Here is a 42,192-nt window from a genome sequence, read left to right on the forward strand (position 1 = left end):
GAGTCAGCGACTTTGGACAGGGCCTTTTCCAGGGTTTCCTGCACCGTCAGCACGCCGGACGCCTGGCGCTGCCAGCCGCAATAGCGCGAACCTTTGTATTCCACGCCCAGGGCGATGCGGTAAAAGCCTGCAGCCGCCATTTCGGCAGCCGGGTTATCTATATTTGCCAAGAACTGAGAGCCTGATGAGTTGCGCGAAGGCGGGCATTATAAGGCGCTGCGCCCCAGACGCCATGTGTTTGGTACCGGCAATGCAAAACGGCGGCCCGAAGGCCGCCGTCTGGGTTAACCCCTGGCGATTACGCCAGTCGGCCAAGCATTTCCTTGGCTTCGCCGCGCTGGGCTTCATCACCCTCGGTCAGCACTTCGGAAAGGATATCCCGCGCGCCGTCCGCATCGCCCATATCGATATAGGCCTGGGCGAGGTCCAGCTTGGTGGCGACTTCATCGGTACCGGAGAGGAAGTCGAATTCCGGCTCATCACCGCCCAACGCCGCGTCTTCGGCGGTGAAAGACGGTTCGATCGGCGGACTTTCCAGGCTCTGGGACAGACGATCGAGTTCGGCGTTGACGTCATCCAGTTCCGAGGCGAACGCATCGGGCTTGGCCGCCGGGGCCTCCGGCTCGTCGGCCAGGGACAGGTCGAAGTCTTCCGGCAAGTCAAGGTCGTCCAGGGCGGCCGGGGTCAGGGTCGGCGGTTCGACCGCAGGCACGTCCTTCATCTGATCTTCGAGCCCCGAGAGGAAGTCGTCATCGGACTGGGAAGACGGCGGCTCCAACTGCAGGTCGAGATCAAAGTCCGACAGGTCTTCCGAAGCTGGCTTGGCTTCGGTCTGTTGCTGCAACAGCGCCTCGAAGGTCTGCTGATCGGCATTGTCCACCGCCGCCGGTGAAGCCGCCTCCAGCTCGTCCAGGCTCAGATCGAAATCGGTGTCGAACGCCTCTGCTTCAGCTTCCGGCACGGAAGCCGGCTTATCTTCCATCAGATCCTTGACGTATTGAGCGTCCAGCGCGGCGGCGGCCACGGCGGCGCTCACCCCCGCGGCCAACACGGCCATGGCCGGGAAGCGCGACTTGAGCTGCTCGACCTGGGCATGGTTTTCACCATTGGCCACCAGTTGACGCTCCTGGGTGATGAAACCGTCCTTGTCGTTTTGCAGGCCGTAGACTTCCATCAGTTTCAAGCGCAAGTCGCTGCGCTTTGTTTCGTACTTGATGGCTTGCTCCAATACATCGGCCGCCTGGTTCAAGTGACCGCGGTCGATATGGGACTGGGCCTGCACCAGCGCATCATTGGCGTTTTCCGGCGCTACGGCGACAGCCAGGGGCGCAAGCACCGAGGCCACGCTCGGTGCCGCTGCCGGTGCGACGACAGGCGCTGGCGCTGGCGTAGGCGCGGCAGCCAACGTGACGTTCGGTGCCGGCACTTCCAGGCCAGCGAAGCTGTCCGGTGGCAGATCAAGGTCGATGTTCGAGGTGAATTCCGGCTCTTCAGCCAGGGCGCGCGCCATGCGCACGTGCTTTTCTTCTGCGCGACGGGCATTGCGATGACGCGCCCACAACAGCAGGAGCAACAACACCACCAGACCGGCCGCGCCGCCAATGACGCCGAGGACGATCGGGTTGGTCAGCAGCTCGTTGAATTTGTCTTCGCTGCTCGCAGGCACTGCGTCGGGCTTGATCGGCTCGGACGCCGGGGCCGCAGTGGCTACCGGTTCGACGGGCGCGACCACAGGGGCGGGCGGCTCACCGGCCAACTGCGCGGGCATGACCGCTGCCGCCTGGGCTGCCGGGTCGCCTTTTTCAGCCTGCAACCTGGCCAGTTGATCGTTCTTGAGCTGGATCAGCTTTTGCAGCTTGTCCAACTGGCTCTGCAGGTCTGCTGCGCGGCTTTTCAGTTCTTCGTTGTCACGGCGCGTCGTGTCGAGCTGCTCCTGGGCCATCGCCAGCTTGTCGCCCAGGGCCTGGCTATCACCCGCCTTACCCTTCGCGCCCTTCTTGGCCGCTTCGGCCGAAACCAGGCTCAAGCTGTCCTTGGCATTGGTGCTGGCCGGCGCATTGCCCGCCTGGGTGCGCTTAGTGGCGTCCAACTGCTGCTTGCCAGCCGCTTGATTGGTCGCGGCGCGACGGCCCTGGCGCCAGGCAGCGTTCTGCGCGGTCACTTCGGCAATGGCTTTGGGCTGTGGCAGCGCGGTGCTTTGTACGGTATCCGGCAGACGCAGCACGCGACCGGTTTTCAGACGGTTGATGTTGCCATCGACAAAAGCGTGAGGGTTGAGCGCCTGGATCGCCAGCATGGTCTGCTGCACCGAAGCGCCATTGCGATGCTTTTCGGCGATTTCCCACAGCGTGTCATGGGCCGTGGTGGTGTGCTGGGCAGGCACACTCACCGCAGGTGCGCTCAAACGAGGCGTGGCCGCGGTGTTGGTCGGCGTCGATTGGTCGAACTTGGCCGGGTCGAGCAACACGCTGTAGTCACGCATCAGGCGGCCATTCGGCCATTGCACTTGCAGCAGGAAACGCACGTAGGAATCAGGCAGCGGCTTGCTCGACGTGACACGCACCACACTGCGCCCGGCCGGGTTGATCACCGGAGTAAACGTCAGCTCATTGAGGAACGCCTGGCGATCGACCCCCGCATCCACAAACGCCTGGGACGATGCCAGGCTCGGGGTGATCTCGGAGGCCGTGAGGCCGCCGACGTCGAGCAATTCGATTTCCACCGACAATGGCTGGTTCAACTTCGACTTGAGGGTCATCTCCCCAAGCTGCAGCGCCTGCGCCATACCGGAGGACAGCGCCGAGGCGGCCGCTATTGCTAACACCAGTTTGCGAACTTGAACCATAGCCTCATCCTTTGTTTGAACACTCCCCGGCCTGCGAGAAGGTTGGTAACCGTTGCCATAAGGCACGGCGAGCCGATAGGTCACCGACGCGCAACTGTTCCTGCTTGGGGCCAAGCATAGCGCCTGGTTAGAATCAATCTACAAATTGCCGCCAAGTATCTTTTACACAAGGCCTTTTATCAACAACTGCGCCAGCTGCACCGCATTCAGTGCGGCGCCTTTGCGCACGTTATCTGACGTCAACCACAGATTTAGTTCCGCCGGATCGTCCACTCCCGCACGCACTCGGCCGACGTAGACTACATCCTGGCCGACGGCATCACCCACGGCAGTCGGGTAATCCCCCTCCTCCACCCGCTCAATACCCGCTGCGGCGTCGAGAGCGCGGTTGACGACGGCGAGGTCGACCGGCGAGCCCAATTGCAAAGACACAGTCAAGCTATCGCCAAAAAACACCGGGGCTTGAACGCAAGTCGCGGAAATCTTTAGTAAAGGAGTTTCCAGCACGGCGCGCAGTTCGTGTACGAGGCGCTTCTCCAGCTCTGTATGACCCTGGGCGTCCGGCGTGCCGACTTGTGCCAGCAGGTTGAACGCCATCTGCCGATCAAAGAATTTGGGCTCCAGGGGGCGCACATTCAGCAGTTCGGCGGTTTGGCGCGCCAGTTCGCTGACCGCTTCACGGCCCTGAGCAGACACCGCCAGGTTAGCGGTAACGCTGACACGTTGGATATCCAGCACACCGCGCAGCGGCGCCAGGACTACCGCCAGGTTGGTGGCGGACGGGCTCGGGCTGCCGAGTTGGAAAGGCTTTTTCAAACCGTCCAGCACATGGGCATTGGCTTCCGGCACCACCTGAGGCGCCTGCGCGGCCGGCAATGCGCCCGATAAATCAATCACCGAACAGCCGGCTGCCGTGGCACGCGGGGCGAAGCTCAGGGTCACCGCCGGGCCGGCCGCGAAAAACGCCAGTTGCGCCTTGCTGAAATCAAACTCATCGACTTCCCGCACGCGCACGTTCTTGCCACGGAACGGCACCGACGCGCCCGCAGAGTTACTGCCCGCCAGCAGATACAGGGTGCCCACCGGGAAAGCCAGTTCTTCGAGGATCTGCACCAGGGTTTCACCGACGGTGCCGGTGGCGCCGATCACGGCGATATCAAAGGTCTGGGTCATGGGGGCTGCCTCGGGCATTGCGGGGGGGAGCGGCACTTTACCGGGTGGTTGGGGGTGAGGCAATTAGCCCGGGGCTTGCGGTGTAGCTGACGGCGCTATCGGGGGCAAGCCCCCTCCCACAGTGAACAGCCTTTCAACGTTGGAATTCGGTCGAATGTGGGAGGGGGCTTGCCCCCGATAGCGCCCGAAAGAACAATAAAAAACCCGCGCCTGTCGCCAGTCGCGGGTTTTTCCTAGTGCCTTACGCGATCAACGCTCCAGCAGAATCCGCAGCATGCGGCGCAGCGGTTCGGCCGCGCCCCACAGCAGTTGGTCGCCGACGGTGAACGCGCCCAGGTACTGGGTGCCCATGTTCAGCTTGCGCAGACGTCCCACCGGTACATTCAGGGTGCCGGTGACCTTGGTCGGGCTCAGCTCCTGCATGCTGATGTCGCGGTTGTTCGGCACCAGCTTGACCCATGGGTTGTGCTGGCTGATCAGCCCTTCGATATCGGCGATCGGCACGTCTTTGTTCAGCTTGATGGTCAGCGCCTGGCTGTGGCAGCGCATGGCGCCGATGCGCACGCAGATGCCGTCCACCGGAATCGGGCTCTTGAAGCGACCGAGGATCTTGTTGGTCTCGGCCTGGGCCTTCCACTCTTCACGGCTCTGGCCGTTCGGCAGTTCCTTGTCGATCCACGGGATCAGGCTACCGGCCAACGGTACGCCGAAGTTCTCGGTCGGGTACGCGTCGCTGCGCATGGCTTCGGCCACACGGCGGTCGATGTCGAGGATCGCGCTGGCCGGGTCGGCCAGTTGATCGGCGACGGCCGCGTGGGTCGCGCCCATCTGCTTGATCAGTTCGCGCATGTTCTGCGCGCCGGCGCCGGACGCCGCCTGATAGGTCATGGCACTCATCCACTCGACCAGGCCGGCTTCGAAGAGGCCGCCCAGGCCCATCAGCATCAGGCTGACGGTGCAGTTGCCACCGATGTAGTTCTTGGTGCCCGCGTCGAGCTGCTGGTCGATGACCTTGCGGTTGACCGGGTCGAGAACGATCACCGCATCGTCCTGCATGCGCAGGCTGGATGCAGCATCGATCCAATAACCCTGCCAGCCGGCTTCGCGCAGCTTGGGGAAGACTTCGCTGGTGTAGTCGCCACCCTGGCAGGTCAGAATCACATCGAGAGTTTTCAGCTCTTCAATGCTGTAGGCGTCCTTGAGCGGAGCAATATCCTTGCCCACGGACGGCCCTTGGCCGCCCACGTTCGAAGTGGTGAAAAACACCGGCTCAATAAGATCGAAATCCTGCTCTTCCAGCATCCGCTGCATGAGCACGGAACCGACCATACCGCGCCAACCGATCAGACCTACACGTTTCATCGCAACTACACCTTGTTAAAAAGTGGGCCGACTTGCAGCAATAACTGCAAGCGGGCCGGAGAGATTACAGATTCCGCAGCGCGGCGACTACTGCGTCGCCCATTTCTTGCGTACCGACTTTGGTGCAACCCTTCGACCAGATGTCGCCAGTGCGCAAGCCCTGGTCCAGCACCAGGCTCACGGCCTTCTCGATGGCGTCCGCTGCGTCGCTCAGATTGAAGCTGTAACGCAGCATCATCGACACCGACAAAATAGTCGCCAACGGGTTGGCAATGCCAAGGCCTGCGATGTCCGGCGCCGAACCGTGGCACGGCTCGTACATGCCCTTGTTGTGGGTGTCCAGGGACGCCGACGGCAGCATGCCGATGGAACCGGTGAGCATCGACGCCTGGTCGGACAGAATGTCGCCGAACAGGTTGTCGGTGACGATCACGTCGAACTGCTTCGGCGCGCGCACCAATTGCATGGCGGCGTTGTCGACGTACATGTGGCTGAGTTCGACATCCGGGTAGTCCTTGGCGACTTCCTCGACGATTTCGCGCCACAACTGGCTGGAGGCCAGGACGTTGGCCTTATCGACCGAGCAGATCTTCTTGCCACGCACGCGGGCCATGTCGAAACCGACCCGGGCGATACGGCGGATTTCGCTTTCGCTGTACGGCAGGGTGTCGTAGGCCTGGCGCTCGCCATTCGGCAGTTCGCGCACACCGCGTGGCGAGCCGAAGTAGATACCGCCGGTCAGCTCGCGCACGATCAGGATATCCAGGCCCGCCACCACTTCTGGCTTGAGGCTCGACGCGTCGGCCAGTTGCGGGTAGAGGATCGCCGGGCGCAGGTTGCCGAACAGGCCCAGTTGCGCGCGGATCTTCAGCAGGCCGCGCTCAGGGCGGATGTCACGTTCGATCTTGTCCCATTTCGGGCCACCCACAGCGCCGAGCAGCACGGCGTCGGCCGCACGGGCGCGGTCCAGGGTCTCGTCGGCCAGGGGCACGCCGTGCTTGTCGATGGCCGCGCCGCCGATCACGTCGTGGCTCAATTCGAAGCCCAGGTTGTACTTGGTGTTGGCCAATTCCAGGACTTTGACCGCTTCGGCCATGATTTCCGGACCAATACCGTCGCCTGGGAGAATCAGAATCTGCTTGCTCATGCGTTCCTCATTTCATCGTGCGACCCGCCCAGGGGCAGGTCGGGAAAAATACTCAGCGTTCGGCCCAAACCACCAGCACGTCGGTGCTGAAGGTGCCGTCGGCTTGAATTTCATAGTAATCGCGGACTTCCTGGCCCATCGCCTGTTGCAGCTCCAGGATCGCCGCGCGCAAGGCCGGCGGCGTGCGCATGCGCTCGACCCACGAGGTGTATTCCAGGCGCAGGCGCTGGCGGCTGCTGTTGCGCACATGCAGACCGGCTTCGCTGAGCTGGCGCATCCATTCGGCGGCGGAGTAATCGCGCACGTGGCTGGTGTCGCGCAGCACTTCGACGGTTTGCAGGTAAGTGTCCAACAGCGGGCTGCCCGGTGACAAGACATCGACAAACGCCGCCACGCCACCCGGCTTGAGCACCCGGCGCACTTCGCGCAGGGCCAGGCCGAGGTCGCTCCAATGGTGCGCCGAATAGCGGCTGAACACGAAGTCGAATTCGCCATCGGCGAACGGCAAGCGCTCAGCGGCGCCGTGTACCGTGCGGATATTACCCAAGCCACGGTCCACGGCAGCGGCTGCGACCACGTCAAGCATTTGCTGGGACAGGTCATAGGCCACCACTTCTTTTACCAGCGGCGCCACATGGAAGCTGACATGACCGGCACCGCAGCCCAAATCCAGCAGTCGCGCAGCGCGGTGCCCGGCCAGTTCGGCCTGGAGCAGCGCGAATTCAGTGCCTTGGGCGTGTACGGCACTGCTCAGGTAGGCCGAGGCCTGCTCGCCGAATTGTTTTTGCACGACTTGGGTGTGGGCGGCTTTGGTCATGGGAGTTTCCTCAATGGACCTTGTGGTGTTTGTTCTGGCGCCATCGGGGGCAAGCCCCTCCCACATTTGAAGGTGTTCACACATCAAAATGTGGGAGGGAGCTTGCTCCCGATGGCGGCGGTCCTGCCTAGATCACATCAAGCGTCGCGAAACAACCAAGGCTGGCTGGCCCGGTGCTTGGTTTCAAACGCGGCAATCGCATCGCCGTCCTGCAAGGTCAAGCCGATGTCGTCCAGGCCGTTGATCAGGCAGTGCTTACGGAAAGCATCGACTTCAAAGTGATACACCTTGCCGTCCGGACGAGTCACGGTCTGCGCGGCGAGGTCGACGGTCAGTTCGTAGCCGGGGTTGGCTTCCACTTGCTTGAACAGTTCATCCACTTCGGCATCGCTCAAGATGATCGGCAGCAAGCCGTTCTTGAAGCTGTTGTTGAAGAAGATGTCGGCGTAGCTCGGCGCGATGATGCTGCGAAAACCATATTCTTCCAGAGCCCACGGCGCGTGTTCGCGGCTGGAGCCGCAGCCGAAGTTTTCCCGCGCCAGCAGCACGCTGGCACCCTGGTAACGTTCGGCGTTGAGCACGAAGTCCTTGTTCAGCGGGCGCTTGGAATTGTCCTGGTAGGCGTAGCCCACGTCCAGGTAGCGCCACTCGTCGAACAGGTTGGGGCCGAAACCGGTGCGCTTGATCGACTTCAAGAACTGCTTGGGGATGATCTGGTCGGTGTCCACGTTGGCACGGTCCAACGGCGCGACAAGACCTGTGTGTTGGGTAAAAGCTCTCATCGGGTATTCCTCAGATCAATTCGCGAACGTCGATGAAACGACCGTTGACGGCAGCGGCGGCGGCCATGGCCGGGCTGACCAGGTGGGTACGCCCACCGGCGCCCTGACGCCCTTCGAAGTTACGGTTGGAGGTCGACGCGCAATGCTCGCCGGACTCCAAGCGGTCCGGGTTCATCGCCAGGCACATGGAGCAGCCCGGTTCACGCCATTCAAAACCGGCCTCGAGGAAGATCTTGTCCAGGCCTTCCGCTTCGGCCTGGGCTTTCACCAGGCCCGAACCCGGCACCACGATGGCTTGCTTGATGGTCGAGGCGACTTTGCGGCCCTTGGCGATCACCGCCGCGGCGCGCAGGTCTTCGATCCGCGAGTTGGTGCAGGAACCGATGAACACGCGATCCAACTGAATGTCGGTGATCGCCTGGTTGGCTTTCAAGCCCATGTACTTCAAGGCACGCTCGATCGAACCGCGCTTGACCAGGTCGGTTTCCTTGGCCGGGTCCGGCACGTTCTGGTCGACGGCCAAGACCATTTCCGGCGAGGTGCCCCAGCTGACTTGCGGCTTGATCTGGCTGGCGTCGAGTTCAACCACGCTGTCGAACACGGCATCGGCATCGGAGACCAGGTCTTTCCAGGCCTCAACGGCGGCATCCCAGTCGGCGCCTTTCGGGGCGAAAGGACGGCCTTTTACGTAGTCGACGGTTTTTTCATCCGCCGCCACCATGCCCACGCGGGCACCGGCTTCGATGGACATGTTGCAGATGGTCATGCGGCCTTCGATGGACAGGTCGCGAATAGCGCTGCCGGCGAATTCGATGGCATGACCGTTACCGCCGGCGGTGCCGATCTTGCCGATCACGGCGAGCACGATGTCCTTGGCGGTCACGCCAAACGGCAATTGGCCTTCAACGCGTACCAGCATGTTCTTCATTTTCTTGGCGACCAGGCACTGGGTGGCGAACACATGTTCCACCTCCGAGGTGCCGATGCCATGGGCCAGGGCGCCGAACGCACCGTGGGTGGAGGTGTGGGAGTCGCCGCAGACCACGGTCATGCCGGGCAAGGTGGCGCCCTGCTCCGGGCCGATCACGTGAACGATGCCCTGACGCACGTCATTCATCTTGAATTCGGTGATGCCATATTCGTCGCAGTAGTCGTCGAGGGTCTGCACCTGCAAACGCGACACGGTATCGACAATGGCGTCGATCCCGCCCTTGCGCTCCGGGGTGGTCGGCACGTTGTGGTCCGGGGTGGCGATGATCGAGTCGACGCGCCAGGGCTTGCGCCCGGCCAGTCGCAGGCCTTCGAACGCTTGGGGCGAGGTCACTTCATGGATGATGTGACGGTCGATATAGATCAGCGACGAGCCATCGTCGCGCCGTTTCACTTCATGGGAATCCCAAAGCTTGTCGTAAAGCGTTTTGCCGGCCATCAGTCGGTCCTCATCAGCGGTCTTTCTATGCCCCGGGTCTTGAGACATTCAATAACCCTTTGGCTTGTGAGGCTGATGGTATGGCGCTACATTAAATAACTCAAATTCATATTTTTTATGCTTTGGATTACCAACTGGAATACCACAATGGACCTGGCCAACCTCAATGCCTTTATCGCCATCGCCGAGACCGGCAGTTTCTCCGGCGCCGGCGAGCGCCTGCACCTGACCCAACCGGCCATCAGCAAACGCATTGCCGGCCTGGAGCAGCAATTAAAGGTGCGTTTGTTCGATCGCCTGGGTCGTGAAGTCGGCTTGACCGAAGCCGGGCGTGCCTTGTTGCCGCGCGCCTATCAGATTCTCAACGTATTGGACGACACCCGGCGCGCCCTCACCAACCTCACCGGCGAAGTCAGCGGGCGTCTCACATTGGCCACCAGCCACCATATCGGCCTGCATCGCCTGCCGCCGATCCTGCGCACCTTCACCCGGCAATACCCCAACGTTGCGCTGGATATTCAGTTTCTCGACTCGGAAGTGGCCTACGAAGAGATCCTGCATGGCCGCGCCGAAGTGGCAGTGATCACCCTGGCGCCCGAGCCGCACAACCTGGTGCGCGCCACCCCGGTGTGGGACGACCCGCTGGATTTCGTGGTGGCGCCCGAGCACAGCCTGACCCACAACGGCTCGGTCAGCCTGGCGGACATCGCCGGGCACCCGGCGGTTTTTCCCGGTGGCAACACGTTTACCCACCACATTGTCAGACGCCTGTTCGAGGCCCAGGGCCTCACGCCGAACATCGCGATGAGCACCAACTATCTGGAAACCATCAAGATGATGGTGTCCATCGGCTTGGCGTGGAGCGTATTACCGCGCACCATGCTCGATGATCAAGTGGCAAGTATCGCTTTGCCAGGCATACAACTCAGTCGCCAGCTAGGCTATATCGTGCATACCGAAAGGACGCTGTCGAACGCTGCGCGGGCTTTTATGAGCCTTTTGGATGCACAGGTCGATCTGCCAGGGACACCGGCATGAAACTGTGCGGCCTCAAGGCCTGAGCAAAACCGCGCCGAACGCCCATCGAGCCAAGGCTTTTTGATAATGCGCAATCCCGTCGACCCAATGCCACCCCTGCCCCGCATTTACGCCCTGGACCCTGAAGAGGCGGAACAAAGCTGGGACAGCGCCCCGCAACTGCTGGCAGCGCTTAACGCTGCACGGTTGGGTGCGTGGTGCTGGGAAATCGATACCGGGCGTATCAGTTGGTCACGGGGCACCCAGGCATTGTTCGGTTTTGACCCGCGCCAACCGTTGCCCAAGGATCTGGATTACCTGGACCTGCTCGCGCCAGAAGACCGCGCCCGGGTGGTCCGCGCGTTTCACGCGGTCGTCGCCGGCGAGCCATTCGAGCAGGCCATGCACCATCATATCCAGTGGCCGGATGGCAGCCAGCACTGGCTGGAAATCAATGGCAGCCTGGCACCGGACAAAGCCGGCCGGCGCCGCATGATCGGGGTGATCCGCGAGACCACCCGCCAGCGCGAACGGGAACACGCCCTCAGCCATTCCGAAAAGCGCTTCGCCACGCTGTTTCACCTGTGCCCGAACATGGTCCTGCTCACCCGCCAGTCCGACGGATTGATCAGCGAAGCCAACCAGTATTTCGAAATCCTCTTCGGCTGGCCGGTCGCCGACGCCATCGGTCGCACCACCCTGGACCTCGGCCTGTGGCGCCACCCCGAACAGCGCGCACAACTGGTCAAGGCCACCCAGCGCAAGGGCGAACCCATCACCATGGAAGTGCGGTTCTGTGCCAGCAACGGGCAGATCCACGACGGCACGCTCTGCGCACAGAAAGTCGAACTGGAGGGCGAGGCCTACCTGATCAGCACCTTTCTCGACACCACCGAGCGTAAAAACGCCGAACAAGCCTTAAAGGACAGCCAAGAGCGCCTGGACCTGGCCCTGGACTCGGCGCAATTGGGCACCTGGGACTGGCACATTCCCACCGGCATGCTCTACGGCTCGGCACGCGCGGCCCAACTGCACGGCCTGCCGTCCGAGGCGTTCCATGAATCGTTCGAAGCGTTTTTCGAGGGCATGCCCAAGGAAGAGCGTGAGAATATGCGCAATGCCTATCGCACCCTGCGCGAAGGCCCAGCCGGCAACTATCAGCTGACGTACCGCGTACCACTGGAAGACGGCAGCTCGCGCTACCTGGAAAGCCGCGCACGCCTGTACCGCGACGAGCGAGGCGCGCCGCTGCGCATGGCCGGCACCCTGCTGGACATCACCGACCAGGTCGAGCGCGAACAACGCCTGAGCGCCTCCGAAGAAAAGTTCGCCAGCCTGTTCCAGGCCAGCCCCGACCCGATCTGCGTCACCTGCCTGGACAGCGGCGAGTTCATCGAGATCAACCCCGCGTTCACCCAGACCTTTGGCTGGACGGCCGCCGAAGTGATCAACATGAACGCCGAACAGATCGGCCTGTGGGACGAGTCGAGCCAGCGCCTGCAACGCATCGAACAGGTGATTCGCGACCAGGCACTGAGCAACGTGGCCATCGTTGCGCACCACAAAAGCGGCCAGGCCCTGACCTGCGTGATTTCCAGTCGTCTGATCAAGGTCGGCGACCAGCCGTGCATCGTCACCACCCTGCGCGACATTACCCAGCAGCAACGTTCCGAGGCCGCGCTGAAGGCCAGCGAAGAAAAATTCGCCAAGGCCTTTCATTCCAGCCCCGACGCGATTTCCATCACCGAACACGACACCGGCCGCTATGTGGAGGTGAACGACGGCTTCTGCCGCCTGACCGGTTTTCGCGCCGAAGACGTCATTGGCCTGACGCTGTACCAGGTCGGCATCTGGGCCGATGAAAACCAGCGCGCGGTGCTGCTGGCCGAACTGCAACTCAAAGGCCGTATCCGCCATTTGGAAATGCTCTGGCACAACAAGCGCGGCGATGTGCTGGCGGTGGAGGTTTCAGTCGAGCCGATCACCCTCAATGAAACCCCCTGCCTGCTGCTGACCGCACGGGATGTGAGCCTGTTGAAAAACGCCCAGGCGCAGATCCGCCACCTGGCCTACCACGACCCGCTGACCAACCTGCCCAACCGGGCGCTGCTGATGGACCGCCTGAGCCAGCAGATCGCCCTGCTCAAGCGCCATAACCTGCGCGGCGCATTGCTGTTTCTCGACCTCGACCACTTCAAGCACATCAACGATTCCCTCGGCCACCCGGTGGGCGATACCGTGCTGAAAATCGTCACCGCACGCCTGGAAGCCAGCGTGCGCATGGAAGACACCGTCGCGCGCCTGGGTGGCGATGAGTTCGTGGTGCTGCTCAGCGGCCTGGAAGGCACGCGCACCGAAGTCAGCGCCCAGGTTCAGGAACTGGCCGATACCCTGCGTGAATTGCTGTCCGAGCCGATGTTCCTTGACGGCCAACGCCTGCAGGTCACGCCGAGCATTGGCGTGGCGCTGATCCCCGATCATGGCTCGACCCCAGCCGACTTGCTCAAACGTGCTGACATCGCGTTGTACCGGGCCAAGGATTCGGGGCGCAACGCCACGCAGATGTTCCACAACAGCATGCAGAAAACCGCCAGCGAACGACTGCGCATGGAAACCGACCTGCGCCTGGCCCTGGCACGCGGCGAATTCAGCGTGCATTACCAGCCCCAGGTGGACGCGCGCGGCAATAAGATCGTCGGTGCCGAGGCGCTGGTGCGTTGGCAGCATCCGCAATTGGGCGCGCAGGCGCCGTCCGAATTCATCAAGGTGCTGGAAGACAGCGGCCTGATCCTCGAAGTTGGCACCTGGATACTCGATGAAGCGTGCGCCGCCTTCGAGCAGTTGATCAAAGAAGGCAAGGTGGACCCGCAGAATTTCAGCCTGTGCGTGAACATCAGCCCTCGACAGTTTCGCCAGGACGACTTTGTCGAACGGGTCGAGCGCAGCCTCAAGCAGCATTCACTGCCCTACTGCCTGCTGAAACTGGAAATCACCGAAGGCATCGTGATCCAGAACCTCGATGACACCATCAGCAAAATGCTGCGCCTGAAAAAGCTCGGCGTCAGTTTTGCGATGGACGACTTCGGCACCGGTTACTCATCGCTCACCTACCTCAAGCGCTTGCCGGTGGATGCGCTGAAGATCGACCAGTCCTTTGTGCGCGATGCCACCCACGACCCCAACGACGCCGAAATCATCCGCGCTATTGTGGCCATGGCCCAGAGCTTGAACCTGGAGGTGATCGCCGAAGGCGTCGAAACCCCCGAGCAACTGGCGTTCCTGCAAAAGCTGGGCTGCCACTTGTTCCAGGGCTATTTGCACAGCCGGCCATTACCGATAGAAGGGTTCAGGCTATTGCTGGATTAAGGCTCAGACCAGCTTCAGGGCCCGAAACCCAGAATTCATCCAACGCGATGAGGCCAAGTCGTGCTTTTCTCCATAGAAATCCAGCACCCCATCGATCACCGCCACCGAATGCCCATTGTCCGCCAGGGTGCCGATCGCACCCTTGGCCAACTCTGCGACCGTACTTTCACGCAAGTAGCCAAACAACCCGAGGCGGCGCAGCGCTTCGCCTGGGAACTCACCATCGTTGAGGGTACGCAGAGCCGCCGCGTAACTCTCGCGGGCACGAAAATCGTTGTTCTCGATCTGCGCGCGTTTGGCACTGACCGCGTATAAAAAGTGGGCGGCATCCAGCAACGGCCGATTACTGCCATAAAAGTCCGACTCGGCGGCGGCCTGGCGCACTTCCTCGTGGGTCAGTTGCAGCCGAAAGGCGTCTCGCATGACCACGTCATACCCGGCCGGCGTGATGTGAACCTGCTTATAGATCCCCCTGGGGTCCTGCCCGAACCGGATCATCGCCGCCTTGATCGCCGATACCGTGACGCAATTGCCTTCTACCCCTTGGTAAAATCCACTCCAGACGTCCGCAGGCCGGATGCTCGGGACCACAGGGACGGCGTCACGATTGCTCGGAGGCGACGCTTGATCGTTGAACAACATGTACCCGTAACCCCGATCCGCCTTTTGCGGTGTGCCACCGTCATGCCTGATCCCCTCGCGCACCAGTACCGCCCCGCGGTTATGGGTTTCCAGTACACCGACCGCCCCCTGGCCCGCCATATCGCTCACCGAAACAAACTGAGACAGGCCAAACACGCCCATACCCTGCAGACAACGCTGGGGAGTCTCGCCCTCGAGCGTCTTCGACAAGGCGGCTTCAAACGTCGCATACCCCTGGGTCAGTTGCTTGCGCTTAACAAAGGCTGCAAACACGAAGTTGGCATCCTCGACCACCTCGCTGTCCGCCCCCGCGAAGCGTGAAGCCTGCGACGCCTGCTGCAACTCCTGGCGGGACAGGTGCAGCTTGAATTCATCCTTCATCGTGACGTCGTACCCGTCCCCCGAAGGTACTAACTCATTAAACATCGCGGCTGGGCGCTGACCGAACGTCATCATCATCAACTTGATCACGGCCGCGTGGGTGCTGCAATCAAAGTTCTCGCCAAACCGCCGCTCGGTCGCATTAAACGCCAAAGCGATATCAGTCGGTTTTTCACCTGCAGGCTTCACCGGAAATACGCGCAAAGCATCGCGCTGCTGGGCCGTTGCATTCACTGAACGGCCACCTGTGGAGATATTCATGCACTGAGTTCCTGACACCTTAAAAAGCATTTGTCGAACAGACAGCCAGATTCAGACTGGCTGCACTGTTCGTCGCTGAACTGAAGACAACCGTCGTCACATTAGGGCTATGGCATCACCCTGCGTGGGGGCTTTTCCCTGTCGGCCCCACAGCTCTTCGCGGCCGTTGATAACCGCTACCGAATGCCTGGCCCGATTGCACATGCCCAACTGCCCCTTGGCGAGTTCACGCACAGAAACCCTTTTCATGTGCTTGCTCAACCCCAACCGCTTCAAACCCTCCCCCGGCCCCCTCTCATCCTCGCCATCATTCAGACTGCGGATCGCCGCACTGAAACTGCGCGCAGCCTTGCCATCGTTGTTTTCGTTCTGGGCACGCTTGGCGCTGACCGCGAAGAGAAATTGCGCGTCTTTGAGCATCTCTTTGTCAGGCCCGGAAAATTTTGCCCCCCGCGCGCCCTCGCTGAGCTCCCGGTCCGTCAGGTTGACGGATACGTCATCGCGCATGACCACGTGATAACCGCGCTCGGTTTTTTTCACTTCCTTGAAAATATCCGTAGGGCTTTGGCCAAACCGGTACATCGCCGCCTTGATGGCCGATACCGTCACACAGTTGCCATCCGGTCCTTGGCGAAAGCCGCTCCAGATGTTGTCGGGCTTCGCGCCATTGCGCTTTCCCGAAAGGCCAGCAATGTTCGCAGCAGGCGCAGGTTGTGGCGCCGCCGGCTCTGGCACCACGCGCGGCACGACCCCAGGTCGTGGCGGGGCTATATCCGGCACGGCTTTATCTTTCTTATCCGACACCAGACTGATTAATTGAGTAAAAAAAGACGTGAACAGTGTCACTAACTTATCGACTGCATCTGAGTTATTCGCCACGCCAGCGCTGTTATCCTGCGCATTTATCGGCCGGGCATTATTTCCAGAGGCCGGATCATTTACGACGCTGTCGAATTGAGGCAATTGTTCATTTTTTGCACTCTTGGAATCAACCGGAAGTAACTGACGCACATCCACGACACGCGCAATATTATTAATTGAACAACACGACATACATGCCTCCACTGGCATGCACTTCCCAAAACATTAAACTTCAAAGAAGTGCGCGCCCTATTCGTTCTTATTAAAAGAGGTTGATAACTTCAGGACCGGCGCAGTGACCGCGGGCTGATGCGCCAGTCCCTCGAATCAAATCGACTTTCCGCCGGCCCAGGGCTGGTGATATCCGGGGCGGGCGTATCCGGCAGCGGCGCTGGCGTAATCGGCGGAACCACCGGGACCGTCGGTTGCGGAGTGACGCCATGCGCATGGCCGGGCATCACGCCAGGACTTGGGGTCGGCCTGACATGGGAGTGAATGTGACGCTCCGGCAGCACGTCAAGCTTGCGAACTGTCTCGGCCATGGGCGGGACGTGGGGTAAAGACGGCATCACCCTCGGCACCACTACGCTGTTCGCAAGCGCCTTGGTATCAGGGCAAGGACAGTGGCCGACGTTTACATTCACCTGCACATTGGCGTTGGCATCCTTGGTCACGGAGACGCCGGGTTTGTGCACGTGCGGTAACACCGACAAAGCGTGCTGCCCTCGCGGATCAACCGTCAATGTAGAGTGTCCAGGCAGTTGGCGCGCATCGACTGGAGCGGCGAGCGGCTTATACTGAGTGGGGAATGCACCAGGCGCACTATTCTTCCCCGACAATATCTCGCGCATGGTTTTGAAGACTTGCTCGAGCATGTCAATCAACCGCGAGAAGCCACCTACATCAATCGTCATTGCATTGTTCGCCACGTTGAAATGGTCATGACGCAATGCCACAGGAGTGGCAAACGCGTTGCCCCCCGAAGTACCCGATTGGTGGATGGCTGTCGACGTAGATGACGGCTGCCGCCCCGTGACGGTTGTATCAACATTGAGGAAGGGCGAATGGTTAATCGTTAGAGACATCAGTGAGTTCCTTATTGGCACGACCCGGCTCAGTTAATTGGCCGCAGACGCGAGAGTTTTTATTGGCTGGAAGCAACTCACGCTGCTTCACAGCCCGTACTTTCGTGGAATCTGAGGCCATCGAGTTCCAGAAATCGCGACTTATATAAGGAAACCAAATCAAACTTTCGGATTTTGCCTCATGGCCATTTAGAAAAACCCGCACCCCAAGTACCTCTGCCGAACATTAACGGGACACACACGCTAATAAACCCTGTTCTGCGCAATTTACCGATACAACCCCAGACACCGCGCAACCGCCGAGTGTGATATTCCAACCCGCATAAACGCAAAATGCCCCGCATCTTTCGATACGAAGCATTTTATTGAAACACCCCACGCATTCATCCACTGTTGCAATGCACTTCAAAGGCATTCAAGCGTTATAACTTATGACTCAGGTTCACCAGAATGGGCCATCCCCAGCAATCGACTCACCTGCTTCAAATCGGTCTCGCGGCGCATTGCGGTAAACAGCTCCACCGCCTCGGGATAATTGCGCGTCAACATTGCCAACCACTGCTTCAGCCGACCGGGCGCCTGACGTTCGGTCAGCTGCGCCACCGACTGGGTCCAGAAGTCCTGGAGCAACGGCTGCATCTGCGCCCAGGTCATTGCCACAACCTCTTCACCGGCCCTCGCCGCCGCGATCTGCCGCGCAAGATCAGGACGCGCCACCAGCCCGCGACCGAGCATGATGTCTTCGGCGCCGCTGACTTCGCGGCAACGCTTCCAGTCTTCGACACTCCAGATATCGCCATTGGCAAACACCGGCACCTTGACCACATCCTGCACGCGTGGAATCCACTCCCAGTGGGCTGGCGGCTTGTAGCCATCGGTCTTGGTCCGTGCATGCACGACGATATGCGCCGCACCACCCTCTGCCAGGGCCGTAGCGCAGACCAGCGCACCATCCGGGCTGTCGAAGCCCAGGCGCATCTTGGCGGTCACCGGGATATGCGCCGGCACCGCGCGACGCACATGCTCGACGATGCGGTTGAGCAACTCCGGCTCCTTGAGCAGCACCGCACCGCCGCGCGACTTGTTGACGGTCTTGGCCGGGCAGCCGAAGTTCAGGTCGATCACTTGCGAGCCCAACTCGCAAGCCAGCGCCGCGTTTTCCGCCAGGCACACGGGGTCGGAACCGAGCAACTGCACACGCAGCGGCACGCCAGCGGCGGTGTGGGCACCGTGCAGCAGTTCCGGGGCGAGCTTATGGAAATAGGCGGGGGTGAGGAGGCGGTCGTTGACGCGGATAAATTCGGTCACGCACCAGTCGATACCGCCCACGCGAGTCAACACGTCCCGCAGGATGTTGTCGACCAACCCCTCCATGGGCGCTAAAGCAATTTGCATGGAAAACACTCAACAAAAATCGTGGCGCAGTTTACTGGGTTTCCCGCCGCAACCGTTAACCCCCTGTCAGGGCGGGGCCGTAGCCGTCGAGAAACTCCGCCGGCATGCGCTTGGGCTTGCCACTGGACAGCTCGATGCAGACGAAGGTGGTTTGCGCGCGCAGTAAGGTCGCGCCGTCGCGAGGGCGTACCAACTGGAAACGACGGGTCATTTTCAGACGCTGGTCCCAGTCGACGATCCAGGTCGCCAGTTGCAGTTCGTCGCCTTCATAGGCCGCTGCCAGGTAGTCGATCTCATGGCGTACCACGGCCATGGCGCGGTCCAGTCGCCGGTACTCGGCGAGGTCCAGCCCCAGGCGCTGGGAATGGCGCCAGGCGCAACGTTCCAGCCAGGACACGTACACCGCGTTATTGGCGTGCCCCAGGCCGTCGATGTCCTCAGCGGCGACCTGCAGATCGATGATAAACGGCGTTGCCAAATCCCAGCCCATACCTTGCTCCTGTCGATTGATGTCGGCAGGGCAGTGTATCAGGCCGTTTGGCGCGCCTGTAAACGGCAGCCCGCCAGCAGCGCCAGCACCGCGTCGACCACCCGGGGATCGGCCAGCACTCGCTGGTGCCCGCCCTGCTCCAGGCGCAACAGGCGGCTGTCGAACCAGGCGTCGTGGATGACCTGGGACGCGCTGACCGGCACGAAGGTATCGTCTTCGGCATGCACGATCAGACCGGGGAGGTTCATCTGGTAATGGGCCACGTCCAAATGCTTGAGCGGCATGCCCAGGGTCAGCTCGACCTCTTGGATAAACGCCGAGCGCGCCCGCGATGGCAACCCGACCATGCCGGCGAACCCACGCAGCACATCGAGGAAGCGCGATGGCGCAGCAATGCTCACCAGCGCTTCGGTGCGCAGCCCCAATTGCACCGCCAGCATCGCACTGGCGCCCCCCATGGAATGGCCGACCACCGCGTGCAGCGGCGGCAACTCGGCCGCCGCTTCAAGCATGGCGCGGGCAAACAGCAGCACGTTGGCTTCACGCCCCGGCGAACGGCCGTGGGCCGGGCCATCCAGGGCAATCACCGAATAGCCGTTCTCCACCAGCGCGGTGATCAGACTGGCGAACTGGGTGGGCCGCCCTTCCCAACCGTGCATCAGCAGCACCGCCGGGCCTTGGCCCCAGCGCAACGCCGACAGACCAAAACGCAAGGTGATGCGCTCTGCGTGCGCCAACAGTGGCAACTCCCAATCACGCGGCGGTAGATCCCGTGGGGTCATGAAGACCCGCCGCATGTTGTTGGCCACCGTGTGCGGCGCCAGGCGCCCCAAGGTGCCGTTGACGCTACGAATCCAGGTCAATGCGCCCATTCTGCAAACCCTCTTAACGTATGGCCGACTTCGCGGCACGCAACACACGATCCGACAATTCGCCCGGCCCGAGGGCACGCGCCAACGCCAGCCCGCCGATCATCAAGGCCATGTCCGCCAGGGCCTTGTCGGTATCTTCCGGACTGGCGGCCAGTTGCGCGGCCATCAACTCCACATGCTCATTGAGGACTTGGCGAAACGCGTCCGGCAGGCGGGCCATCTCGCCGACGGTCGCCGGAATCGGGCAGGCCTTGGCCGTGGAGTCACGGTGCTTGCGCGACAGGTAGAACGCCGCAACCAAGGCGCGGCGTTCTTCGCCGGTGAGTTGCGCATCCATGTCGTCAATCGATGCACGGCGCTGGGCCAACAATTGGCTGAAGGCTTCGAGCATCAGCGCATCCTTGCTTTCAAAGTGCGCGTAGAAACCGCCGACGGTCAGCCCCGCCGCGCCCATGACTTCACCAACGCTCGGCTCGGCCGGGCCGCGCTGAATCAACGCGGCGCTGGCGGCCTGCAGGATACGTTCGCGGGTTTGCGCTTTTTTATCGCTCATCGTTGCCTCCGACTCTCATGAGCCTAATATTATAACCATAATAATATTTCGCAAGCGAGTAGCATAACCACTGGTCAGAAGCCCGCACGGGCAAGAGAAAGGAGAATTGGCCAAACGCCAGACAAACAAAAGGGCCATTCAATAATTGAATGACCCTTAAAAATCCCGCAGAGCGGGTAATCGTGGCGTCCCCTAGGGGACTCGAACCCCTGTTACCGCCGTGAAAGGGCGGTGTCCTAGGCCACTAGACGAAGGGGACACAAACCTTCTATACAACTGATCAGGCTGAGACTGATCGATTCAAGTACGGCGTGGCCAGAACCTTGAACCTGTAAATTGGTGGAGCTAAACGGGATCGAACCGTTGACCTCTTGCATGCCATGCAAGCGCTCTCCCAGCTGAGCTATAGCCCCGGATTTTTCGCCTCGCGGCGCAGCAGACCTTGCGAACTGCTTGTTGAAACTGGCGTCCCCTAGGGGACTCGAACCCCTGTTACCGCCGTGAAAGGGCGGTGTCCTAGGCCACTAGACGAAGGGGACAAAACCTTCTGTACAACACGATCAAGCTAGGCCTGATCAATTCAAGGACGGTGTGGCCAGACCTTGAACCTGTAAATTGGTGGAGCTAAACGGGATCGAACCGTTGACCTCTTGCATGCCATGCAAGCGCTCTCCCAGCTGAGCTATAGCCCCTCATCGGTGAGGACGGGGCGAATCTTAATGGCGCTTTGGAAACGTGTCAAATTTATTTTCAACAATTTCCAAAGTTTTTTGCCGGGATAACAATCACTTACCAACCAAACCCCGAAAAACCGGGGTTTGGCCGCTACAAGCACTGACTCAGGCGATAGCGCCCAGCAGCTTCTCCCACTCTTTGTTTTCTTTCTTCGACACACCACCAAGCAAATCAAGGGCTTGGCGCAGACGGAAACGCGTGAGGTCCGGACCGAGAATTTCCATCGCATCGAGTACCGACACCGAACTGGCCTGCCCGGTGATCGCGGCAAACATCAGCGGCATGGCATCGCGCAATTTCAGCTCCAGGGATTCAACCACCGCCTGGATCGTCGCGGTAATGGCGTCCTTCTCCCACTGGCGCAGGCTTTCGAGCTTCCACAGGATCAACTGCATCAACTGGCGAACCTGGTCGCCGGAGAGTTTCTTCGACTCAAACAGCTTCGCATCCGGGTTCACGCCACCGGCAAAGAAGAAACTGGCCAACGGTGCGACCTGACTGAACGTCTCCACCCTGCCCTGCACCAGCGGTGCGATCTTCATCATGTACTCGGGGTTCAACGCCCACTGCTGCATGCGGCTGGCGAACGCTTCCACCGGCAGGTCGCGCAGCCATTGGCCATTGAGCCACGACAGCTTCTCGATATCGAAGATCGGCCCGCCCAGCGAGACGCGGGACAGGTCGAAATTGTCGACCATTTCCTGCAGCGAGAACTTCTCGCGCTCGTCCGGCATCGACCAGCCCATGCGCCCCAGGTAGTTGAGCATTGCTTCAGGCATGAAACCCATGCGCTCGTAGAACGTCACCGAAGTCGGGTTCTTGCGCTTGGACAGCTTGCTCTTGTCCGGGTTACGCAGCAGCGGCATGTAGCACAGCTGCGGTTGTTCCCAGCCAAAGTACTCATAGAGCAGGATCAGCTTCGGCGCCGACGGCAGCCATTCTTCACCGCGCAACACGTGGGTGATGCCCATCAGGTGGTCGTCGACCACGTTGGCCAGAAAGTACGTCGGCAGGCCGTCGGTCTTCATCAGCACTTGCATGTCCATGCGATCCCACGGGATCTCGACGTCACCGCGCAACATGTCCGGCACCACGCACACGCCTTCGCTCGGCACCTTCATGCGGATCACATGGGGCTCGCCGGCGGCCAGGCGTGCGGCCACTTCTTCTTTCGACAGCAGCAGCGCACGGCCGTCGTAGCGCGGGGTTTCGCCACGGGCCTGTTGCTCGGCGCGCATCTGGTCCAACTCTTCTGCAGTGCAGAAGCATGGGAACGCATGACCCATGTCGACCAACTGCTGGGTGTACTGCTTGTAGATGTCGCTGCGCTCGCTCTGGCGATACGGGCCGTGCGGGCCGCCGACGTCCGGGCCTTCCGACCAGGTGATGCCCAACCAGCGCAGGGCGTCGAAAATCTGCTGTTCCGACTCGCGGGTCGAACGCAGTTGATCGGTGTCTTCGATCCGCAGGATGAATTCACCGCCGTGCTGCTTGGCAAAGCAGTAGTTGAACAAGGCGATGTAAGCAGTGCCGACGTGGGGGTCCCCGGTAGGCGATGGCGCGATGCGCGTGCGGACGGTGGTCATGGCAGGTCTCGAATGGGCGATATAACTGAAATTAAAACAAGGGGCGAATGGTAACAGCCATGGGCACTTGGGCTCCAGCGTCCTCCGTACCGAGCATGGCATATAGGCCAAGTTTGGGTCTGGAGTCTCGCTATAGCTATTTGCCAACTGGCTGGCTGGTTATATTCCATTACCTCTTGTTACAGACGCCGCGCCCATGCCTGCCCCACTGAAACGCCGCCTGCTTATCTTTGTATTGATCGTGAGCCTGATCGCCCTGGGTTTCTTCGCCCAGTGGTTTTTCAGGGGGCGCTTCTACGAAAGCACCGATAACGCCTACGTACAGGGCGAGATTACCCGTGTCTCCAGCCAACTCGGCGCGCGGATTGTCGAGGTGCTGGTCGGTGATAACGAGCACGTGCAACAAGGTCAACTGCTGGTGAGGCTTGAAGGCGACGACTTCCACCTGGCCGTGGACCGCGCCAACGCCGCCCTCGCCATGCGTGAAGCCGAGCGCACCCAGGCGCAGAGCAAACTCACCCAGCAAGCCAGCCTGATCGCCGCCAGCGAAGCCAAAGTGGCGTCCAGCCAGGCCAGCCTGGGCCGTTCGCAGATCGACCTGTCCCGCGCCCAGACCCTGCGCAAACCCGGCTACGTCTCGGAAGAACGGGTCACCACCCTCTCCGCCGACAACCACATCGCCCGCTCCCAAGTGACCATGGCCCAGGCCGACCTGCAGGGCCAGCGCCAGCAGGTCAACGCCCTGAATGCCGAGATCAAGCGCCTCGACGCGCTGATCGCCAACGCCAGAACCGACCTGGCCCAGGCCGAGCTGAACCTGACCCGCAGCGACATCCACGCGCCCATCAGCGGCTTGGTCGGCCAGCGTGCCGCGCGCAATGGCCAATACGTGCAAGCCGGCGCCTACCTGCTGTCGATCGTCCCCGACCAGGACATCTGGATTCAGGCCAACTTCAAGGAAACCCAAATCGGCCATATGCAGCCCGGGCAAAAAGCCGAGCTGACCTTCGATGCTTATAGCGATACACCGATCGAGGCGCGGGTCGACAGCCTCTTCGCCGCCTCCGGGGCGCAGTTCAGCCTGTTGCCGCCGGACAATGCCACCGGCAACTTCACCAAAGTCGTACAACGGATGCCGGTGAAACTCACGTTTGCCGCGGATAACCCGCTGAAGGGCAAGATCCGCCCCGGCATGTCCGTCACCGTCAAAGTGAACATCAAAGACCAGCCTGATGGCCGGTGACCCACTGCTGCGCCCGGTCGGCGAACCGACCCGGCGCGACTGGATCGCGGTGATGAGCGTGATGCTCGGCGCCTTCATGGCGGTGCTCGACATCCAGATCACCAACTCGTCCCTCAAGGACATCCAGGGCGCGCTGTCAGCCACCCTGGAAGAAGGCTCGTGGATTTCCACCTCCTACCTTGTGGCCGAAATCATCATGATCCCCCTCACCGCCTGGCTGGTGCAGTTGCTCTCGGCAAGGCGGCTGGCGGTGTGGGTGTCGATAGGATTCCTGACTGCCTCGCTGATGTGCTCCATGGCCTGGAGCCTGGAAAGCATGATCGTGTTCCGCGCCCTGCAAGGCTTTACCGGCGGCGCGCTGATCCCCCTGGCGTTTACCCTGACCCTGATCAAGCTGCCCGAGCATCACCGCGCCAAAGGCATGGCGATGTTTGCCATGACCGCCACCTTCGCGCCGTCCATCGGCCCGACCATCGGCGGCTGGCTCACGGAAAACTGGGGCTGGGAATACATCTTCTATATCAACGTGCCGCCCGGGCTGCTGATGATCGCCGGGCTGCTCTACGGCCTGGAAAAAAAGGCGCCCCATTGGGAGCTGCTGAAAAGCACCGACTACGCCGGCATCGTCAGCATGGCCATCGGCCTGGGCTGCTTGCAGGTGTTTCTGGAAGAAGGCCACCGCAAGGACTGGCTTGAGTCGAACCTGATCGTCAGCCTGGGCAGCGTCGCCCTGCTGAGTTTGATCACCTTCGTGATTGTGCAACTGTCCAAACCCAACCCGCTGATCAACCTCGGCATTCTGACCAATCGCAACTTCGGCCTGTCGAGCATTTCCAGCCTGGGCATGGGTGTCGGGTTGTACGGTTCGATCTATTTACTGCCGCTGTACCTGGCGCAGATCCAGAACTACAACGCGCTGCAGATCGGCGAAGTGATCATGTGGATGGGCGTTCCCCAGCTGTTCCTGATCCCGCTGGTGCCGAAACTGATGAAGTATGTGTCGCCAAAATGGCTGTGCGCCTTAGGATTCGGCCTGTTCGGCCTGGCGAGTTTTTCCTCGGGCGTGCTCAACCCGGACTTTGCCGGCAGCCAGTTCAACCAGATCCAACTCATCCGCGCCCTCGGGCAGCCGTTGATCATGGTGACCATCTCGCTGATCGCCACGGCCTACATCCTGCCCCAGGACGCCGGGTCGGCTTCAAGCCTGTTCAACATCCTGCGTAACCTCGGTGGCGCCATCGGCATCGCGCTGCTGGCGACCTTGCTGGATGCGCGCACCAAGGTCTATTTCGATTATTTACGCGAGGCGATCGTGCCGACCAATCCCCAAGTCGCGGAGCGGATGGCGACGCTGACGGAGCAATTGGGCAACCAGACGGCGGCGCTGGGCAAACTCAGTGAGATTGCGCACCAGCAGGCGCAGATCATGGCCTACAACGATGCGTTTCACTGTGTGGGGTTCGCGCTGGGGGTGAGTATGCTGGCGATTTTGCTGACCAAGGCATTGCCGGCGGGGCTGAAGGCTGGGGAGAGTCATTGAGACCGTGTCGCGCCTATCGGGAGCAAGCTCCCTCCCACATTTGACTGCATTTCAAAGTTGGAACCCGGTCAAATGTGGGAGGGGGCTTGCCCCCGATGAGGCCAGTACAGCCACTACCAATCAAACCGCCAGCAAGCGCTCACGCAACTTACCGATCTCATCGCGCGTCTGCGCCGCCGCTTCGAATTCCAGATCCCGCGCCAACTGGTACATCTTCTCTTCCAACTGCCGGATACGCTTGGTGATCTCGCTCGGCGAACGCAGTTCGTTTTCGTACTTGGCACTTTCTTCGGCGGCCTTGGCCATGCCCTTGCGCTTCTTGCTGCGCGAGCCAGGCACGGTGGCGCCTTCCATGATGTCGGCGACGTCCTTGAACACGCCCTTGGGCGTGATGCCGTTTGCCAGGTTGAAGGCGATCTGTTTATCGCGACGGCGCTCAGTCTCGCCAATCGCCCGTTCCATGGAGCCGGTGATGCGATCGGCGTAGAGAATCGCCCGACCATTGAGGTTACGCGCCGCACGGCCAATGGTCTGGATCAGCGAGCGTTCGGAGCGCAGGAAGCCCTCCTTGTCCGCGTCGAGGATCGCCACCAGCGAGACTTCCGGCATGTCCAGGCCTTCGCGCAGCAGGTTGATCCCCACCAGCACATCAAAGGTGCCCAGGCGCAGGTCGCGGATGATTTCCACGCGCTCCACGGTGTCGATGTCCGAGTGCAGGTAGCGCACGCGCACGCCGTGGTCGGCCAGGTAGTCGGTCAAGTCTTCGGACATGCGCTTGGTCAGCGTGGTGACCAGTACCCGCTCTTCCAGGGCCACGCGCTTGCCGATTTCCGAGAGCAGGTCGTCGACCTGGGTCAGCGCCGGGCGGATTTCGATTTGCGGATCGACCAGGCCGGTCGGGCGCACCAGTTGCTCGATCACGCGCCCCGCGTGCTCAGCCTCGTAGTTGCCGGGCGTCGCCGAGACGAAGATGGTCTGCGGGCTGATGCGTTCCCATTCGTCGAAGCGCATCGGCCGGTTGTCCAGCGCCGACGGCAGGCGGAAGCCGTATTCCACCAGGGTTTCCTTGCGCGAACGGTCGCCCTTATACATCGCGCCGACTTGCGGCACGCTGACGTGGGATTCGTCGATCACCAGCAGCGCGTCGTCCGGCAGGTAGTCGTAGAGCGTCGGCGGCGGCGCACCGGATTCACGGCCCGAGAGGTAGCGTGAGTAGTTTTCGATGCCGTTGCAGTAGCCCAGCTCCAGGATCATCTCCAGGTCGAAGCGGGTGCGTTGCTCCAGGCGCTGGGCTTCCACCAGCTTGTTGTTGGCGCGCAGGTATTCCAGGCGCTCGGCCAGCTCGACCTTGATGCCCTCGACGGCGCCCATCAGGGTTTCACGCGGCGTTACGTAGTGGCTTTTGGGGTAGAAGGTGAAACGCGGCAGTTTGCGGATCACTTCGCCGGTCAACGGGTCGAAGGCCGACAGGCTCTCGACTTCATCGTCGAACAGCTCGATGCGGATCGCTTCCAGGTCAGACTCCGCCGGGTAGATGTCGATCACATCGCCGCGCACACGGAAGGTGGCGCGGGCGAAGTCCATGTCGTTGCGCGTGTATTGCAAGCTCGTCAGCCGACGCAGCAGTTCGCGCTGGTCGAGTTTGTCGCCACGGTCAACGTGCAGCACCATCTTCAGATAGGTTTCCGGGCTGCCCAGGCCGTAGATGCACGACACCGTGGTGACGATGATCGCGTCCTTGCGTTCCAGCAGCGCCTTGGTCGCCGACAGACGCATCTGCTCGATGTGGTCGTTGATCGATGCGTCCTTCTCGATAAAGGTATCGGAGGACGGCACATAGGCTTCGGGCTGGTAGTAGTCGTAGTAGGAAACGAAGTACTCCACCGCGTTGTTCGGGAAGAACGCCTTGAACTCGCCATACAACTGCGCGGCCAGGGTCTTGTTCGGTGCCAGTACCAGGGTCGGGCGGTTGATCTGCGCGATCACGTTGGCGATGCTGAATGTCTTGCCCGAACCGGTCACCCCGAGCAGCGTCTGGTGCGACAGGCCGGCTTCGATGCCTTCGACCATCTGGCGAATCGCTTCGGGTTGATCGCCGGCGGGTTCAAAGCGGGTGACGAGCTGGAAATCCGACATAACGTACCTCTTTCAAGTCACCCCCGGCTGCACTCCACCAAGGACGAAAAAAGCTCAGCGACCCGCGAATTCTCATCGCAGGTTGCAGGAAAAAACCATGATAGCTGTAGAAGTGGTGGCGAATGTGTCGGGTTTCAAGGCAATCGTCCGACCTGCCGTCTACGCTCAAGGCGGGATCAAGACTAACGGTCGGCAAATAAACCGAAAAAGTTGGCCGAAAAGCCGTTTCGGTTGTCGCCCTTGACCGTGATGGCCTCTATACTAGCTCCCCGTTTGTGCACCGCTCTAGTGCATTCGGCTGGAGCGCGACACGTCCCTCCTTTCCCCCAAAGAGCTGCCGCAAAAATGAGCCTGTTCTCCGCTGTCGAAATGGCACCACGCGATCCAATCCTGGGCCTCAACGAAGCATTCAACGCCGATACACGAACCACCAAGGTCAACCTTGGCGTGGGCGTTTACTGCAACGAAGAGGGGAAGATTCCGCTCTTGCGTGCCGTTGCCGAAGCGGAAGCCATTCGCGTGGCGCAACACGCCGCCCGTGGCTACCTGCCGATCGACGGCATCGTGGCCTACGACCAGGCCGTGCAAAAGCTGCTGTTTGGCGCTGACTCGCCGCTGCTGAGCGCTGGCCGCGTGATCACCGCACAAGCGGTCGGCGGCACCGGCGCACTGAAGATTGGCGCTGACTTCCTCAAGCAACTGCTGCCCAATGCCGTGGTTGCCATCAGCGACCCGAGCTGGGAAAACCACCAGGCGCTGTTCGAAAAAGCCGGCTTCCCGGTGCAGACCTACCGCTACTATGACGCCGCCACCCACGACGTGAACCGTGCCGGCCTGCTCGAAGACCTCAACGCCCTGCCGCCACAGTCCATCGTGGTGTTGCACGCCTGCTGCCACAACCCGACCGGCGTCGACCTGAGCCCGGCCGACTGGCAACAAGTGCTGGACGTGGTCAAGGCGAAAAACCTGGTGCCGTTCCTCGACATGGCCTACCAGGGGTTTGGCGACGGCATTCACGAAGACGCGGCTGCGGTGCGCTTGTTCGCGGAATCGGGCCTGACGTTCTTTGTATCGAGCTCGTTCTCCAAATCGTTCTCCCTGTACGGCGAACGTGTGGGCGCGCTGTCGATCGTCAGCGAATCCAAGGAAGAAAGTGCGCGCATCCTGTCCCAGGTCAAGCGTGTGATCCGCACCAACTACTCGAACCCGCCGACCCACGGCGCGGCAGTCGTGGCCGCGGTGCTGAACAACCCTGAGCTGCGTGCCCAGTGGGAAGCCGAGCTGGCCGAAATGCGCCTGCGCATCCGTGGTATGCGCGAGCAGATGGTCGCCGAACTGGCCAAGGCTGCGCCGGGCCACGACTTCAGCTTTGTCGGTCGCCAGCGTGGGATGTTCTCCTACTCCGGCCTGACCGTTGAGCAAGTCACCCGCCTGCGCACCGAGTTTGGGATCTACGCGCTGGATACCGGGCGTATCTGTGTAGCAGCGTTGAACCAGGCGAACATCGGTGCGGTAACAAAGGCGATTGTTCAGGTTCTATAAACCTGGCGGCGCTGTACGAAGGGAAGCTACGGCTTCCCTTTTTAATGCCTGTCAGAAAACGCCCTGCTCCCCTAGACTGAACCCCGACTGCCCCTTTGCTATGAGACCCCTATGAGAAACGACGACCTGGACCTGCATGCCGAGCGCGACGAGCTGGACCACTTCACCCCACGTGCGCCTCAAGCCAAGCGCCAGAAAAGCCTGGTATTGCAAGTAGCCCTCGGCGTATTCCTCGGCGGGTTGGCCCTGTGGCTGGTGCAATTGGGTGCGACAGCCATCATGGCCAAATTGGCGATGGGAACCCTGCAATTCGGCGGCTGATGAAGATTGAAAGGTGGGAGGGGGTAAGCCCCCTCCCACATTGGTTTTATGGGGTTGCCAGGGCGCGTTCCTCCAGCAACCGCACAAAACTGTTAAGGCTCTGCGACACCGTGCCCCGGCGCCAGATCAGCCAAGTGTGCAAGACGCGGAAACTGTCCGTCAGCGGCCACACACTCACCGTGGTAAACCCCGGCATGCTTTCCAACATGCTGCGCGGCATCAGCGCCAGGCCGGCCCCGGCACTGACGCAGGCAAGCATGCCGTGGTAAGACTCCATCTCAAAAATCCGCCCCGGCACCGCGCCGTCCTGTGAGAACCAGCGCTCGAAGTGGTGCCGGTACGAACAGTTGGAGCGAAAGGTATAGATGCTTTCCCCGTTCACATCCTGCCCGCGGGTGATCGGCGCGTGGTGCAACGGTGCAATCACCACCATCTCCTCCTCGAACACCGCCACGCCCTCCAGGGTGGCATGCAACACCGGCCCATCGACAAACGCTGCCGCCAGGCGCCCTGACAGCACGCCTTCGATCATCGTGCCGGACGGCCCGGTACTCAGGTCCAACTCGACCTTGGTGTGCTTCTGGTTATACGCCGCCAGTAACGCAGGAATGCGCACCGCTGCGGTGCTTTCCAGCGAACCAAGGGCAAACGCGCCCTGGGGCTCCTCCCCCGCCACCGTCGCGCGGGCTTCCTGCACCAAGTCAAGAATGCGCCGTGCATAGCCGAGGAAATTCCACCCGGCAGGCGACAAGCGCAGGCGGCTCTTCTCGCGGATAAACAGCTCCACGCCGAGATCCTGCTCCAGTTGCTTGATGCGCGTGGTCAGGTTGGACGGCACCCGATGAATCAACTGGGCGGCGGCGCTGATGCTGCCTTGCTCGGCAACGGCCTTGAAGATTTCCAGCTGCACCAGGTCCAAATCATTCTCCAATCGTGAACGTATTGCTTAATATTATTCACTTTCCAGAAAAGATATAGCCCCCTACGCTGATTCCAATCCAAACCTTCAGCAGGACGGTGCCATGCGCGCAATCAATCACCAGACCCACGCCCTCTCGATCAACCCCGCCACCGGCGAAACGCTCGGCAGTTACCCGTATGAAACCGAGACCCAGCTGGACGCCGCTCTCACCCGTGCCACCGCAGCCTTCCGCACCTGGCGCCGTCAGCCGGTCAGCCTGCGCGCAGAGCGGTTGCTGGCCCTGGCCGGGGCCCTGCGTGAGCAAGCCGAAGAGATGGCGCAGATGATCACCCTGGAAATGGGCAAACCCATCGCCCAGGCCCGCGCCGAAATCGAGAAATGCGCGCAACTCAGCGAGTGGTACGCCGCCCACGGCCCCGCCATGCTGGCCCCGGAACCGACGCTGGTGGACAACGGCACCGCGCATATCGAATACCGCCCGCTGGGTCCGATCCTCGCCGTGATGCCGTGGAACTTCCCGGTGTGGCAAGTCTTGCGCGGCGCCGTGCCGACGCTGCTCGCCGGCAACACCTACGTGCTCAAACACGCGCCGAACGTGATGGGCAGCGCCTACCTGATGAAAGCGGCGTTCCACAAAGCCGGCTTTGCGCAAGGCCTGTTCGAAGTGCTCAACGTGACCCAGGACGGCGTGTCCAAAGCCATCGCCGACCCGCGCATCGCCGCCCTCACTCTCACCGGCAGCGTGCGCGCCGGCATGGCCATCGGCGCTCAGGCCGGTGCCGCGCTGAAGAAATGCGTGCTCGAACTGGGCGGCTGCGACCCGTTCATCGTACTCAACGACGCCGACCTCGACGCCGCCGTCCAGGCTGCCGTGATCGGCCGTTTCCAGAACAGCGGCCAAGTCTGCGCCGCCGCCAAGCGTCTGATCATCGAGGCCGGCGTGGTGGACGCGTTCACCGCCAAGTTCGTCGAAGCCAGCCGCCAACTGGTGATGGGCGACCCGACCTCGACCAGCACCTACGTCGGCCCGATGGCCCGCTTCGACCTGCGCGACGAACTGCACAGCCAGGTGCAGGCCACCCTGGCAGAAGGCGCGACCCTGCTGCTGGGCGGTAACAAAGTGCCCGGCGCCGGCAACTACTACGCTCCGACCGTACTGGCCGATGTCACCGACCAGATGACCTCGTTCAAACAAGAGCTGTTCGGCCCCGTCGCCTCCATCATCAGCGCCCGCGACGCTGACCACGCTGTGGCCCTGGCCAACGACAGCGAGTTTGGCCTGACCGCGAGCATCTTCACCCGCGACTCGGCGAAAGCGCGCGATATCGCCGACCAGCTCGAAACCGGCGGGATCTTCGTCAACGCCTTCAGCGTGTCCGACCCTCGGGTGGCGTTTGGCGGCGTGAAAAAAAGCGGCTTTGGCCGCGAGTTGTCGCACTTTGGCGTGCGGGAATTCTGCAATGCGCAGACGGTATGGCTGGATCGCAAGTAAGCCAAAGCACCCCCTATTGCCAGGGAGCGTGATCCCACTGGGCTGCGCAACAGGCTCAACAGCGAATATGCCGCCGCACGCACTGCACCAGCCCGTCCAGCGCCTGTGACTTCACCGGTGCGAGCACACAGACCGTGTGCTCGCGCTCACCTTCCGTCACGGTCAAGGTGTAATGCACCTGGCCTGGATTACCGGGTTCCGGCGCGGTGCTTTGCGGCAACTGAAAGAAGTGCGAAGCCTCGATCAGTTGCCGCAACTCTTGCTGGTCCGGCTCGGGCAGCTTCTCCAGTTCCACGGTGTTCGGTCGGGCCAGGCCCGGAAAAAACGCCGGACCACCGATTTCCTTGATCGAAATTTGCATGGCTGCTCCTCACCGCCCAGGCGGGTTGTCAGACGTTAATGCCCACGGCTTTCCAGCCTTCCTTCACCGCCTTGTGCTCAGCCTTGTCAGCACCGTACAGCCGACCGGCGATGTCGTAGGTGATGCGCGCGAAACGCAGAAACCCCGAATTCGGCCGCAACCGCGCATCGCGCAGCGCGTCATACCAGATACGCCCGGCGCGCTCCCAGGCAAACCCGCCGATCTTCGTGGCCACCTGATAGAACGCATGGTTGGGAATGCCGGAATTGATATGCACCCCGCCGTTGTCCTCATAGGTCTGCACGAAATCGTCCATATGCCCCGGCTGAGGGTCCTTGCCCAGCAGCTTGTCATCAAACGCGGTGCCTGGCGCTTTCATCGAGCGCAACGCAGTGCCTTTGATTTTCTTGGTAAACAACCCCTTGCCGATCAACCAATCCGCATCTTGCGCCTTTTGCTGCAGCGCGTACTGCTTGATCAGTGAACCGAACACGTCAGACAGCGACTCGTTCAACGCACCGGATTGATTGAAATACATCAGCTTGGCCTCATCCTCGGTCACACCGTGGGCCAACTCATGGCCAATGACATCAAGGGCTATCGTGAACCGGTTGAATAGCTGCTGGTCGCCATCACCAAACACCATCTGGCTCGAGTTCCAGAACGCATTGTTGTAGCTCTGGCCAAAATGAACCGTCGCGTCCAGTGCCATACCGGCGTCGTCAATGGAATTGCGGTCGAAGACCTGATCAAAAAAATCGAACGTGGCGCCCAACCCGTCATAGGCCTCGTCCACCGCGACATCACCACTGGCGGGCTGCCCTTCGCCACGGATCAGCTTGCCCGGCAGGCTATCGGCGCCCTCGGCGCTGTAGATCGAACGCCGTTTGTCGGCGCCCATGGCCAGGGCCATATGGGCGGCCCCTTTGGCGGGCACGGCAACCATGCGTAACGAGCGGAACGTGCTGTCTTTGGCACGGGTCCGTAACGCGACGTCCCGTTGCGCTTTATCGCCATTGCGGGCGATCTGGTCGAGCATGTACGGCGGGATCAGGCAGAAAATCGGATTACGATGCTGGCGAACACACATTGGCTGGCTCCATTTTGGCGAGTGGTGAACGTCCGGGTAACCGTTCAAGGATAGTCCTGCTGCGACGGCTTGGCCCAAATTGTCATGAAGCTATGCTGCAGTAGTGTTTATCCAAGGACTGCGAGGAACTTACGATGCCCCCACGCACCGCCAAAATCGCCCTTTCGCACCGCCCCCGGCTCGCCGATCTGCGCCCGTTGATCGCGGCCAGCCCCAGTCTCATGGAGGCCAGGACGGCGACTGCGCGTGTCACCGCGGCCAAGGACCTGCAGGACCGGGGCGGCTACGCTGAAGCGTTTCTCGACCGCTTCGTGGTGCCATGGCCCACGGTGGATGAGGCTCTGGCGGCTGACGTACAACCGCTGCGCCTGGACTACACGCATTTCTCAGTGACCATGTCGCGCTCAAGGCGACTGGCGCTCTACGTGGGCGCCAATATCGATGGCGGACAGCATGTGGATATCATCCGCGCCAACGACGCCTGGGCCTATGACGGCCGCCTGCCCATCAGCGCACAGGTGGGCGACGCGCTCTACACCAACAATGGCCTGGACCGCGGTCACCTGGTACGCCGACAAGACCCCAACTGGGGCGACGCGGCCAACACGGCCAATGCCGATACCTTCCACTTCACCAACTGCTCACCGCAGATGAGCGGCTTCAACCAGAAGACCTGGCTGGAACTCGAGGACTACATTCTCGATAACACTCAACGCTGGAAAGCCCGAGCCACGGTGTTTACCGGCCCGGTGTTGGCGGATGACGACCGTGTCTACCGAGGCGTTAAAATCCCCAAAGCATTCTGGAAAGTGGTCGCCTACCTCAGCGACGACGGCAAGCCTTCCGCCAGCGCCTACATGATCGACCAAAGCCGTGAACTGGGTCAGCTCGACCTCATGTTCGGGCAGCTCAGGACCTACCAGCGCAGTGTGATTCAGATCGAACGATTGACCGGTATTCGCTTCGGCAACCTGGCCGACTACGACGGTTTCAGCAACGAAGAGCGCGCCACGGGGACGCGAATTGAAGCGCTGATCCAGGGCCCTGAAGATATTCGTCTTTGAGCGGGCGACCTAAAGCTATATCGCCTCGCCGTGATCGACTACCATACCGCGCCGGTTCCCAAACGGGACTAATAGGGAATCCGAAGCGCGGTACATCGCGTCAATCGGAACTGCCCCCGCAACTGTAGATGCCGAGCCCGCTCCCCCACTGCCACTGGACCCCGTCCGGGAAGGCCGGAGCGTGGCGACGACGCATCAGTCAGGAGACCTGCCGGCCCAGCAAAATCACTCACCGGCGGGGTGTCCGGGAAGGACATCCTTGCCTGCCTCACCCGCAGCGGTCGAGGGCGTGTTTCCGAACCGTACATCCCCAGTTCCAGGTACGGCTTCAAGGAGATTGCCCCATGCTGCCACGCGTTATCGCCCTGCTCACCGGGCTGGGCTTGTGTGCCCTGGCCCAAGCCAACCCCACTCAGTACCCGCTGACGGTGGAGAACTGCGGCAGCAGCCTGACCTTCGCACAAGCGCCCGCCCGCAGCGTAACCATCGGCCAGGCTGCTACCGAAATGCTCTATGCCCTCGGCGTGGGCGATAAAGTGGTCGGCACGTCGCTGTGGTTCAACAACGTGTTGCCGCAGTTCAAGGCGCTGAACGACAGTATCGAACGCCTGGCCAATAACGAACCGAGTTTCGAGTCGGTGATCGCCAAGCGCCCGCAACTGGTGGCGGCCGAGCTGGAATGGGTGGTCGGCCCGCAAGGCGTGGTGGGCACCCGCGAGCAGTTTCATGAGTTGAAGATCGCCACCTACCTGCTGCCCTCCGACTGCGAAGGCAAGGACAACCGGGTGGGCGCCGACGGCACGCGGCTGGAGCCATTCCGTGTCGACACGATCTACAAGAGCATCCGCCAACTGGCCGAGATTTTCGACGTGCAGGATCGCGGCCAGCAACTCAACGATGAACTCAAGGCGCGCCTGGCCAAGTCCGTCGCCACGGTGCAAAGCAAGGGGCTCAAGCAGGCCAGCGCGCTGGTGTGGTTCTCCAGCGCCGAGATGGCCAGCGATCCCTACGTGGCCGGTCACAAGGGTGTCCCCGAATTCATGCTGCAAACCCTCGGCCTGCGCAACGTGGTGCAGTCCGATGAGGAATGGCCCGCCGTCGGCTGGGAAACCATCGCCAGGGCCAACCCCACCGTGCTGGTGATTGCGCGCATGGACCGCCGCCGCTACCCGGCTGACGATCACGAACAGAAGCTGGCCTTCCTGCGCAGCGACCCGGTGACGCGCAACATGGACGCGGTGAAACACAACCGCATCATCATCCTCGACGCCATGGCGTTGCAGGCCAGCGTGCGCACCTTCGATGGCCTTGAACAACTGGCGACGGCCATCGACGGCTACGATCTGCCGAAATGAGCGCCAGCCTGATACGAACCGTGCTTGCCCTGGCGTTGCTGCTGATCGCCGTGCTCGCCGGCGTGGCCATCGGCGAAACCGCCATCACGCCACACGTGGTGCTCCAAGTGCTGGCCAACAAACTGTGGGCGGCCGGCTACGTGCTGGACCCGATCGATGAAGGCGTGGTGTGGAACTACCGCCTGACCCGCACCCTGGTCGCCGCTGCGTGCGGGGCGGGGCTGGCCACCTGCGGGGTGATTTTGCAGTCGTTGTTGCGCAACCCCCTGGCCGATCCGTACCTGCTGGGTATCAGCGCCGGTGCTTCGACCGGCGCAGTCCTGGTGGTGCTGATGGGCGTCGGCGGTGGCTTGGTTTCACTGTCGGTCGGCGCGTTCGGCGGGGCGATGGCGGCGTTTGCGCTGGTGGTATTGCTCGCACGGGCCAGCGGTTCGTCCAGCGGCACCGGGCAGATCATCCTCGCGGGCATCGCCGGCTCGCAGCTGTTCAATGCGCTCACTGCGTTCCTGATCACCAAATCGGCCAGTTCCGAACAGGCGCGCGGCATTTTGTTCTGGCTGCTGGGCAACCTCAGCGGCGTGCGTTGGCCGTCGGTGTGGCTGGCGGTGCCGGTGGCGGTCGCCGGGTTGGCGGTGTGCCTGTGGCATCGCCGTGCGCTGGACGCGTTCACCTTCGGCAGCGACTCGGCGGCCGCCCTTGGTATCCCAGTGCGCCGGGTGCAGTTTGTGCTGGTGGGCTGCGCGGCATTGGTCACGGCGGTGATGGTGTCGATTGTCGGCTCTATCGGGTTTGTCGGGCTGGTAATCCCCCATGCCGTGCGTCTGCTGCTCGGCACCGGGCACTCGCGCCTGTTGCCGGCCAGCGCGTTGGGTGGCGCGCTATTTTTGATTGCTGCCGATGTGCTGTCGCGCACCTTGATCAAGGGCCAGGTGATCCCGGTCGGCGTGGTCACAGCACTGGTCGGTGCGCCGGTGTTTGCGCTGATTCTGATCGGCCGGAGAAACGCTCGATGAATGCGCCTGTGTTGAGCTGCAGCGGGTTGGGCTTCAAGGTGCGCGACGCCGAGTTGCTGCGGGATATCCACCTGGAGGTGGCGTCAGGCGAAACCCTCGGGATTGTCGGACCGAACGGCTCCGGCAAATCCACCTTGCTCAAGCTGTTGGCCGGTTTGCGTACACCGGCCCATGGCGAAGTACGCCTTGGGGGCGAGCGTCTGGTCGAACTGTCCCGCCGCACCATCGCACAACGCCTGGCGGTGGTGGAACAACAGGCGGACACCGACGATGCCATTCGCGTGTTCGACGCTGTCGCATTGGGCCGCACCCCGTGGCTGTCGGCGCTGAGCCCGTGGTCCGAGGCAGACGAGTGCGTCGTGCGCCAGGCGCTGCACGACGTGGACGCCACCCACTTGAGCAACCGCGCCTGGCGCAGCCTCTCCGGCGGTGAACGCCAACGCGTACACATCGCCCGGGCCTTGGCGCAACGGCCGCAGATTCTGTTGTTGGATGAGCCGACCAATCACCTGGACATCCAGCATCAACTGGCGATTTTGAAGGGGGTGCAGGCGTTGCCCGTCACTACCTTGATCGCCTTGCACGATCTCAACCAGGCGCTGACCTGTGATCGCCTGGCCGTGCTGGAGCGCGGGCGCTTGGTGGCGCTGGGCAAGCCACTGGAAGTGCTGACACCGCAGCGGCTGCAGGACACGTTCGGGGTGCAGGCGCACTATCTGACGGACCCGTTTGATGGGGCGCAGATTCTGCGGCTGCGCTGTTAAAAACAACGCCGTTCAAATGTTGGACTGTCGAGCCCGGCGACGCGGCGATGGGATCACCGCGCTCGCCTCGCTAACCTTCGACAATCCTGAGCCAAGGCCACCGCGCCTGATAGCTGCGCGCCTTCTGCTCAAACAACCCCGGCTGCGGATTGATGGGGTTGATCCTGAGCAGGCCCTGCTCCATATCAGTCAAACCAAACGGCGCATACACCTCACCTGTCGCCACATCCAGCCCGATGCACGTCCCGGCCACCAGGTAACGATCAATCCCGTCGCGAGCCGAGCGCAACTGCGGATACGGCCTGCCAAACCGCTGGCCATACCATAGGTGAACGCGCGCCTGATTTTTTACCTCAATTTCAACGTCCAAATCCTCGAACAGCCGCTGCGCTGCGCGAATGACCGCGTCTTCAGCCGCCCAGGAAAGGTCCGGATCGAAGTAAAAAACGTCGTAGTCCTTCACCCCCTGATCAGCAGGCAGATTCGACTGATGATTCCAAACGGCCTGGAACAGACAGCCCGCCGTCAGCATGCACTGGCTCAAACCAAGAGTGGGCAGGCGGGCGGTGATCTCGGCGTTGATGGGGTTGGCCATGGCCAGCTTGAGAAAGGTTTCGACGGTCAATGTCATGTTCAATCCTTTGTAATGGTCGCCGGTCCTGGGCAGCCAACAGTACAACAACGCGGGTTACGCTTTCACGTAACGGCCCCTTCTTCACGTCATCAAAATTCGCTAAGGTGCCTCGACGCTCCGTTCCTCTATTACCCTCACCGAGACACCCACCTTGGCCCACTTCCCCACTGATCGTCCCGCCAGCGCCTGGTCGGTGTTTCTGATTTTTCTGCGCCTGGGGCTTACCTCCTTCGGCGGCCCCATCGCGCACCTGGGTTACTTTCGCGACGAATTCGTCACCCGGCGCCGCTGGCTGAGCGAGCGCAGCTATGGGGATTTGGTCGCACTGTGCCAATTTCTGCCCGGCCCGGCCAGCAGCCAGGTGGGCATCGCGCTGGGCCTGTCGCGGGCCGGCTACGGTGGGGCGCTGGCGGCGTGGTTAGGGTTTACGCTGCCGTCCGCCATTGTGCTGATCCTGTTCGCCTTGGGCATTGCCCAACACAGCACAGCCCTCCCGCCCGGCGCGCTGCATGGCCTTAAGGTGGTGGCCGTCGCCGTGGTCGCCCAAGCCGTGTGGGGCATGGCGCGCAACCTGTGTACCAACGCAGCGCGCATCACCTTGATGCTGCTCGCCGCCTGCGCGGCCCTGCTACAAACCTCGGCGTGGGGCCAGGTGGCAGTGATCGGCGCGGCGGCGGTGGCTGGCCTGCTGCTGTTCAAGCCCACGCCGCCCGCTGCGCACGATGCGTTGCCCGTGACGCTCAGCCGCCGTGCCGGGGCGATGTGGTTATCGCTGTTTGTGCTGGTGCTGGCCGGCCTGCCGCTCCTGGTCCAATTGATCCCCAGCCAGAGCCTGGCGATGACCGACGCCTTCTACCGCAGCGGCTCGCTGGTATTCGGCGGCGGCCACGTGGTGCTGCCGCTGCTGCAGGCCGAAGTCGTGCCCAACGGGTGGGTGAGCAACGACATATTCCTCGCCGGCTACGGCGCCGCCCAGGCCATGCCCGGCCCCTTGTTCACCTTCGCCGCGTTCCTCGGCGCGTCGATGAGCCAGGCCCCGAGCGGCTGGCTCGGTGGCCTGCTCTGCCTGCTGGCCATCTTCGCCCCGTCGTTTTTACTGGTGCTGGGCGCACTGCCCTTCTGGGAAAGCCTGCGCCGCAGCCCGCGCACCCAGGCCGCCCTTGCGGGCGTGAACGCAGCGGTGGTGGGGCTGTTGCTGGCGGCGCTGTACCAGCCGGTGTGGACCAGTGCGATCTTTAGCGCAGGGGATTTCGGCCTGGCCCTGATCGGCCTGGTGGCGTTGATGGTATGGAAGCTGCCACCGTGGCTGGTGGTTGTAGGAAGTGGCGCGGCGGGATGGTTATTAAGTCTTACCGTGTAACCCGCGCGGCCACCGCGCATTACCGCTTGACCCAGTCCGAAGACCTCTGCGGCTAGCGACTAACCCTTCAACTCACTCGCACGATTACTCGCCGCGTCGTCGTAAGCCACATACAACGACTCGGCGATTTGGCTTTTGATGGCCTTGGTGGACTCGAGCCCCAGGACAAAACCTTCAGCTTTGCCGCCGGCGCGGTTGAGTTCTTCGTGGGTGGAGGCGCCGGTGATGGCGTCGAGAAGCTTGGAGGCGTGAGGGCCTACGCCTTTGGGAAGGGAAATTTGGTCGATGGTCATTGCGGTACCTTTATGAAAAATGGACGGTAGCGCGTGGACCACTCCCGGGCTGGCATGGTAGACCTGTTTGGAAAGAAAGGGGCTGCTTTCGGCCCAAAACCGGGCATCGAGTGTCGACAGATTCAAGCTGGCGCACACCGAACGGAGACTCCGTAGCAGTCTGAGAATATTTTCCCGCAGACAAACAAAACCCCTGTTTGCGTAAGCAAACAGGGGTTCTGGAATTTAATCTTGACGATGACCTACTCTCACATGGGGAAACCCCACACTACCATCGGCGATGCATCGTTTCACTACTGAGTTCGGGATGGGATCAGGTGGTTCCAATGCTCTATGGTCGTCAAGAAATTCGGGTACTGAGTCGTGGCCAGCTGGCCTCGCTTCAGCAAATTGGGTATGTGATAGCTTTCGGTGTTTTGTAAGAGTCGAACTTTCGGTTCGTTTCGTCTTCACACACCGCAATCTGATGCTCTTTCGAGTAGTCAAATTGCTTGGGTGTTATATGGTCAAGCCTCACGGGCAATTAGTATTGGTTAGCTCAACGCCTCACAGCGCTTACACACCCAACCTATCAACGTCGTAGTCTTCGACGGCCCTTCAGGGGACTCAAGGTCCCAGTGAGATCTCATCTTGAGGCTAGTTTCCCGCTTAGATGCTTTCAGCGGTTATCTATTCCGAACATAGCTACCCGGCAATGCCACTGGCGTGACAACCGGAACACCAGAGGTTCGTCCACTCCGGTCCTCTCGTACTAGGAGCAGCCCCTCTCAAATCTCAAACGTCCACGGCAGATAGGGACCGAACTGTCTCACGACGTTCTAAACCCAGCTCGCGTACCACTTTAAATGGCGAACAGCCATACCCTTGGGACCGGCTTCAGCCCCAGGATGTGATGAGCCGACATCGAGGTGCCAAACACCGCCGTCGATATGAACTCTTGGGCGGTATCAGCCTGTTATCCCCGGAGTACCTTTTATCCGTTGAGCGATGGCCCTTCCATACAGAACCACCGGATCACTAAGACCTACTTTCGTACCTGCTCGACGTGTCTGTCTCGCAGTCAAGCGCGCTTTTGCCTTTATACTCTACGACCGATTTCCGACCGGTCTGAGCGCACCTTCGTACTCCTCCGTTACTCTTTAGGAGGAGACCGCCCCAGTCAAACTACCCACCATACACTGTCCTCGATCCGGATAACGGACCTGAGTTAGAACCTCAAAGTTGCCAGGGTGGTATTTCAAGGTTGGCTCCACGCGAACTGGCGTCCACGCTTCAAAGCCTCCCACCTATCCTACACAAGCAAATTCAAAGTCCAGTGCAAAGCTATAGTAAAGGTTCACGGGGTCTTTCCGTCTAGCCGCGGATACACTGCATCTTCACAGCGATTTCAATTTCACTGAGTCTCGGGTGGAGACAGCGCCGCCATCGTTACGCCATTCGTGCAGGTCGGAACTTACCCGACAAGGAATTTCGCTACCTTAGGACCGTTATAGTTACGGCCGCCGTTTACCGGGGCTTCGATCAAGAGCTTCGCGTTAGCTAACCCCATCAATTAACCTTCCGGCACCGGGCAGGCGTCACACCCTATACGTCCACTTTCGTGTTTGCAGAGTGCTGTGTTTTTAATAAACAGTCGCAGCGGCCTGGTATCTTCGACCGGCATGAGCTTACGGAGCAAGTCCTTCACCCTCACCGGCGCACCTTCTCCCGAAGTTACGGTGCCATTTTGCCTAGTTCCTTCACCCGAGTTCTCTCAAGCGCCTTGGTATTCTCTACCCAACCACCTGTGTCGGTTTGGGGTACGGTTCCTGGTTACCTGAAGCTTAGAAGCTTTTCTTGGAAGCATGGCATCAACCACTTCGTCATCTAAAAGATAACTCGTCATCAGCTCTCGGCCTTAGAATCCCGGATTTACCTAAGATTCCAGCCTACCACCTTAAACTTGGACAACCAACGCCAAGCTGGCCTAGCCTTCTCCGTCCCTCCATCGCAATAACCAGAAGTACAGGAATATTAACCTGTTTTCCATCGACTACGCTTTTCAGCCTCGCCTTAGGGACCGACTAACCCTGCGTCGATTAACGTTGCGCAGGAAACCTTGGTCTTTCGGCGTGGGTGTTTTTCACACCCATTATCGTTACTCATGTCAGCATTCGCACTTCTGATACCTCCAGCAAGCTTCTCAACTCACCTTCACAGGCTTACAGAACGCTCCTCTACCGCATCACCTAAGTGATACCCGTAGCTTCGGTGTATGGTTTGA

General features: G+C 61.2%; 34 protein-coding genes, 4 tRNA genes, 2 rRNA genes and 1 riboswitch (2 of these 41 running past the window's edge). Of the genes, 12 read left to right on the forward strand and 28 right to left on the reverse strand.

Features of this window, described 5'->3' with window-relative positions; genetic code table 11:
* The 8 genes from truA to leuC all read right to left on the reverse strand — a co-directional run.
* Positions 1-140: the 5' portion of a tRNA pseudouridine(38-40) synthase TruA gene (gene truA / locus J2Y83_RS19215; RefSeq protein ID WP_247407644.1), read on the reverse strand. 685 nt of this gene lie to the left of the window's left edge; only the first 140 of its 825 coding nucleotides appear in the window; the start codon lies at positions 138-140; its stop codon lies off the left edge, out of view.
* A gap of 158 nt (positions 141-298) precedes the next feature.
* Positions 299-2,845, reverse strand: coding sequence for a FimV/HubP family polar landmark protein (locus J2Y83_RS19220; RefSeq protein WP_253397525.1), 2,547 nt, complete (start codon positions 2,843-2,845; stop codon positions 299-301).
* A gap of 162 nt (positions 2,846-3,007) precedes the next feature.
* The gene (locus J2Y83_RS19225; protein WP_247406537.1) at positions 3,008-4,018 is read right to left on the reverse strand and encodes an aspartate-semialdehyde dehydrogenase; all 1,011 of its coding nucleotides are present in this window, start codon (positions 4,016-4,018) and stop codon (positions 3,008-3,010) included.
* Positions 4,019-4,267: 249 nt separating this feature from the next.
* The gene (asd, locus tag J2Y83_RS19230; RefSeq protein WP_048718908.1) at positions 4,268-5,380 is read right to left on the reverse strand and encodes an aspartate-semialdehyde dehydrogenase; all 1,113 of its coding nucleotides are present in this window, start codon (positions 5,378-5,380) and stop codon (positions 4,268-4,270) included.
* A gap of 64 nt (positions 5,381-5,444) precedes the next feature.
* Positions 5,445-6,527 carry a 3-isopropylmalate dehydrogenase gene (gene leuB, locus J2Y83_RS19235; protein ID WP_253397526.1) on the reverse strand — a complete coding sequence of 361 codons (1,083 nt, stop codon included), beginning with the start codon at positions 6,525-6,527 and terminating at the stop codon, positions 5,445-5,447.
* A 52-nt stretch (positions 6,528-6,579) separates the two neighbouring features.
* Entirely contained in the window at positions 6,580-7,344 is a 765-nt protein-coding gene (locus J2Y83_RS19240) for a class I SAM-dependent methyltransferase (RefSeq protein ID WP_253397527.1), read from the reverse strand.
* 137 nt (positions 7,345-7,481) lie between these two features.
* Positions 7,482-8,126, reverse strand: coding sequence for a 3-isopropylmalate dehydratase small subunit (leuD, locus tag J2Y83_RS19245; RefSeq protein WP_253397528.1), 645 nt, complete (start codon positions 8,124-8,126; stop codon positions 7,482-7,484).
* Positions 8,127-8,136: 10 nt separating this feature from the next.
* Positions 8,137-9,555 (reverse strand): 3-isopropylmalate dehydratase large subunit, encoded by a 1,419-nt coding sequence (gene leuC / locus J2Y83_RS19250; RefSeq protein ID WP_253397529.1) that lies wholly within the window; start codon positions 9,553-9,555, stop codon positions 8,137-8,139.
* A 147-nt stretch (positions 9,556-9,702) separates the two neighbouring features.
* Here leuC and J2Y83_RS19255 point away from each other — a divergent pair, with 147 nt between their 5' ends.
* Together J2Y83_RS19255 and J2Y83_RS19260 are read left to right on the forward strand one after the other, a co-directional pair.
* Positions 9,703-10,593 (forward strand): LysR family transcriptional regulator, encoded by an 891-nt coding sequence (locus J2Y83_RS19255; RefSeq protein WP_247402290.1) that lies wholly within the window; start codon positions 9,703-9,705, stop codon positions 10,591-10,593.
* Between the two features lie 66 nt (positions 10,594-10,659).
* Positions 10,660-13,938, forward strand: a complete 3,279-nt coding sequence (locus tag J2Y83_RS19260) for an EAL domain-containing protein (RefSeq protein ID WP_253397530.1) — start codon at positions 10,660-10,662, stop codon at positions 13,936-13,938.
* Between the two features lie 3 nt (positions 13,939-13,941).
* On the opposite strand, the gene J2Y83_RS19265 is transcribed toward J2Y83_RS19260, so the two are convergent.
* From J2Y83_RS19265 to gltX, 12 genes are all read right to left on the reverse strand, one after another.
* A complete protein-coding gene (locus tag J2Y83_RS19265; RefSeq protein ID WP_253397533.1) occupies positions 13,942-15,222 on the reverse strand; it encodes a hypothetical protein in 1,281 nt (426 codons plus the stop codon).
* Between the two features lie 96 nt (positions 15,223-15,318).
* Positions 15,319-16,275 carry a hypothetical protein gene (locus tag J2Y83_RS19270; RefSeq protein WP_253397535.1) on the reverse strand — a complete coding sequence of 319 codons (957 nt, stop codon included), beginning with the start codon at positions 16,273-16,275 and terminating at the stop codon, positions 15,319-15,321.
* Between the two features lie 89 nt (positions 16,276-16,364).
* Positions 16,365-17,168, reverse strand: a complete 804-nt coding sequence (locus J2Y83_RS19275) for a hypothetical protein (protein WP_253397537.1) — start codon at positions 17,166-17,168, stop codon at positions 16,365-16,367.
* A gap of 429 nt (positions 17,169-17,597) precedes the next feature.
* Positions 17,598-18,563, reverse strand: coding sequence for a tRNA dihydrouridine synthase (locus tag J2Y83_RS19280; RefSeq protein WP_253397539.1), 966 nt, complete (start codon positions 18,561-18,563; stop codon positions 17,598-17,600).
* 55 nt (positions 18,564-18,618) lie between these two features.
* Positions 18,619-19,053: an acyl-CoA thioesterase gene (locus J2Y83_RS19285; RefSeq protein ID WP_253397541.1), complete on the reverse strand. Its 435-nt coding sequence runs from the start codon at positions 19,051-19,053 to the stop codon at positions 18,619-18,621.
* Positions 19,054-19,091: 38 nt separating this feature from the next.
* The gene (locus J2Y83_RS19290) at positions 19,092-19,925 is read right to left on the reverse strand and encodes an alpha/beta fold hydrolase (protein WP_253397543.1); all 834 of its coding nucleotides are present in this window, start codon (positions 19,923-19,925) and stop codon (positions 19,092-19,094) included.
* Positions 19,926-19,938: 13 nt separating this feature from the next.
* Entirely contained in the window at positions 19,939-20,478 is a 540-nt protein-coding gene (locus tag J2Y83_RS19295) for a TetR/AcrR family transcriptional regulator (protein ID WP_247403107.1), read from the reverse strand.
* A 183-nt stretch (positions 20,479-20,661) separates the two neighbouring features.
* Positions 20,662-20,737 (reverse strand) — tRNA-Glu (locus tag J2Y83_RS19300).
* Between the two features lie 78 nt (positions 20,738-20,815).
* Positions 20,816-20,891, reverse strand: a tRNA-Ala gene (locus J2Y83_RS19305).
* Between the two features lie 50 nt (positions 20,892-20,941).
* Positions 20,942-21,017 (reverse strand) — tRNA-Glu (locus J2Y83_RS19310).
* A 77-nt stretch (positions 21,018-21,094) separates the two neighbouring features.
* Positions 21,095-21,170 (reverse strand) — tRNA-Ala (locus tag J2Y83_RS19315).
* A gap of 147 nt (positions 21,171-21,317) precedes the next feature.
* Positions 21,318-22,799: a glutamate--tRNA ligase gene (gene gltX / locus J2Y83_RS19320; protein ID WP_253397545.1), complete on the reverse strand. Its 1,482-nt coding sequence runs from the start codon at positions 22,797-22,799 to the stop codon at positions 21,318-21,320.
* 196 nt (positions 22,800-22,995) lie between these two features.
* Between gltX and J2Y83_RS19325 the strand changes: the two genes are divergently transcribed.
* Together J2Y83_RS19325 and J2Y83_RS19330 are read left to right on the forward strand one after the other, a co-directional pair.
* Positions 22,996-24,042, forward strand: coding sequence for an HlyD family secretion protein (locus J2Y83_RS19325; protein WP_253397547.1), 1,047 nt, complete (start codon positions 22,996-22,998; stop codon positions 24,040-24,042).
* Positions 24,043-24,091: 49 nt separating this feature from the next.
* Positions 24,092-25,582, forward strand: coding sequence for an MDR family MFS transporter (locus J2Y83_RS19330; RefSeq protein ID WP_253400418.1), 1,491 nt, complete (start codon positions 24,092-24,094; stop codon positions 25,580-25,582).
* A gap of 120 nt (positions 25,583-25,702) precedes the next feature.
* On the opposite strand, the gene uvrB is transcribed toward J2Y83_RS19330, so the two are convergent.
* The gene (uvrB, locus tag J2Y83_RS19335) at positions 25,703-27,718 is read right to left on the reverse strand and encodes an excinuclease ABC subunit UvrB (RefSeq protein ID WP_253397549.1); all 2,016 of its coding nucleotides are present in this window, start codon (positions 27,716-27,718) and stop codon (positions 25,703-25,705) included.
* A gap of 345 nt (positions 27,719-28,063) precedes the next feature.
* Here uvrB and J2Y83_RS19340 point away from each other — a divergent pair, with 345 nt between their 5' ends.
* Both J2Y83_RS19340 and J2Y83_RS19345 read left to right on the forward strand, forming a co-directional pair.
* On the forward strand, positions 28,064-29,260 hold the full coding sequence (locus J2Y83_RS19340) for an amino acid aminotransferase (RefSeq protein ID WP_253397551.1): 1,197 nt from the start codon (positions 28,064-28,066) through the stop codon (positions 29,258-29,260).
* A 111-nt stretch (positions 29,261-29,371) separates the two neighbouring features.
* On the forward strand, positions 29,372-29,581 hold the full coding sequence (locus J2Y83_RS19345) for a hypothetical protein (protein WP_247403095.1): 210 nt from the start codon (positions 29,372-29,374) through the stop codon (positions 29,579-29,581).
* 46 nt (positions 29,582-29,627) lie between these two features.
* Here the strand turns inward: J2Y83_RS19345 and ptrR are convergent, their stop codons facing one another.
* Positions 29,628-30,500, reverse strand: a complete 873-nt coding sequence (ptrR, locus tag J2Y83_RS19350) for a putrescine utilization regulator PtrR (protein WP_253397553.1) — start codon at positions 30,498-30,500, stop codon at positions 29,628-29,630.
* Between the two features lie 103 nt (positions 30,501-30,603).
* On the opposite strand from ptrR, the gene J2Y83_RS19355 reads away from it, so the two are divergent.
* Positions 30,604-31,995 (forward strand): aldehyde dehydrogenase family protein, encoded by a 1,392-nt coding sequence (locus J2Y83_RS19355; RefSeq protein WP_253397555.1) that lies wholly within the window; start codon positions 30,604-30,606, stop codon positions 31,993-31,995.
* Between the two features lie 55 nt (positions 31,996-32,050).
* Here J2Y83_RS19355 and J2Y83_RS19360 read toward each other — a convergent pair whose 3' ends face one another.
* Both J2Y83_RS19360 and J2Y83_RS19365 read right to left on the reverse strand, forming a co-directional pair.
* Positions 32,051-32,356, reverse strand: coding sequence for a protealysin inhibitor emfourin (locus J2Y83_RS19360; RefSeq protein WP_247406412.1), 306 nt, complete (start codon positions 32,354-32,356; stop codon positions 32,051-32,053).
* A gap of 28 nt (positions 32,357-32,384) precedes the next feature.
* Complete coding sequence (locus J2Y83_RS19365) at positions 32,385-33,446, reverse strand: M4 family metallopeptidase (RefSeq protein ID WP_253397558.1); 1,062 nt, start codon at positions 33,444-33,446, stop codon at positions 32,385-32,387.
* A gap of 134 nt (positions 33,447-33,580) precedes the next feature.
* Between J2Y83_RS19365 and J2Y83_RS19370 the strand changes: the two genes are divergently transcribed.
* From J2Y83_RS19370 to J2Y83_RS19385, 4 genes are all read left to right on the forward strand, one after another.
* Positions 33,581-34,510: a DNA/RNA non-specific endonuclease gene (locus J2Y83_RS19370; protein WP_253397560.1), complete on the forward strand. Its 930-nt coding sequence runs from the start codon at positions 33,581-33,583 to the stop codon at positions 34,508-34,510.
* A 35-nt stretch (positions 34,511-34,545) separates the two neighbouring features.
* Positions 34,546-34,740: riboswitch (cobalamin riboswitch) on the forward strand.
* A 114-nt stretch (positions 34,741-34,854) separates the two neighbouring features.
* On the forward strand, positions 34,855-35,865 hold the full coding sequence (locus J2Y83_RS19375; protein WP_253397562.1) for an ABC transporter substrate-binding protein: 1,011 nt from the start codon (positions 34,855-34,857) through the stop codon (positions 35,863-35,865).
* Positions 35,866-35,873: 8 nt separating this feature from the next.
* Entirely contained in the window at positions 35,874-36,878 is a 1,005-nt protein-coding gene (locus tag J2Y83_RS19380; protein ID WP_253400419.1) for a FecCD family ABC transporter permease, read from the forward strand.
* Positions 36,875-37,642 carry an ABC transporter ATP-binding protein gene (locus J2Y83_RS19385; protein WP_253397564.1) on the forward strand — a complete coding sequence of 256 codons (768 nt, stop codon included), beginning with the start codon at positions 36,875-36,877 and terminating at the stop codon, positions 37,640-37,642. Before J2Y83_RS19380 ends, J2Y83_RS19385 begins: the two co-directional genes overlap by 4 nt.
* Positions 37,643-37,712: 70 nt before the next feature.
* On the opposite strand, the gene J2Y83_RS19390 is transcribed toward J2Y83_RS19385, so the two are convergent.
* Complete coding sequence (locus tag J2Y83_RS19390; protein ID WP_253397565.1) at positions 37,713-38,273, reverse strand: nucleotidyltransferase family protein; 561 nt, start codon at positions 38,271-38,273, stop codon at positions 37,713-37,715.
* Positions 38,274-38,427: 154 nt separating this feature from the next.
* On the opposite strand from J2Y83_RS19390, the gene chrA reads away from it, so the two are divergent.
* The gene (gene chrA, locus J2Y83_RS19395; protein ID WP_253397567.1) at positions 38,428-39,636 is read left to right on the forward strand and encodes a chromate efflux transporter; all 1,209 of its coding nucleotides are present in this window, start codon (positions 38,428-38,430) and stop codon (positions 39,634-39,636) included.
* A gap of 59 nt (positions 39,637-39,695) precedes the next feature.
* On the opposite strand, the gene J2Y83_RS19400 is transcribed toward chrA, so the two are convergent.
* The 3 genes from J2Y83_RS19400 to J2Y83_RS19410 all read right to left on the reverse strand — a co-directional run.
* Complete coding sequence (locus J2Y83_RS19400) at positions 39,696-39,929, reverse strand: hypothetical protein (RefSeq protein ID WP_017847731.1); 234 nt, start codon at positions 39,927-39,929, stop codon at positions 39,696-39,698.
* Between the two features lie 229 nt (positions 39,930-40,158).
* Positions 40,159-40,274 (reverse strand): 5S ribosomal RNA (gene rrf, locus J2Y83_RS19405).
* Between the two features lie 157 nt (positions 40,275-40,431).
* A 23S ribosomal RNA gene (locus tag J2Y83_RS19410) occupies positions 40,432-42,192 on the reverse strand (it continues 1,130 nt past the right edge of the window).

This window comes from Pseudomonas marginalis (assembly GCF_024169655.1).
Classification (GTDB): domain Bacteria; phylum Pseudomonadota; class Gammaproteobacteria; order Pseudomonadales; family Pseudomonadaceae; genus Aquipseudomonas; species Aquipseudomonas paraveronii.

Bases quoted from the DNA above. Each gene is read 5' to 3' on its own strand.
- J2Y83_RS19220 (WP_253397525.1), bottom strand. From the start codon at position 2,845: ATGGTTCAAGTTCGCAAACTGGTGTTAGCAATAGCGGCCGCCTCGGCG.
- J2Y83_RS19225 (WP_247406537.1), bottom strand. From the start codon at position 4,018: ATGACCCAGACCTTTGATATCGCCGTGATCGGCGCCACCGGCACCGTC.
- asd (WP_048718908.1), bottom strand. From the start codon at position 5,380: ATGAAACGTGTAGGTCTGATCGGTTGGCGCGGTATGGTCGGTTCCGTG.
- leuB (WP_253397526.1), bottom strand. From the start codon at position 6,527: ATGAGCAAGCAGATTCTGATTCTCCCAGGCGACGGTATTGGTCCGGAA.
- J2Y83_RS19240 (WP_253397527.1), bottom strand. From the start codon at position 7,344: ATGACCAAAGCCGCCCACACCCAAGTCGTGCAAAAACAATTCGGCGAG.
- leuD (WP_253397528.1), bottom strand. From the start codon at position 8,126: ATGAGAGCTTTTACCCAACACACAGGTCTTGTCGCGCCGTTGGACCGT.
- leuC (WP_253397529.1), bottom strand. From the start codon at position 9,555: ATGGCCGGCAAAACGCTTTACGACAAGCTTTGGGATTCCCATGAAGTG.
- J2Y83_RS19255 (WP_247402290.1), top strand. From the start codon at position 9,703: ATGGACCTGGCCAACCTCAATGCCTTTATCGCCATCGCCGAGACCGGC.
- J2Y83_RS19260 (WP_253397530.1), top strand. From the start codon at position 10,660: ATGCGCAATCCCGTCGACCCAATGCCACCCCTGCCCCGCATTTACGCC.
- J2Y83_RS19265 (WP_253397533.1), bottom strand. From the start codon at position 15,222: ATGAATATCTCCACAGGTGGCCGTTCAGTGAATGCAACGGCCCAGCAG.
- J2Y83_RS19270 (WP_253397535.1), bottom strand. From the start codon at position 16,275: ATGTCGTGTTGTTCAATTAATAATATTGCGCGTGTCGTGGATGTGCGT.
- J2Y83_RS19275 (WP_253397537.1), bottom strand. From the start codon at position 17,168: ATGTCTCTAACGATTAACCATTCGCCCTTCCTCAATGTTGATACAACC.
- J2Y83_RS19280 (WP_253397539.1), bottom strand. From the start codon at position 18,563: ATGCAAATTGCTTTAGCGCCCATGGAGGGGTTGGTCGACAACATCCTG.
- J2Y83_RS19285 (WP_253397541.1), bottom strand. From the start codon at position 19,053: ATGGGCTGGGATTTGGCAACGCCGTTTATCATCGATCTGCAGGTCGCC.
- J2Y83_RS19290 (WP_253397543.1), bottom strand. From the start codon at position 19,925: ATGGGCGCATTGACCTGGATTCGTAGCGTCAACGGCACCTTGGGGCGC.
- J2Y83_RS19295 (WP_247403107.1), bottom strand. From the start codon at position 20,478: ATGAGCGATAAAAAAGCGCAAACCCGCGAACGTATCCTGCAGGCCGCC.
- gltX (WP_253397545.1), bottom strand. From the start codon at position 22,799: ATGACCACCGTCCGCACGCGCATCGCGCCATCGCCTACCGGGGACCCC.
- J2Y83_RS19325 (WP_253397547.1), top strand. From the start codon at position 22,996: ATGCCTGCCCCACTGAAACGCCGCCTGCTTATCTTTGTATTGATCGTG.
- uvrB (WP_253397549.1), bottom strand. From the start codon at position 27,718: ATGTCGGATTTCCAGCTCGTCACCCGCTTTGAACCCGCCGGCGATCAA.
- J2Y83_RS19340 (WP_253397551.1), top strand. From the start codon at position 28,064: ATGAGCCTGTTCTCCGCTGTCGAAATGGCACCACGCGATCCAATCCTG.
- J2Y83_RS19345 (WP_247403095.1), top strand. From the start codon at position 29,372: ATGAGAAACGACGACCTGGACCTGCATGCCGAGCGCGACGAGCTGGAC.
- J2Y83_RS19355 (WP_253397555.1), top strand. From the start codon at position 30,604: ATGCGCGCAATCAATCACCAGACCCACGCCCTCTCGATCAACCCCGCC.
- J2Y83_RS19360 (WP_247406412.1), bottom strand. From the start codon at position 32,356: ATGCAAATTTCGATCAAGGAAATCGGTGGTCCGGCGTTTTTTCCGGGC.
- J2Y83_RS19365 (WP_253397558.1), bottom strand. From the start codon at position 33,446: ATGTGTGTTCGCCAGCATCGTAATCCGATTTTCTGCCTGATCCCGCCG.
- J2Y83_RS19370 (WP_253397560.1), top strand. From the start codon at position 33,581: ATGCCCCCACGCACCGCCAAAATCGCCCTTTCGCACCGCCCCCGGCTC.
- J2Y83_RS19375 (WP_253397562.1), top strand. From the start codon at position 34,855: ATGCTGCCACGCGTTATCGCCCTGCTCACCGGGCTGGGCTTGTGTGCC.
- J2Y83_RS19385 (WP_253397564.1), top strand. From the start codon at position 36,875: ATGAATGCGCCTGTGTTGAGCTGCAGCGGGTTGGGCTTCAAGGTGCGC.
- J2Y83_RS19390 (WP_253397565.1), bottom strand. From the start codon at position 38,273: ATGACATTGACCGTCGAAACCTTTCTCAAGCTGGCCATGGCCAACCCC.
- J2Y83_RS19400 (WP_017847731.1), bottom strand. From the start codon at position 39,929: ATGACCATCGACCAAATTTCCCTTCCCAAAGGCGTAGGCCCTCACGCC.